At 50.1% G+C, this 57,671-nt stretch carries 47 protein-coding genes (2 of these 47 cut by a window edge); 15 read left to right on the plus strand and 32 right to left on the minus strand.

Going from position 1 to position 57,671, the window contains the following annotated elements; all coding sequences use genetic code 11:
• A protein-coding gene (gene malQ, locus IQ268_RS06630) for a 4-alpha-glucanotransferase (RefSeq protein WP_193876785.1) crosses the window boundary here: on the plus strand, positions 1–1,482 show its 3' portion. Its footprint begins 18 nt before the window's first position; only the last 1,482 of its 1,500 coding nucleotides appear in the window; the start codon falls outside the window, past its left edge; it ends in the stop codon at positions 1,480–1,482.
• A 137-nt stretch (positions 1,483–1,619) separates the two neighbouring features.
• Here malQ and IQ268_RS06635 read toward each other — a convergent pair whose 3' ends face one another.
• The 6 genes from IQ268_RS06635 to IQ268_RS06660 all read right to left on the minus strand — a co-directional run bounded on the left by IQ268_RS06635 (position 1,620) and on the right by IQ268_RS06660 (position 6,943).
• Positions 1,620–2,444 carry a RodZ domain-containing protein gene (locus IQ268_RS06635; protein WP_193876787.1) on the minus strand — a complete coding sequence of 275 codons (825 nt, stop codon included), beginning with the start codon at positions 2,442–2,444 and terminating at the stop codon, positions 1,620–1,622.
• 18 nt (positions 2,445–2,462) lie between these two features.
• Positions 2,463–3,233, minus strand: coding sequence for a pseudouridine synthase (locus tag IQ268_RS06640; protein WP_193876789.1), 771 nt, complete (start codon positions 3,231–3,233; stop codon positions 2,463–2,465).
• A gap of 138 nt (positions 3,234–3,371) precedes the next feature.
• Positions 3,372–4,781 (minus strand): ATP-binding protein, encoded by a 1,410-nt coding sequence (locus IQ268_RS06645; RefSeq protein WP_193876791.1) that lies wholly within the window; start codon positions 4,779–4,781, stop codon positions 3,372–3,374.
• A 146-nt stretch (positions 4,782–4,927) separates the two neighbouring features.
• Complete coding sequence (locus tag IQ268_RS06650) at positions 4,928–5,683, minus strand: winged helix-turn-helix domain-containing protein (RefSeq protein WP_193876793.1); 756 nt, start codon at positions 5,681–5,683, stop codon at positions 4,928–4,930.
• A gap of 283 nt (positions 5,684–5,966) precedes the next feature.
• Positions 5,967–6,296 carry a hypothetical protein gene (locus IQ268_RS06655; protein ID WP_193876795.1) on the minus strand — a complete coding sequence of 110 codons (330 nt, stop codon included), beginning with the start codon at positions 6,294–6,296 and terminating at the stop codon, positions 5,967–5,969.
• A gap of 167 nt (positions 6,297–6,463) precedes the next feature.
• Positions 6,464–6,943 (minus strand): hypothetical protein, encoded by a 480-nt coding sequence (locus IQ268_RS06660; RefSeq protein WP_193876796.1) that lies wholly within the window; start codon positions 6,941–6,943, stop codon positions 6,464–6,466.
• 307 nt (positions 6,944–7,250) lie between these two features.
• On the opposite strand from IQ268_RS06660, the gene purB reads away from it, so the two are divergent.
• Complete coding sequence (gene purB / locus IQ268_RS06665; RefSeq protein WP_193876798.1) at positions 7,251–8,546, plus strand: adenylosuccinate lyase; 1,296 nt, start codon at positions 7,251–7,253, stop codon at positions 8,544–8,546.
• Between the two features lie 133 nt (positions 8,547–8,679).
• Here the strand turns inward: purB and recA are convergent, their stop codons facing one another.
• Positions 8,680–9,756 carry a recombinase RecA gene (gene recA / locus IQ268_RS06670; RefSeq protein WP_193876800.1) on the minus strand — a complete coding sequence of 359 codons (1,077 nt, stop codon included), beginning with the start codon at positions 9,754–9,756 and terminating at the stop codon, positions 8,680–8,682.
• A gap of 352 nt (positions 9,757–10,108) precedes the next feature.
• On the opposite strand from recA, the gene xseA reads away from it, so the two are divergent.
• Positions 10,109–11,377: an exodeoxyribonuclease VII large subunit gene (gene xseA / locus IQ268_RS06675; protein ID WP_193876802.1), complete on the plus strand. Its 1,269-nt coding sequence runs from the start codon at positions 10,109–10,111 to the stop codon at positions 11,375–11,377.
• A complete protein-coding gene (xseB, locus tag IQ268_RS06680; RefSeq protein WP_193876804.1) occupies positions 11,374–11,670 on the plus strand; it encodes an exodeoxyribonuclease VII small subunit in 297 nt (98 codons plus the stop codon). The genes xseA and xseB overlap by 4 nt, the downstream gene beginning before the upstream one ends.
• Before the next feature lie 575 nt (positions 11,671–12,245).
• Here the strand turns inward: xseB and IQ268_RS06685 are convergent.
• The 5 genes from IQ268_RS06685 to IQ268_RS06700 all read right to left on the minus strand — a co-directional run bounded on the left by IQ268_RS06685 (position 12,246) and on the right by IQ268_RS06700 (position 17,929).
• The gene (locus IQ268_RS06685; RefSeq protein ID WP_193876806.1) at positions 12,246–13,196 is read right to left on the minus strand and encodes a glycosyltransferase family 2 protein; all 951 of its coding nucleotides are present in this window, start codon (positions 13,194–13,196) and stop codon (positions 12,246–12,248) included.
• Positions 13,186–13,317, minus strand: a complete 132-nt coding sequence (locus IQ268_RS32790) for a hypothetical protein (protein WP_255527152.1) — start codon at positions 13,315–13,317, stop codon at positions 13,186–13,188. Before IQ268_RS32790 ends, IQ268_RS06685 begins: the two co-directional genes overlap by 11 nt.
• A 219-nt stretch (positions 13,318–13,536) precedes the next feature.
• Entirely contained in the window at positions 13,537–13,959 is a 423-nt protein-coding gene (locus IQ268_RS06690; protein WP_193876808.1) for an FHA domain-containing protein, read from the minus strand.
• Between the two features lie 333 nt (positions 13,960–14,292).
• Positions 14,293–16,692 carry a cation-translocating P-type ATPase gene (locus IQ268_RS06695; protein WP_193876810.1) on the minus strand — a complete coding sequence of 800 codons (2,400 nt, stop codon included), beginning with the start codon at positions 16,690–16,692 and terminating at the stop codon, positions 14,293–14,295.
• Positions 16,693–16,999: 307 nt separating this feature from the next.
• On the minus strand, positions 17,000–17,929 hold the full coding sequence (locus IQ268_RS06700; RefSeq protein ID WP_193876812.1) for an isopenicillin N synthase family oxygenase: 930 nt from the start codon (positions 17,927–17,929) through the stop codon (positions 17,000–17,002).
• Positions 17,930–17,998: 69 nt separating this feature from the next.
• Here IQ268_RS06700 and hisA point away from each other — a divergent pair, with 69 nt between their 5' ends.
• Positions 17,999–18,772, plus strand: coding sequence for a 1-(5-phosphoribosyl)-5-[(5-phosphoribosylamino)methylideneamino]imidazole-4-carboxamide isomerase (gene hisA / locus IQ268_RS06705; protein WP_193876814.1), 774 nt, complete (start codon positions 17,999–18,001; stop codon positions 18,770–18,772).
• Positions 18,773–18,842: 70 nt separating this feature from the next.
• On the opposite strand, the gene IQ268_RS06710 is transcribed toward hisA, so the two are convergent.
• Positions 18,843–20,123 (minus strand): aminotransferase class I/II-fold pyridoxal phosphate-dependent enzyme, encoded by a 1,281-nt coding sequence (locus tag IQ268_RS06710; protein WP_193876816.1) that lies wholly within the window; start codon positions 20,121–20,123, stop codon positions 18,843–18,845.
• Between the two features lie 256 nt (positions 20,124–20,379).
• Positions 20,380–20,592 (minus strand): hypothetical protein, encoded by a 213-nt coding sequence (locus IQ268_RS06715; protein ID WP_193876818.1) that lies wholly within the window; start codon positions 20,590–20,592, stop codon positions 20,380–20,382.
• A 298-nt stretch (positions 20,593–20,890) separates the two neighbouring features.
• Between IQ268_RS06715 and IQ268_RS06720 the strand changes: the two genes are divergently transcribed.
• Positions 20,891–22,105, plus strand: a complete 1,215-nt coding sequence (locus IQ268_RS06720) for an MFS transporter (protein ID WP_193876820.1) — start codon at positions 20,891–20,893, stop codon at positions 22,103–22,105.
• Positions 22,106–22,185: 80 nt separating this feature from the next.
• On the opposite strand, the gene IQ268_RS06725 is transcribed toward IQ268_RS06720, so the two are convergent.
• Together IQ268_RS06725 and IQ268_RS06730 are read right to left on the minus strand one after the other, a co-directional pair.
• Complete coding sequence (locus IQ268_RS06725) at positions 22,186–22,899, minus strand: aspartyl/asparaginyl beta-hydroxylase domain-containing protein (RefSeq protein WP_193876822.1); 714 nt, start codon at positions 22,897–22,899, stop codon at positions 22,186–22,188.
• 97 nt (positions 22,900–22,996) lie between these two features.
• Positions 22,997–24,715 (minus strand): GH3 auxin-responsive promoter family protein, encoded by a 1,719-nt coding sequence (locus tag IQ268_RS06730; protein ID WP_193876823.1) that lies wholly within the window; start codon positions 24,713–24,715, stop codon positions 22,997–22,999.
• 666 nt (positions 24,716–25,381) lie between these two features.
• On the opposite strand from IQ268_RS06730, the gene IQ268_RS06735 reads away from it, so the two are divergent.
• Entirely contained in the window at positions 25,382–26,884 is a 1,503-nt protein-coding gene (locus tag IQ268_RS06735) for a sodium:glutamate symporter (protein ID WP_193876906.1), read from the plus strand.
• Between the two features lie 80 nt (positions 26,885–26,964).
• Here the strand turns inward: IQ268_RS06735 and IQ268_RS06740 are convergent, their stop codons facing one another.
• The 4 genes from IQ268_RS06740 to IQ268_RS06755 form a co-directional block, all read right to left on the minus strand.
• Entirely contained in the window at positions 26,965–27,867 is a 903-nt protein-coding gene (locus IQ268_RS06740) for an alpha/beta fold hydrolase (protein WP_193876825.1), read from the minus strand.
• Between the two features lie 81 nt (positions 27,868–27,948).
• Positions 27,949–28,593, minus strand: coding sequence for a hypothetical protein (locus IQ268_RS06745; RefSeq protein WP_193876827.1), 645 nt, complete (start codon positions 28,591–28,593; stop codon positions 27,949–27,951).
• Between the two features lie 53 nt (positions 28,594–28,646).
• Positions 28,647–29,429 carry a DUF3891 family protein gene (locus IQ268_RS06750; protein ID WP_193876907.1) on the minus strand — a complete coding sequence of 261 codons (783 nt, stop codon included), beginning with the start codon at positions 29,427–29,429 and terminating at the stop codon, positions 28,647–28,649.
• Positions 29,430–29,638: 209 nt separating this feature from the next.
• Positions 29,639–30,742, minus strand: coding sequence for an alkene reductase (locus tag IQ268_RS06755; RefSeq protein WP_193876828.1), 1,104 nt, complete (start codon positions 30,740–30,742; stop codon positions 29,639–29,641).
• A gap of 359 nt (positions 30,743–31,101) precedes the next feature.
• Here IQ268_RS06755 and IQ268_RS06760 point away from each other — a divergent pair, with 359 nt between their 5' ends.
• Entirely contained in the window at positions 31,102–31,440 is a 339-nt protein-coding gene (locus IQ268_RS06760; protein ID WP_228035145.1) for a helix-turn-helix transcriptional regulator, read from the plus strand.
• 3 nt (positions 31,441–31,443) lie between these two features.
• Here IQ268_RS06760 and IQ268_RS06765 read toward each other — a convergent pair whose 3' ends face one another.
• Positions 31,444–33,888 carry a glycosyltransferase gene (locus IQ268_RS06765; protein ID WP_193876830.1) on the minus strand — a complete coding sequence of 815 codons (2,445 nt, stop codon included), beginning with the start codon at positions 33,886–33,888 and terminating at the stop codon, positions 31,444–31,446.
• A gap of 84 nt (positions 33,889–33,972) precedes the next feature.
• Here IQ268_RS06765 and IQ268_RS06770 point away from each other — a divergent pair, with 84 nt between their 5' ends.
• Positions 33,973–34,341, plus strand: a complete 369-nt coding sequence (locus IQ268_RS06770) for an EamA family transporter (RefSeq protein ID WP_193876832.1) — start codon at positions 33,973–33,975, stop codon at positions 34,339–34,341.
• Between the two features lie 40 nt (positions 34,342–34,381).
• Here the strand turns inward: IQ268_RS06770 and IQ268_RS06775 are convergent, their stop codons facing one another.
• From IQ268_RS06775 to IQ268_RS06825, 11 genes are all read right to left on the minus strand, one after another.
• Complete coding sequence (locus tag IQ268_RS06775) at positions 34,382–36,280, minus strand: glycosyltransferase (RefSeq protein WP_193876834.1); 1,899 nt, start codon at positions 36,278–36,280, stop codon at positions 34,382–34,384.
• Between the two features lie 16 nt (positions 36,281–36,296).
• A complete protein-coding gene (locus IQ268_RS06780; protein ID WP_193876836.1) occupies positions 36,297–38,195 on the minus strand; it encodes a glycosyltransferase in 1,899 nt (632 codons plus the stop codon).
• A 56-nt stretch (positions 38,196–38,251) separates the two neighbouring features.
• Complete coding sequence (locus IQ268_RS06785) at positions 38,252–39,547, minus strand: glycosyltransferase (RefSeq protein ID WP_193876838.1); 1,296 nt, start codon at positions 39,545–39,547, stop codon at positions 38,252–38,254.
• 40 nt (positions 39,548–39,587) lie between these two features.
• Positions 39,588–43,022, minus strand: a complete 3,435-nt coding sequence (locus tag IQ268_RS06790; protein WP_193876840.1) for a glycosyltransferase — start codon at positions 43,020–43,022, stop codon at positions 39,588–39,590.
• 66 nt (positions 43,023–43,088) lie between these two features.
• Entirely contained in the window at positions 43,089–44,330 is a 1,242-nt protein-coding gene (locus IQ268_RS06795; RefSeq protein WP_228035146.1) for a bifunctional 2-polyprenyl-6-hydroxyphenol methylase/3-demethylubiquinol 3-O-methyltransferase UbiG, read from the minus strand.
• A gap of 58 nt (positions 44,331–44,388) precedes the next feature.
• Positions 44,389–46,062: a hypothetical protein gene (locus IQ268_RS06800; RefSeq protein WP_193876841.1), complete on the minus strand. Its 1,674-nt coding sequence runs from the start codon at positions 46,060–46,062 to the stop codon at positions 44,389–44,391.
• An 83-nt stretch (positions 46,063–46,145) separates the two neighbouring features.
• Positions 46,146–46,934: a class I SAM-dependent methyltransferase gene (locus IQ268_RS06805; RefSeq protein ID WP_193876843.1), complete on the minus strand. Its 789-nt coding sequence runs from the start codon at positions 46,932–46,934 to the stop codon at positions 46,146–46,148.
• A gap of 51 nt (positions 46,935–46,985) precedes the next feature.
• Positions 46,986–48,416: a glycosyltransferase gene (locus IQ268_RS06810; RefSeq protein ID WP_193876845.1), complete on the minus strand. Its 1,431-nt coding sequence runs from the start codon at positions 48,414–48,416 to the stop codon at positions 46,986–46,988.
• Positions 48,417–48,807: 391 nt separating this feature from the next.
• On the minus strand, positions 48,808–50,013 hold the full coding sequence (gene coaBC / locus IQ268_RS06815) for a bifunctional phosphopantothenoylcysteine decarboxylase/phosphopantothenate--cysteine ligase CoaBC (RefSeq protein WP_193876847.1): 1,206 nt from the start codon (positions 50,011–50,013) through the stop codon (positions 48,808–48,810).
• An 84-nt stretch (positions 50,014–50,097) separates the two neighbouring features.
• On the minus strand, positions 50,098–50,310 hold the full coding sequence (locus IQ268_RS06820; protein ID WP_193876849.1) for a DUF2555 domain-containing protein: 213 nt from the start codon (positions 50,308–50,310) through the stop codon (positions 50,098–50,100).
• A gap of 68 nt (positions 50,311–50,378) precedes the next feature.
• Entirely contained in the window at positions 50,379–51,044 is a 666-nt protein-coding gene (locus IQ268_RS06825; protein WP_193876910.1) for an alpha/beta hydrolase, read from the minus strand.
• A 303-nt stretch (positions 51,045–51,347) separates the two neighbouring features.
• Between IQ268_RS06825 and purH the strand changes: the two genes are divergently transcribed.
• The 6 genes from purH to IQ268_RS06855 all read left to right on the plus strand — a co-directional run.
• A complete protein-coding gene (gene purH, locus IQ268_RS06830) occupies positions 51,348–52,919 on the plus strand; it encodes a bifunctional phosphoribosylaminoimidazolecarboxamide formyltransferase/IMP cyclohydrolase (protein WP_193876851.1) in 1,572 nt (523 codons plus the stop codon).
• A 90-nt stretch (positions 52,920–53,009) separates the two neighbouring features.
• Positions 53,010–53,837 carry a 2OG-Fe(II) oxygenase gene (locus IQ268_RS33325; protein WP_370584651.1) on the plus strand — a complete coding sequence of 276 codons (828 nt, stop codon included), beginning with the start codon at positions 53,010–53,012 and terminating at the stop codon, positions 53,835–53,837.
• Positions 53,838–53,951: 114 nt separating this feature from the next.
• Entirely contained in the window at positions 53,952–54,428 is a 477-nt protein-coding gene (locus tag IQ268_RS06840) for a DUF4079 domain-containing protein (RefSeq protein WP_193876855.1), read from the plus strand.
• Between the two features lie 327 nt (positions 54,429–54,755).
• Positions 54,756–54,965 carry a hypothetical protein gene (locus tag IQ268_RS06845; RefSeq protein WP_193876857.1) on the plus strand — a complete coding sequence of 70 codons (210 nt, stop codon included), beginning with the start codon at positions 54,756–54,758 and terminating at the stop codon, positions 54,963–54,965.
• A gap of 375 nt (positions 54,966–55,340) precedes the next feature.
• Complete coding sequence (locus IQ268_RS06850; RefSeq protein WP_193876911.1) at positions 55,341–56,417, plus strand: amino acid ABC transporter substrate-binding protein; 1,077 nt, start codon at positions 55,341–55,343, stop codon at positions 56,415–56,417.
• 179 nt (positions 56,418–56,596) lie between these two features.
• Positions 56,597–57,671, plus strand: partial view of an amino acid ABC transporter permease gene (locus tag IQ268_RS06855; RefSeq protein ID WP_193876859.1) — the 5' portion only. 92 nt of this gene lie beyond the right edge of the window; only the first 1,075 of its 1,167 coding nucleotides appear in the window; the start codon lies at positions 56,597–56,599; its stop codon lies off the right edge, out of view.

Here is a 57,671-nt window from a genome sequence, read left to right on the forward strand (position 1 = left end):
AGTGGTCTTTTGCTGCACCCTACCTCCTTGCCCGGTCGATTCGGGGTTGGCGATTTAGGAACAGCGGCATACGAGTTTGTCAATTTTTTGGATGAAAGTAAGCAGCAAATTTGGCAAATTTTGCCATTAGGGCCAACAGGACATGGAAACTCTCCGTACATGTCTTATTCCTCTATGGCAGGAAACCCGTTGCTGATTAGTCTCGAACGCCTGCGAGATGATGGGTTTTTAGCCGAAGAAGATTTTGCCAACTTGCCAGAGTTTCCGGCTGAGCGAGTTGACTATGATCTGGTGGCTCAGGTAAAACTGCCCCTGTTGTGGAAGGCCGTTGATAACTTTAAGGCGAATGCGACACCAGAGCAGCGACAAGAATTTGAGTCATTTTGTACCAGCAAGGCGTTCTGGCTGGATGATTATGCTTTCTTTATGGCATTAAAGGATGCGAACAACGGAGCCAGTTGGCATCAGTGGGATGCCGCGATCGCTCGACGTGAACCAGAGGCGATGGAACACTGGCGATCGCAGCTAGCCGAGTCGATTTTTGGGCACAAGTTTTTACAGTTTGAATTTGTGCGGCAGTGGACTGCGGTTAAACAATATGCCAATGAGAAAGGCATTCGTATCCTGGGCGACATGCCGATCTATGTTGCTCACGATAGTGCAGACGTTTGGGCCTTTCCTCAGATCTTTCACCTCGACCCGGAAACGTTTGAGCCAGCCTTAATGGCGGGTGTTCCACCCGACTACTTCAGCGAAACCGGGCAACTCTGGGGCAACCCAATTTACAAATGGGACGAGATGGAACGCTGGGGGTTTAAGTGGTGGATTCAGCGGTTCCAGGCCATGTTAGATTTTGTCGATATGACTCGTGTTGACCATTTCCGTGGCTTCCGTGCCTACTGGGCTGTCCCCCAGGGCGAGACAACTGCCATTAATGGCGAATGGGTTCAAGCACCGGGTGAAGAGCTATTTGAGACCATTAAACAGGAACTGGGAACGCTGCCTGTGGTGGCGGAAGATCTGGGGCTGATCACCCCTGACGTGCTAGAACTGCGAGACAAATTCCAGTTCCCCGGCATGAAGGTGCTGCACTTTGCCTTTGGGTCTGGCTCGGATAACCCATATCTTCCCTTTCAATACGAGCATAACTGCCTGGTGTATACCGGCACCCATGATAACGACACGACTGTTGGCTGGTTTAACAACCTGCAAGATTGGGAGCGGGAGAACGTGGTGAGGTATTTGGGCTGTACCAGCCAGGATGGGATTCACTGGGATCTCATTCGGCTGGCACTGGGTACGGTCGCTGTGATGGCTGTTTTTCCACTGCAAGACATTTTAGGGCTGGGGTCTGAGGCACGGATGAATGCCCCCGGAAAAGCGACCGACAACTGGCAGTGGCGCTATCAGCCAGATATGCTGAAGCCAGAATGGAGCGATCGCCTGCGGTCATTAACGGAACTGTACGGTCGTGCCTCTTAGCTGCCGCAATTCCGTTGACCTGGGCTGGATTGCAGCTACGCCAATTTAACAATAGAAAGGGCGATGGTTATTTCTACCATCGCCCTTTTCAGATTGGTGTTTTGAATGGGGCGCTCCGTTGAAGGAGCGATCGCCATTCACTGAGGCAGTAGATCGGAGGGAGGATTGGGTAAGCTGGCTGCTCGTTGCGCCACAGAGAACGTTAACTCTTCAACGGCTCCAGGCTCGCCCATGAGTTCAGCCTGTCCGTCGTTGTGAGTTAGCATTACCCCACCCGCATTACCAGCCCGAACAATGAGTTGGCTACTAGCCGACCAGGTTCGCTGCGTTCCTTCCGGTAACACCCCTTCAAATTCTGTTTTGCCATCTGCTACGATTCTGAGCCACGATTGAGCCGTGAGGTTAATATCCACTCGTACTGGCTTGTTTGAGTCCGCCGCCGTTTCAGCCACCTCTGGCCTACTCGATGAAGCCACCTGGGGCGTAGCAGATGGGAGTGGCGCAGCGGGCGCAGCGGTTTGCTGTCCGGCGTTGATGCCGGGGCTAGACCACGGTGTCGATCGCCCGACGACATAGGACAACATGCTGACCGCAACAACAATCAAACAAACATAGGCTACATACAGATGCAACGGACGCAACTGAGCTTCAGGCGAATCTTTCCAGGACGGCTGAACAGTGCGGCTGTCTTGCTCGGTAGGAAAAGCATTGGCAACGCTGGGGCCATCTAATCCCAGCACATCGGCATAGCGTTTAATAAATCCTTGAATATAGACCGGTTCAGGCAACTGGTTGAGATGACCATGTTCGATCGCCTGCAAGAGGCGAACTGGAATCATCGTTTTTGCAGCAACCTGGTCCAGAGAAAACAAACTTTCCTCACGGACTTGGCGTAAATAATTCCCAATTTCTGTCAGTCTTTCTACTCGTTTCTGCTCTAGCGGAGGAATATCTTTACTCATAACTCGCAATCCTTGAGGTTACCGACTGATTGAAGTTGCCTCTGGGTAAGGGTTAAATTGCTTAACCTGTGCGTGTAAAAAATTAAGTTCAGCATCACTTAAAGCGCGATGCTTACCAACAGCTAATTGTCGCAGTTGAATCGGCCCGATCGCCACCCGATGCAGATGAACCACAGGATGCCCCAACTGGGATGCAACTCGCCGAATTTGTCGATTGCGACCTTCGCGCAGCTCGATTTCTAAGAGAGTTTGCTCATCGTTTTGCTCTAAAGGATTGACTGTAGCTGGCAATGTCAGTCTACCAGCCAACATGACACCGTTGCGCCACTGCGCCAACACCGACGCATCCGGATGACCTTGCACCCAGACTCGATAAGTTTTAGTAATTTGATGACGCGGATGAGTCAAGCAAAACGTAACAGCACCGTCATTGGTGAGGAGTAGAGCGCCAGTCGAAGCGGCATCTAACCGCCCCACTGGATGAATACCCGCCCGCTGCTGGAACTGATGAGGCAACAAGTCCAACACAGTCGTACGATTCCAGGAATCTTTGCAGGTAGAGACCACGCCAATGGGTTTGTGTAAGAGCAAGTACGTTAATTGAGGGCGATCGCTCGGTTGAACATGCCTGCCATCGACCTCAATTTGATCGACATCAGGCTCGGCCTTTTGCCCCAGTTGGGCAAGAGAACCATTGAGCCGCACCCGCCCCTGTAATATCAGTTGTTCGGCTTCACGACGCGAAGCAACGCCCCACTGTGAAAGTATCTTTTGTAGCCGTTCCGCCATTGGAATATATAGAACGAAAATAGAGGTGAACCTGGAGCGAGCGACTGCGGACAAACTCAGAAATACATATTTATGTACAAATATTACAGGAAGACGAGGGTTTGCAGAAGAGTCACCGCCGCTCAGTCGCCAGTATGCTCATTTGGGGCTATCTGGTTTGAGCCAGGGTAGACGGACTTGTAACCATGCCCCTCCCGTTTCCGGATGATTGCTGGCACTCACTGAACCGTGATGCGCTTCTACAATTTGACGGACAATGGCTAACCCCAAACCACTGCCTCCACTGCGATGCTTCAGATCGGGCAAGTCTGAACTGTTGGCGAATCGTGAGTCTGCACCTTCCGTTTTAATCAGAGATGGGGCATTGATCTGTTGCGGTTCTTCGAAGGCGAAGTTGCGCGCCCGCGACGGGTCAGCACGATAAAACCGCTCAAATACGTAGGGTAGAGAGCTTTCTGGGAATCCACCGCCTGCATCAATCACCTCCAGGCAAATCTGCTGAGTGGGCGAATTATGACCGGGCTGGTGTATATCCAGTCTATCGAGATTCTCGATGCTAAGCTGCACTCTGATCTGCTGACGGGGAGGGCTATATTTGATGCTATTGTCTAGCAGGTTCAGCAGCACCCGGTAAATGCGGGGTTCGTCGATTTCGATCAGCAGTTGTTCGGGACCGCAGTAATCGATTTGCAAATGTTTACTCCGAGCCAGCGGTTCCAGGTTTAACCATGCCGACTGAATGAGTTCTACCAAATCGGCAACTCGGAGCGGCAACCCATAGGGAAAACTGCGATCGAGCTGGCTCAATTCCAGCAAATCTTGCACTAAATTACTCAGGCGAATCGTTTCATTGACCAGCCGATCGATCCACCCCCGTAACGCGGGGTCTATCCGAGATTGCAGCGTTTCAGCGACCAGACGAATTGAGGTGAGGGGGGTCTTGAGTTCGTGTGCCACATCCGATGCCCAGCGATCGCGCTGTTGCCTCAGGTTTTCTGCCTCCTGGCAATTTTCCAGAAAGATACCAACCTGATGGTCTAGCAGCGGGAAACCGTGCCCGCGCAGGGCGCACCCTGCCTGCTGACAAAGATTAGAGGGATCATCATTGGCTGGTCGAAACGTCCATTCGCTTTGCTGTGGCTTTTGGGCATCGCGCGTTTGCTCGATTAACTCATCCAGTTCATAGGAGCGAACCAGTTCCAGCAGCAGTCGGGGTTTGAGAAAGGAACCCGGGTTGATTTCTAAAAGTTCGCGAGCTTTAGCGTTGCACCAGACCAGTCGATTTTCGTCGTCTACCCGCAGGTAACCCACCGGAGCCGCATATAAAACTTTTTGATAATCTTCAACCTGTAACTCCAAACGCTGGCAGATTTGTTGCTGATGCGCCATTGCCAGAGCCAACTGGGAGCTGTAGGAAAATGGCGTTGTGGCTGAATCAGCTTTAATGTCGTGCAATAACGAACGGAACCTTGCTTTTGAGCGTGTTTGCTGCCACACCAAAAGCGCCAGCCCTACTAGAAACCCCAGCAAAAAATAAAGAACATCCACAGCTAAATCCAATTGGTGTAGTAGATGTAAGCCAAAGAAATGCCTTGGCTCACGACTAGCCTACAGTAGTTTTTAGCGGAATGTCTTCTGCCATGCGAGTAGCGAGAAGCACTTAACTCACTTATTTTTTGGGTGGTCGAATGACTCTAGCCGAAGCGGTAGCCAAAACCGCGAACGGTCATCAAGTATTCTGGATGGCTCGGATCAAGCTCTAGCTTTTCCCGCAACCAACGAATGTGAACATCTACCGTTTTGCTGTCGCCCATAAAGTCGGGACCCCAAACTCGCTCGATTAGCTGTTCGCGCGACCATACACGACGAGGATTGCTGATGAACAACTCCAGGATGCGAAACTCTTTGGGCGAAAGGTTAATTTCTTCGCCGCGCACCAGCACACGGCACTCTTGAGAATAGAGCGCAATGTCTTGAAACCGTAACACCGACTCAGGCGATCGCGGCTGAGCATGACGATGCCGACGGAGTAACGCCCGACACCGGGCAACCAGTTCCCGCATGCCAAAGGGCTTGGTCAAATAATCGTCTGCGCCCACCTCTAAACCAACGACGCGATCGGTTTCGCTGCCCTTTGCACTCAACATCAAGATTGGAACGCTGTTTCCTTCGTGACGAATGAGACGACAAAGATCCAGTCCATTCACATATGGCAGCATCAAATCTAAAATAATCAGATCGAGAGACGCTATTTCAGGATACCCTTTCTCATCCGAGCGACAGGCCAACTCTAAAGCGGTTCGCCCATCTTCAGCCATGATGACGTCGTATCCTTCTTCCTCTAAGGCGATCGCAATCATGTCTCGAATCAGTTCTTCGTCTTCAACGACCAGGACTCGACCCAGTTTGACATCCTGTTGGGATTTCGTCGCTTCTAAAGTTGTGACCATGTCTGGGGTACCAGTGCTGTCAGTATGGGCTTTTAAGCTCATAGTATCAAACTGAGGCGCTTTAGCTCCTGCAAAGTTCAGACTAAAGATAAATATTATTTCTTTAGTCTGTATCCTGCGCTACCAAGACGGTTTGACCCTCCAGCGCCGCTTGTGCAGAAGTAGCGTTTTGTGCAGAAGTTACAGCAGTTCTCAATCGAGTCAGCTACCGTCTCGCCAGGATGGATGTGGAGTGTAGGGTTTGGTGTGTGGTGAATGCAAATGAATGGCTGTAAGTGGCTCGTTATTGTCCGCAGCAGCGATCGATACCCAGACTGTCTAGCAGCAGATCGCTGACTGCATTCGCTACAGCAAACTCGCTATAGAAGCTTTTGGAGAAATCAAACGCTTGCATCTCGGTCAAAATGGCAATCACCAGCGACCCAACATCATTCTCGCCTTCCATGCGCTGCCGCACATACACCTGAGATGCCCGGCGGGCAATTTGCTGGTTCACAGGTTCCGGCAAAAATTCTTGATCAAGCCAGTTTGATAATGCGGCTTCCAACCAGATGCCCTCTTGTTGAGCATCCCGGCTGGGAGGAAGAGTTACAGGCTGAATCGGCTCAGACATCAACGGTTACCCGACTGACACAACGATTAGGCTGGCACGTTACTACTATCGCTAACGTGTAGTTTAGCCAAGTGTAGGCGATGGCGAGTTATCCAGCATCGTTCGCAGGTGCAAATCTAGCCGCGTTGAGCGCGATCGCCATAGCCCACTCGCCAGATGTGGCGATACTACTGGGTACGATCCCCATTCCCCTCGTTCATTTCGTATTGCTGTAATGCAGGGTCTTCCAGGGGCAACAGAATGTCCTGGAGGCTAGAGTCGGCACGAATTTCTAGCAGAGAATCAGAAAAAGTGTACTGCTGTTCCACCAGGGTTTGAGTCTCCCGTTCAAACTGCACTCGACCCTCCGTAAAGAATCGTTCGGATGCTCTGGGTACATCTAAGCGAGGGGGCGTTGAACGAGCAACTTGATCTGGAACGATAGTCACCTGGGCAACGGCGGTGGAGATGACACCGATCGCCAGCGGTATGGAAAGTGCGATCGCCCTAATACCAAGCCTTTTCAAAGTCTGTCGTTTTCCCACGCCTCGCACAGTGGCACGCTGAAGGGGCGGCCAGGACGAGTTCTGGAGGACGGTGGTGGGGTTGACCCTGGCGCGATCGCCGCCCAATCTCGCCATTTTTAGGACAATACGGTTGTTCAGCATCGCCATTGCCTCGGTTCAGTTAGAGGATTGGAAACTGGCAGAACAGAAATGCTGCTTGCCAGACTCCAGATCGGCCTAATTTCATCCTAATGCCTTCTAAATGTCTTCAACTGACCCTGTATTTATCGTTCATCATCACTTCCCCTCAATCGTTAACAATTGTCAACTGTTGCCGTTTCTTTAGCCAAACCGTTCTGCCTCACGCATAACGGTTGTAGCCAGGTTTGTTGATTTTTCAACGCTGGTGCCAGGGGCGATCGCTCGATTGGGTTGTACAATATATCGGTTGTATTCTGCGACACGAGCCTTGATTGAACGCTATACCCTGTCCGAGATGGGCGATCTCTGGACAGAAACCTACAAATTTAAGACCTGGCTGCAAGTCGAAATTGCCGTCTGCGAAGCACAGGCCGAACTGGGTTATATTCCGGCTGACGCTGTTGAAGAAATCAAGGCAAAGGCAAATTTTGACCCCGAACGGATTTTGGCGATCGAGGCAGAAGTTCGCCATGATGTTATCGCCTTTTTGACCAACGTTAACGAATATGTGGGCGACGCGGGGCGCTACATTCATCTGGGTTTAACCAGTTCGGATGTGTTGGATACGGCTCTGGCGCTGCAACTGGTAGCGAGTCTAGATGTCATCGCAGAACAGCTAGAAGCGCTGATCCAGGCTATTCGCTATCAGGCGCAGCAGCACCGCAATACGGTGATGATTGGCCGATCGCACGGTATTCATGCAGAACCGATTACCTTTGGGTTTAAGCTAGCCGGGTGGCTGGCAGAAGTGCTGCGCCACCGCGATCGCCTCTGTCGCTTGCAAGACCAGATCTCGGTTGGCAAAATTTCTGGTGCGGTGGGCACCTACGCCAATATTGAGCCACAGGTAGAAGCACTGGCCTGTCAAAAGCTGGGCTTGAGTCCTGATGCAGCATCAACCCAGGTGATTTCGCGCGATCGCCACGCCGACTTTGTGCAAACCCTGGCGTTAGTAGCCGCTTCAATTGAACGGTTTGCCGTTGAGATTCGCAATTTGCAGCGAACCGATGTTTTAGAAGTTGAAGAATTTTTCTCGAAGGGGCAAAAAGGTTCATCAGCGATGCCCCACAAGCGCAACCCGATTCGCTCGGAACGGTTGACGGGGTTAGCTCGCATCATTCGTGGGCACGCTGTTGCCGCTCTGGAAAACGTGGCTCTGTGGCACGAACGCGATATTTCCCACAGTTCTGTAGAGCGGGTGATGCTACCCGATGCCTGTATTCTGACGCACTTCATGCTAGTAGAAATCACAGATTTGGTGAAACATCTGCTGGTCTATCCCGAAAATATGGAGCGCAACATGAATCGCTATGGGGGCGTTGTTTTCAGTCAGCGAGTGTTACTTGCTCTGGTTGAAAAGGGCATGAGCCGCGAGGAGGCTTACGCAACGGTTCAATCCTGTGCCCATGCGGCGTGGAACCAACCCGATGGCGATTTTCATGCTCTCATTGCTCAAAATGCTAAGGTGACAGACCATCTCTCTGCTGGCGAGATTGAAACCTGCTTTGACCCACAGCAACACTTGAAGCATCTAGATCAGGTCTACGAACGGCTGAATATTTGACGGTTGCTGTCTCGATCGCTCTTTGGGATAGGGCATGGATAGGGCACAAATGCAAAAAAGCGATCGCTTTTCGAGGCGATCGCTTTTTTGTTGTCAGAACAGCCAGAACAATAGATTCAGAAACCGACGCGGCTTAGTCCTCTTCCACGTAAGCCTCTTCCTCTTCTTCAACCTCCACTGGCGTCACTGAGTTAGCAGAAACAACAGCGCCCATCTCCAGCTTCTCGCGGACTTGTTGCTCTACTTGCTTGGCAACCTCCGGTCTTTCTTCTAGATACTTAACGGCATTGTCGCGCCCCTGGCTAATGTTTTCGCCGTTGTAGCTGTACCAGGCACCACGACGGGTAACAACTCCTGTTTCTTCGGCCAGATCCATCAAACAGCCGAGCGACGAAATACCGTGACCAAAGATGACATCAAATTCAGCAATGCGGAACGGTGGAGCAACTTTGTTTTTGGCAACTTTCACCTTGGCACGAATTCCGAATTCTTCTGTCCCTTTCTTCAAGGTTTGAATCCGGCGAATGTCCAGGCGAACAGACGCATAAAACTTCAGTGCGTTACCGCCAGTTGTGGTTTCGGGGTTGCCGTACGAGATGCCGATTTTTTGCCGGAGCTGGTTCAAGAAGATGACGCTACAGCCCGTTTTACCAATGTTTCCAGTGATTTTTCGCAGAGCCTGGCTCATCAAACGCGCCTGCAAGCCAACGTGAGCATCGCCCATTTCGCCTTCAATTTCGGCTCTGGGCACCAATGCCGCTACCGAGTCAACCACAACAAGGTCGATTGCAGTCGATCGCACCAGTTGATCGACAATCTCTAGCGCTGCTTCACCCGTATCAGGTTGGGAGATCAGCAGGTTGCCAATATCAACGCCCACTGCCGCCGCATACGTGGGATCAAGCGCGTGTTCTGCATCCACGAAGGCAGCAATGCCGCCAACTTTTTGCACTTCGGCGATCGCGTGCAGAGCCAAGGTCGTTTTACCAGAGCTTTCGGGGCCGTAAATTTCAACAACCCGACCTTTAGGTAAGCCGCCACCCAACGCCAGGTCTAACGTCAGCGCGCCGCTGGAAATGGTTTCAACTTTCATGCGGCTGGCATCACCCAGGCGCATAATGGTGCCTTTGCCAAACGTGCGGTCAATTTGGGTTAGCACCAAATTTAGAGCTTTTTCTTTTTCAGAAGTTTCATTACTGGTTTTAGCCATTCGCGCCTCAAATCAGGATTTACTGAAGAGTATCAAGATGAATGAAATAAGGTAGAGAAAGGCAGAGTTATCTGCGGGATCGTAACCTGGGATGGTTTACTGCCTTGAGGGTTGGCAGCGATCGGCATTTACGGGGTGATTGGGAGTTACTAAGAGAGCAGTTTGCATTTAAGCTTACTGACTGATGGAGACAAGTCTAGTTACTCTATAAACAGTTATCCCCGATCTATTGTAATTTTTTTACACCCGTATTGCATACAAATGTACTAATAATTTAAAGAACCTGCTTCTCGTCAGTCCACTTGATTAGTCTAACAACTGCTCCATTTGAACTTACGAGTATTTACAAGCGATGACTTACGATATTCCCAATCTGCTCTTGCCAGATACGGCACTATCAGTAGCGGGGTTAACGGCCTACATCCAAGCGCTGTTAGAGCAAGATGACCAACTGCGACAAGTATGGGTCACGGGTGAAGTGTCAAGCGCCAGTCGGTATCGCAGTGGGCTATTCTTTACCCTGCAAGATCCAGATGTTAAGGCTGCGATCAACTGTGTGGTTTGGAACAGCCAACTGACCAAACTGGCAACGATGCCAACCCAGGGAGAACAGCTCATTATTTTGGGTCGCATCCATGTTCATCCCCAGCGAGGAAGCTACCAGCTCATTGTGTGGCAGGCGCTTCCCGCTGGTGAAGGACTGCGAGCGCTGCGCTATCGCCAGTTACGCAAGCGTCTGGAAACGGAAGGGCTATTTGATGCAGAGCGGAAGCGATCGCTCCCTGCCCATCCTCAAACGATTGCTGTCGTTACCTCACCCCAAGCCGCCGCCTGGGGCGACATTAAGCGAACCTTAAAGCGGCGCTATCCGGGGTTGCACGTGTTATTTTCACCCGCGCTGGTTCAGGGCGACCAGGCACCGACCTCCATTGTTCGTGCCATCGAACGAGTCGAGCAAGATGGACGTGCCGAAGTGTTAATTCTGTCGCGGGGCGGTGGAGCAATCGAAGACATGGCATGTTTCAATGATGAACGGGTGGTTCGCGCGATCGCCGACTGCTCGATTCCGATCGTGGCAGGCATTGGGCATCAGCGAGACGAATCGCTGGCCGATTTGGTGGCCGATATCTGTGTCCATACGCCGACTGCTGCTGCCGAACAGGCGGTGCCCATGCTCGCCGACCTGTATTACGAGCATCGCGAGCGCATCACGGCTCTCAGGGATGCGGTTGGCAGCCGCTTAGAAACGGTGGATGATCGGCTTCAACGTATTCGGGGTCGGCTCCAGCGCTTGCATGTCGATCGCCAGATTCGGCAACAGGGGCAAGCGATCGCCTGGACAAAGCGACGGTTACTTCAAAGCACTGCACAACGGCTTCAGCAAGCAACGCAGCACTGTAATTTGTTGCGCCAAAAGCTGCAAACGCTTGATCCAGAAGCGGTGTTGCGCCGTGGCTATGCGGTAGTGCGGCAGGATAGTGGCATGATTGTGCGATCGATCGACGAGTTAAGCCCTGCTCAGCCCTTAACGATTCAGCTTGCCCACGGGCAGGTGAAGGTGCATATCTCTGAAATTTTGAATTCTCATGATGCGATTAATCCCGATCAAGACGTTGTATGAGCGATTTCCCTACTGGCTCCGAAGCCCTACACATTACATCCAGCACCCCGCTGGATGGCAACACCCCGTCTAGTTCTCCACAGTCATCTAAGTGGAGCTATGAGGCAACAGTCGCCGAGATTGAGTCCATCATCAATCGAATTGAGATGGGCGAGTTAGAGCTGGCAGAAGTATTTGACCAGTTTGCAACCGCGATCGAACGACTGCGGCAGTGTGAAACGTTTTTGAATCAGCAGCAGCAGCAGATGGATTTGATGATCGAAACGTTGCTGGACGAACCGGAAGCGTTTTGATCAGACGTAGATTGGCTGAGACAGGCAACCCAAATGCGGCTCAGTTACCTCTCTAGCATCTCTTCTCTCTTCATCTTGGACAGGGGCACGATGCCCGGTTTGCGGAAAGCGTGAACAGTATGATTCCAGAAAACGGCGTTGGAGTAATGGCTCGCGGCTTTGCCAGTTAAGAATTTCTCGACGAGTTGAGTGTGACTCGAACGCCGCTTGTGTGTGGTGCGAATCAAAAACAACATGAAAACAGAACCAGCTCCTGATCGGTATCGGGCGGTTTGATTTTGTGATTTAGAGAATGTTTTAAAGGTGATTGCCGCTCGATCCGACCCCTTTGCTGGCTTGCCGCAGGTGCTAAGCTCCCAATTCTGTGTCAGCAATGAGCCATCCATCTGACTCTATTTCCCGGGCTATCTACCGAATGCTGCGCCTTACGAAGACATTTAATCTGTTTCAAACCGCATCTTAGTGCCATCTACAGCCACTTTCATTTGCATTCACCACACCCTACACCCCTCTTAGCGAGACTGTAGCTGACTCGATTGAGAACGGCTGTAAATTACCACCCAACAGAAAGCTATTCAAAAATGGGGTTCGCTTAAAACAATTTTACGAATAAGGCTAACCGCTTCTGCTCTACGGCGCGATCGCACTGCCATCAACAAGAGCCGCCAAGCAGGTAACGAAAACAAAGCTGGCACTGCAATACGAATAGCGCTTACCAGCGATTTCTGTTTTAGCGCCACAATGCTCCAGTGCAGCCTGAGATAGTTTTTGATGTCGGGCAGCGGCGGAACAAGCAGACGGTAGCGATCGCTCACCAGTTTATAAATTTTTTCCTTAACCAATATGTTATTGGCCAGCCGCTGTTCCAGTGAAAACTGCCGATTCCGTGCCCCCAACCAGATGGTGCGATACGTCAAACTACGATTGATGAAAATAGCATCACCAAACTGAGCAATTTTAATCCAGGAATCGACATCATCAAAGTTAGTATCCAGCCGCGAATCCCACCCACCCGACTCTAAAAAAGCATCACGACGAAACGCCACCTGAATCGGCGTTCCAAACGGCACCTGCTCCAGCAACATACCGTAGTGAATATCTTCTTGCGGAATGTAGAACACATCGCTGGGGCCTGCTCGCCGCGTTCTGCTTAACTCATGCCCCCTTTCATCAACCTGGATCGCCTGACACGAACAAAGCACCGCCTGAGGACGAAGGGCGATCGCGTCTATCATCGCCTCAACACAGTCGGGAGCCAGGTAATCATCATCATCTACCAACTTAATCCAGTCGCCTGTGGCTACTTTAATTCCAGCGTTAATCGTGGCAGAATGCCCTAAATTTGCGGAATTGCGGTAATAAATTACCCGATCTCCCAGGCTACGAACATACGCCTCCGTATCATCTGAGGAGTAATCGTCTGCAACAATAACATCACAAGCCACCGTTTGTGCCAAGGCAGAACCGATCGCTCGCCTTAGCAAAGACAAGCGGTTATAGGTGGTAATTACAATGCTAAATCTCATCACCCAACGATGGCAGTCTGCCTAGCGTAAAGCCCTCAACGGCTACTGGACTCAATTCGCCATTTCCATAAACATCTTGCATAAAGGCTGGGTTTGGGTCTAGAAAGATAGGGTTCGACACAAAGACGACTATGCAAAAGTTTAAGGATTAACGGGTTAGCGAAAGAGGCAATGCCTGGCACAAAGTGAAGACGGCAATGGTTGCTGCACTCCTGTTCATTCAGCCATTACTCCATCAGCTAACCTGGATCATCAGCACTAACGCCGAATTCTATCGGAGTTCTACCAAAACTTGAAGAAGTGGCTCAGCCCTCATCCATGGTTTGAGAGGTTAAGCGCCTCAGTCTTCTGGTTCTCCTACCATGTTTGGACTGATGAGCGTAATATCAAACTCATCGGGGGGCACCGTAGAAATAGCATCTCGCTTCAACAAATAGTAAATAGCATAGACCTGAGGGCCAAACACAATTTTGTCCTCATCTTGAAGATCGTGAGCCTGTAGTTTCCGACCGTTGATTAACAGCCCGTTAGCACTGGGTTTCCCTTTGAGGTTGCCGTCAACGATGCGGTAATAGTAACTGCCATCTTCGTTGGGGAGCTGCACCAGGGTTGCGTGGCGACGAGAAACGAATTGGGAAACCAGACGAATGTCACATTTGGGATCTCTACCAATTGAATAGACAGGGCTATCTAGAATAAATTCCCGTCGCCCCTTGTTGTCTTCGATAATTAGCAGGTGGTTGTGATGGGGTTCTGAAGTCATTAACGAAGTGGGTAGGTGACTACTAGGAAAGGTAGTGAGCAAAGGAAACCGACGTTTCGAGGCTCTTGACTCTCTATGACTAAAGTTAAGCAGACAAGCCAAACGGCCACCCTTTAAATTTGGGTACTAATTTAGCGGTCAGCGCTGCTGATAGGGCGTGTTGAAACTTGACTAATTTCATCGTGAATGAACTTAATTCAAGGATCGGTTGCTCTAGTCTTTACTCCAGCCGAATCGATGATAGCTTCTAACCTTGCAACCAGACGGAACTTGTCTAGAACTGATATAAACCGGGCTGCTCTCCCCTGATGGTAACACTGAGCCAATCCGCTACTAAAACCCTGATGCTGGGTAGGTACGACGCAAAAACAAGGAACTTGTAACAACACTTACCGAGCTAAACGCCATCAGCGCTCCTGCGGTTGCCGGACTGAGAATAATTCCAAATAAAGGCAACAACGCTCCTGCCGCAACCGGAATGCCAACAACATTGTAAGCAAAAGCCCAAAACAAGTTTTGCCGAATCTTGTTGAACGTTGCAGAACTTAGTCGAATCGATTCTACGACATCCACTAGGCGATCGCGCATCAGAACAATCTCGGCGGTGTCGATGGCGACATCGGTTCCAGAGTGCATAGAAATACCGACATCCGCCTGAGCCAGGGCTGGCGCATCGTTAATGCCATCTCCCACCATTGCAACCCGCTGCCCTTGCTGCTGTAGCTGCCGAATAGCGGCTACTTTGCCATCAGGCTGAACGTTAGCCAGAATGTTCTCCTGGGACAATCCTAAAGGACGAGCGATCGCCTCAGCCACCGCAGCCTGATCTCCGGTCAACAGCATGACGCGCAGCCCCATCTGGTGCAGCCGTGCCACCGTTGTTTCGGCATCGGGACGCAGCGTATCCTGAAGCGCCAGCAACCCAATCACCACACCATTCTGAGCCACATACACCACCGTTTTGCCTGCCGCCGCCAGCTCTTGTGCTTGCGCTAGCGTCTCTGCGCTCAGATGCATTCCTTGCTGGTTTAACCAGGCTTCTGTGCCCAACACCACCAACTGACCCGACACACAAGCCGACACGCCAAATCCTGGCTCGGTATAAAAATCTTGCGCCTTGAGAACGGCAAGGTGTTGTTGCTGTGCCTGATGCTGAATCGCCAGCGCTAGAGGATGGCGCGTGCCGCTTTCCACCGTTGCCGCCAGTTGAAGCAGATCAGCAGCAGAAACAGACTCTAGCAATGGGACACAATCAGTAACAACAGGGTGCCCGGTGGTGAGTGTCCCAGTTTTGTCAAAGATGACGGTATGCAGATTATGCACCTTCTCCAGCACATCGCCCCCGCGAATCAACAACCCGCGCTCGGCACCAATGCCTGACCCAACCAGAATCGCCGTAGGAGTGGCTAAACCAAGGGCACAGGGGCAGGCGATGACCAGCACTGCGATCGCCAACTTCAGGCTCAACAGCAACGGTGTGGGATGCATCGCTACCATTGCAGGGTTGTGCATCATCCCGTCGTGCCCACTGCTGATTGCCCAATCGCTGCCCCAGAGAGGAATGCCGACAAAATACCAGAAAAGAAAGGTGAAGAGGGCGATCGCCATTACACCGTAGGTAAAATATCCGGCCACCACATCGGCAATGCGTTGAATGGGAGCCTTACGAGCCTGCGCGTCTTCAACCAGCTTGATTATTTTTGCCAGGGTCGTATTCTTGCCCGTCCGAGTCGCTTTTAGGGCGATCGCTCCCGACTGATTCAAACTGCCAGCGGCAACCAGATCTCCGGGTTGTTTCAGCACTGGCATCGATTCTCCGGTCAGCATCGATTCGTTCACCGTGGTTTGACCGGCGACCACCTCGCCATCGACCGGAACCTTTTCGCCAGGAAGCACTTGCAGCCATTGCCCAACGGTGACCTGTTCTGCCGGAATTTCGGTAGGGCGCGATGGAGCGATCGCCGGGTCGTTAGAATCGGAAGCGATCAGCCGGGCAAGCGTGGGTTTCAGGGCAACTAGAGAAGTTAGGGCTGATGTAGCGCGGCTTCTAGCGTGTTGTTCTAACGTTCGTCCCAGCAGGATGAAGCCAAGCAGCATTACAGGTTCGTCGAAAAAGCACTCCCACCCCAACGTGGGAAACAGTAATGCCACCACACTGGCAAGGTACGCCGTTAATGTTCCCAGGCCAATCAGGGTGTTCATGTTTGGCACATTGCGCCGTAGCCCTCGCCAGCCGTCCACAATCACCGGGCGACCAGGGCCGATTAGCGTTAGCGTTGCTAATCCGCCATGAAACCAGATGTTGCTAAGAACAGGAACGGTGAACCAGCCAAAGTGCTTCAGGTGCCCGGTTACCGATAACACCAGTAATGTTGCTGCGATCGCCACCTGGCGCAACAGTTGATGAGTGTGTCGCCGCTGCTGTTCAGCCGGATCAACCGGAGCGACCTCTCCCAAACTGGCGACAGCCTGAGAGTGAATGCGAGGTTCCGTTGGAAAGCCTGCCTGGGTTAGCGTGTTGGCTAGCGTCGTCGGGTCGATTCTTGTTTCACACTCGACGGTTGCCACTTCCGTCACCAGGTTCACGGTCGCCGAAATAACGCCGGGGTGTTGAGTGAGCTGATTTTCCACGGCCTTAACACAACCGGCACACTTCATGCCCTTAACGTCCAACGTTAACGTCTCATGGGTAAGGCCAGAAGGAGCGATCGTGTCTTTGGAAGTAAGTTGCATACACTTAAAGCACAGACAACCAAACGGCTGTCAGATTACACCTCTTCTTTGAGGTTAGGCGAAGTGCAGCACTATTGCCAGATGATGTAGATTCTTTTAAGTTCAACCCAGTTCAACCGTTGATTACTGCATTAAAGTTCGGCCTTTTGGCAGATTCTACTGCGATCGCCATTGCCCCATCAAAGCGCCTGATGACCGAGATTGCCCTATCCGGTTCAACCAACGCCAACGTAGCTCTGTCTAAGACCAGAGCGTGACCGTTCGACACTTACAAATTCCACACTTCCCAATTCACAGCCAAACGCGCCTAATACGTGGCTTGAAGCCGACTCAGCAGGTAATCCTTTGCCAAAATCGGTGGATATAGCGGCGGATGGGATGAACTTTGGCAAGGCTCTAAACAGGCCACCTCGACCTCATCATCCGGGTGACAGAAGAAGGCGATCGAATAACGAGACCGGGCAGCGTTGGCTGGAATAACCACTCGGTGCTGAGTAGAACGGAAAGTATGGTTTGTCCATCGTTCCATCAGGTCACCCAGGTTAATTAAAACGGTGTCTGCAAGAGGAGGGGCGATCGTCCATTCTCCGCTAGCCGTTTGCACTTCTAGACCACCGATCGCATCCTGAAACAACAGCGTAATACTGCCATAGTCTGAATGGGCACCCGCTCGCAGTTGTCCGGGGTCAGGCGGGTTAACCAGAGGGGGGTAGTGCAGCAATCGCAGGGTGTGCTGTTGCTGGCAGTGACGGCTGACCCAAAAATCGCTCGGAAGCCGAAGCGATAGAGCCATCGCCTGCAATATCTCAGCCACTAAAGCGGTACAAGCCTCGTAGAACGCTAACGCCGTTTCTCGGAAGTAGGGCAACGCTGACGGCCACACATTAGTCAGAGTCGGATCGTTCGCTTCGCGTGGACGCTCCCGACCCATGTTGAACGCTTCCTTTAAATCACCCGGTTGAGCCGGATTTAGCCGTTCACGGGCGATCGCAACATAGCCTCGATTGCAAATCGCCGTTGACCAGGCCAGCGACTGTTTTACGGCCAGCGGTTGTTGAAAAAATTGCTGACTTTGAGCAAACATCTGTTCTAATAACCCTGGAGGCATCCCCACCGATTTGAGATATAAAAATCCAACCTGATGAAATGCCTGATACATCTGAGCCACAACACACTGGCGCTCGGCAAAGCTACCGCAACGAAAAGCATGGAAATCAACAACGGGAATAGCAGCCATAAATGATGTCAAAATACCTGATTGAATGGAAACAGGTTGTAATACGTTAGACCAGAGGCAGTAGCAGTAATGGAAGTCATCCCAGCAATTGATCTGCTCGAAGGGCGCTGTGTGCGGCTCTATCAGGGAGATTATGAGCAATCGCAGGTTTTTGATGAAAATCCGGTAGCGGTAGCACGACAGTGGGAAGAACAGGGCGCAACCCGGCTGCATTTGGTTGACCTGGATGGCGCGAAGGTGGGTCATCCGGTGAATTGGGAGGCGATCGAGGCGATCGTGCAGTCTGTAAACATTCCGGTACAGGTGGGCGGCGGTTTGCGCGATCGGCAGAGCGTCGCTGACCTGCTGGCAAAGGGCGTGCAGCGAGTCATTTTGGGCACTGTCGCAGTAGAGCAACCCGACCTGGTTCAGACGTTGTGTCAGGCATTTCCCAGCCAGATTGTGGTTGGAATTGATGCTCGAAACGGCAAGGTAGCAACTCGGGGCTGGCTAGAAACGTCAGAAGTGGACGCCACCCAACTGGCCAGCCAAATGGCCGAGTCAGGAGCCGCCGCCATCATTTACACCGACATTCACCGCGACGGCACCCTAAAAGGGCCGAATCGTGATGCACTGCGAGAACTAGCTCAAACCGTTTCTGTACCTGTGATTGCTTCAGGAGGGGTCAGTTCCCTGACCGATGTTTTGGGGCTGCTGTCGCTGGAACCGCTTGGAGTCACAGGGGTGATCGTGGGTCGTGCCCTTTACACGGGAGAGCTATCCCTACAGGAAGCCGTCAGAGCAGTGGGTTCAGGTCGATGGCAGGACATTCCGCCCGACTTGGGTTCCTCTGCGTTCGCCTAAAGCAGTGCGAAGGGTTAGAACACAAAAGGGTGGGCATTGCCCACCCTAACCAGTCCATTTGCAATAGCGGTTAAGCGCTAATGGTCGATTTGTAGATTAAGCTGCGTGCGGCAACCATCCCAGCAATCAGTCGATCGATTTCTTCACGGGTATGGGTAGCATTGGCCGTTAGCCGCAGACGCGGCTTGGCGATAAACCAGATGGGCGAAACCCACAACCCATGCTCATGCATCAAAATTCGGGCAAAGTGCTTTGGATTGATTTCGGGAGGCAGCATCACGGGAATTACATTGGTTTCTCCGATTGGCGTGAAATCGTTTTCGATTAAGCACGATCGCAGATAGTCTGTATTTTCGTGAAGCCGCTGCACCAGAGCCGGATGCTGACGCACCTGCCGGATGCTTTCTAGCGCCGCTGCCGTGGTGGGAGGGGGTAGTGAAATGGTGCCAATTGAGGTGGGCGAACAGTTAAGCAACGGCTTCAGTTCTGCCACATGCGTACTGATGGCGGCACCGGCTGAAGCAGCAAACTTGGAAAAGGTCGTCATAATCAGCGGTACAACGCCCCGTTCGATCGCTTGCTGGGGCAGCATACCAAAGTGTTCGTAGATGCCACGACCCGTTGCACCTAACGCGCCACTGGCGTGGGCTTCATCCATAACCAGGACGCTGCCTTCATAGTTTTGCAAAACATTCAGCATTTCAGGCAGTGGTGCAATGTCACCGTCCATCGAAAACACCGCATCCGAAACCACCAAAATCCGATCGTCTGGTCGCGCGTAGCGTTGCAGCTTGCGGGCAAGGTCTTCCATATCGCAATGGCGGTAGGCTCGCACCCGTACCCTGGGACTGTGGCCAAACAGCTTACCCGATCGCGTCCCGGCGTTGGCGATCGCCGAAACAATACAGCCATGATTGAGTACATCGGTCATGATCAGCGTTTCACGCGTGTGCTGAAACCCTGGTACCGGAATAGCCAGATGGCAAAACGCATCCATCAAGGCTTGCATCGCCATCCATGCGTTCAAGAAAAGCTGCGTATGGGGCAGATGCTTGAAGGCAGAAATTTCGTTTTCCAACTGACGGTGCAAATCGATGCGACCGCTCAAGACCGAGCAAGAACTGTTGGACGTGCCATATTGCAGAATGGCATCGATCGACGCTTGCCGCACCGCCGGATTTTGAACTAATCCCAAAACATCATTGGTACAAAAGGTCAGCACCGTGCGCCGCACCCCGGTATCGGCCTCTTCAATATCCACCAAGTTGCCCTGTCTGCCGTGGCAGATAAACTCGTCTGGATCAAGCCCGCTCTCGTACCACCGCTGAACGTATTCCTTAATAACTTGCACAGTAAACTCCCCTCACCTTTCGATTAAGTCGCTTAATTGCCTCTCGGTTCACAGTTGGTTTATGCCAAAGGGTACTACCCAAATCGAATCCAACGCTGCGGTAAAGAGGCGCTCACAACTGTGATTGTGACATTGAACTCACTTCTTAGCGACTTCTGGTATCGGCAGAAGCGCTGAGTTCGTTGCAAACAGTAAACCAACCCAGCGGAAAGCAGTTGTGTGGTTGACGTTGTCGCTTTTACCTTCATCCGATTGATCATTCTTGAGTTAGCTCAACCTGGTCAGCAACCTTGGCTCTCGGCAGGGCAACCGATGTTTGGGAGTTCCCACTGTGGCTTTTAGTTGATTGACTCGATTGTTGCATAAATTGTTCATACTGCTTAACGATTAACCGCTGGAGAGCGATAATTGTTGGATTATTTTTTATACAACAGCCGTTGGCATCATCAAGCTGTTGATCGGCAATCATTGTCCACGCTTGCCAGAAACCGCCAGTGATGAATTTTGTTGCCTGCTTTGTGTGTTCGATTACGGACAAGCTGACGGCTGGACGATCGCGTCAGTTTTAGTGTCCGCCTTTTGCCTCTCATCCTTTGTAACGATCGTTTAAACGGGACAATCTGTAGCTTTTGTGCCACTTACTAGTCAATCATGGCCGGCTGCAAAAATACGTGTTTCCTTAGACACTCTCTGCAACCGTCACATTCTAGGCAGATAAAGCAGGCACTGACGTGCTACACCGAACAGTGGGTTTCCTTTTTTTTTCTATGACATCTGGCGAAAAAGCCCTGTTGAACCAATCTTCTCGGTATCTTTCCCCTCAGAAAAACTCGAAATTACCAACGTTACTGGTTCTTCTGGTGGCTGGGTGCTTAACCACCATGACCGGGGGGGTTGTCTCACCTGTGTTGCCTGAAATCGTGCTGCAACTTCAGCTCGATCCGCGTTGGGCAGGCACATTGGTGAGTATGCATGCGTTGATGATCGCTGTTTTTACGCCTCTGTTGGGCATTTTGGCCGATCGAGTCGGCAAACTGCGTGTGCTGCTGCCCGCTCTGCTGCTGTATGCGGTTTGTGGGGTGGCCGGAGGGTTTATGAATAGCTTGGTGCCGCTACTGGCATCACGGGCGTTGCTAGGAGTAGCGAGTGGTGGCATTGCCGCCGCCAGTATTGGCCTTCTAGGAAATCTCTACAGCGGTGAGGCGCGATCGCGCGTGTTGGGCTATGCCACTAGCGCCATGACGACCGCTAGCATCTTGATTCCGCTATTGGGCGGTTGGGTTGGCTCGTTTGGCTGGCGCTATGCCTTTTACCTTTACGGATTAAGTTTACCAACCGCACTGTTTGCCGCCCTGATCTTGCAAGATAACCGCTCCAAGTCATCTGTAGGCATTACAGCCGACGAGGGAGCCAAGCTCACGCAGGTATTACGCAAACCCCAGGCCATTCGGCTGTATTTAACCCTGCTGCTGGCAGCGGCGATCGTGTACTCTGTGGTGATTTATACGCCGCTTTATCTCAAAGAGGTAATTGGAGCAGGCCCCGCATTAAACGGCTGCGTGCTGGCGGTGAGAGCCATCGGTGCGGCTATTGTTTCTGCGGTATTAGCAACCCGTCTGGCAAAGCGGTTAGGGACGGAAGAGGCGATCGCACTTGGTTTTTGTGTCATGGCAGTGACGTTAGCCACCATTCCCTTTTTGCATCACCTGCACTGGATTTTGCCAACCGCTGTGCTGTTTGGCATGGGGTTTGGCGTTGTGGTGCCAAACGTGTACGACAGTCTGGCTAGCCTCGCCCCTTCAGAATTACGGGCTAGCGTCTTGGCGATTGGCACTGGCTTAAACTCAATGGGGCAGTTTCTCTCTCCGCTCTTTCTGGGGCCAGTGTGGAAGTATTCTGGGTTAACCACCGTGTTCTATGTGGCGGCTGGCGTTGCAGTGGCGAGCGCATTGCTGAGTTGGTTTCCGGCTCAAAAGCGCTGAGGGGAGAGCGATCGCAGTCCTTCTTTTAACCAGGCAAACCAGCAGGGAACCGATTGCCCTCTGCTGGTTTAGCATCAACCCTATTTCACCAGCGTCTCAAACTGTTTTTCCCAGTTTTCGTGGTTGAGTCTGGCTCCTTGCACCACAGGGGACAGTGCCAGGATCTGGCACACCAACCAGTTCACCAACGACATGGGAAACCGCATCGGGCGAATAATATCCAGGAAGAGAACCACCCGGTGCCCATCCGTTTCGTTCCAGACTTCGTGGTAGAAGGTGTCATCAAAAATTAAACTTTTGCCTTCTTCCCAGTGGGCGATTTGATCGGCTACTCGAATGCGGCAGGCCGTTTTTGGCTCTGGCACCACCAGCCCCAGGTGATAGCGCAAGATGCCTTTGTGCTTGCCGCGATGCTCGGGAATGTGCTTTCCGGGTGCCAGGATGGAGAAAAACGCCACCTTAAGACCGGGAACACGCTGAAGCAGCTTCCAGGTTTCGGGACAGCGATCGCAATTCTTTTTCGCTGTAAAGCCAAACGCACAGAAGAAGTAGGTCTTCCAGAGATTGTCTCCGGCAATGCGTTGCTGTCGAGGCGAGATATCGTGGAAGTTGGGCAACGCCTCTGTGTGCTGAAGCACCTGATCTAGCTCTTGCCGAATCACCTTCCAGTTGGCTTCTAGCTCATCCACCCAGGGAAACTGCTCCTTGGTGAAAAAAACGGAATCTCCCACCAGAGAATACTCCGGCACTAAACTTTCTAATTTTTTGACGATGTTGCTCAGTAAGCCTTTCATTCACGTCCTCTAAATAGAACCACACGTTAGATCATCAGTTTCAGATCATCATTGACTGATGATCTGAAATTTGATTTCGATTGACGTTGATCGATCGCTATTGCTCCAGCGCCCTAATGGGCTTTGCATACCCATTATCCTCAGGCGATCGCACTTCACGCTCGACCGTTAACCCGGACAGAAAATGGCGATCTTCATTGATATGCGGAAATTTGAGCTGAGATTCATGGGTGCCCCGCTGCAACAGACGTTGACGCAGAATGGCATAGCTGCCAGAGGCTAAAATCCGTAACCGGGGCGGCGGTATTTGACGATCGATCCGCTTGTTGGCGTACGACACATGAATTTCTTGCAGGTGGCGATCGAACTGTTCAATAAACGCTGCCCAATCCACCGGATGCTGGTCGGGCACCCGCTCAATATTGACCAGGTAATGAGGTGGCACGTTTTGCTCCGAGAGCGTGACACAAAAGTTTTCTAGCGCTACGCCAAACTCGTGCTGCAACCGCTGCATAACCTGCACCACGTGAAACTCTGTAGTTTTCTCGGTGGTAGACGACAGCAACCCGCCTAAACGGTGACGAAACGTAATCAATGGAGCGCGCTCATAAAACCCAACCACCTCAACCACATCCCCAATGTCGTAGCGGTAAAAGCCGCTGTAATTGGTCACTAGAATGCGGTACAGTTCGCCTACCTTAACCTCTTCGGCCAGCACTGTTTTGGGCTGCGTCAGGTGCCATTGATCCTCTGGGACAAATTCAAAGAAGGCGCTTTCGATTGAGAGAACCGTGCCATCGGTGTTGAAGTCGTTGTACAAGCCAAAGGTGGCTTCAGAGGAAGAATAAATGCCGCCAAAAATGGGAGTGTTGCCAAAGTAATCTGGAAACCGCTGGAAGTAAAAATCAGACGAGCCGCCTCTGGCTGTTGTGAGAAAGGAAAGATTAGGCCATGCCAGTTGAGGAGTCAGCCGTCCTGCGGTTTTCAACGTATGGCGCAGTTGAGCTGCACGCTTGGGAGCAGGAGATAATTGCCGTTCTAAGGTCGTTCGTAGCTCTGGTTCAAGGTTGAGCCAGGGGGCGATCGTTCCTGTTGCCAAATCTTGAACCAGGTCTTCGGCATACGTCTCCAGATAGTCGCACAGCCGCAGTGCCAGGACAGGAAAATTAGCCCCAATCACCGCCAGCGACGGATCGCGCAGAGCAAACAGCAAACAAACGTAATGACGGGCTAACGTGTCTGCGGGTTTTAGCGCTTCAAACGGGTGCGCAAAGATCTGCTGATAAAACGAACCCAGCAGCCGCAAGTTGCCAGCGCTGACTGGCCCATAGGGAATGCCGCCCGCCGTATGGCCTAGCAGTTGCACGGAACTGGTGAGCAGCATCTTACCAATGCGCCGACCGTGGCGATGAGCCGCCTGAATTGCGAACCCCATGCTGACCTGATTAGCTCGATCCAAAATCCGGCGCGAGCGATCGGTCACTGGCACCAATTTTTGCTTTCCGGTTGTGCCACTGGTTAGGTTGAGATAAACCACCGGATCTGGATTGAGTACGTTCGCCTCGCCATTGGCAATGCGCTCGATGTAGGGTTCGTAGCAGCTATACGGCAATACGGGAATGCGTTCCCGAAACTGATCCACTGTTTTGATGTCGGCCAGTCCATAATCTTGCCCAAAGGCCGTTCCTTGATGGTGCCGGAGCAGCGTTTGCAAAAACGTCTCTTGAACCGAAGCGACGTGACGAATTTTCTGTTTAAAGCGCAATCTTGCCTGCCAAGCCGCGACAGACAAGAGAGACAGTAATAAGTTTGCCATTCAGCGTCTTGTGCCAATTCCCACCCGATACTGGCTTCAGATTAAGGCTGAACTAGCCCGAAGTTCAATCAATTTGTTCCTGTCTATGAAGTGTCCTACCGTTACCCGGGCGGCTCAGGCAAGAACGATAACTCCATAGACAACGGCATAGAAACGACCGAAAACCAGTTTTAATCAATAAGATATGTAACCCAAAAATTAACAACAAAACAGTTTTGTTTTAGTGTCAAGTTATGCCTATTGGACGGCAAGAAATACATCTTTGGGATGAATTACCATCAAACTAAAACCGATGGTAAACCTAGCTACGGCATTATCCTTTGATTGAAAGTTACAACCTTACTACCACTTCTAAAAGTCGTTTGTTTTGCTCGAATCGTCTTCAGTTTCTCTAATTTAGCAACTAGCTAATCTTGACTCTCTGAAGCATTACGGCTCTTTTCGGTTGCGTTGAAATTCACCAATTTAGTGACCGTTGAAATTAGTAGAAACGGTCTAAATAATGCCATGACTAACGTCTACCTTTTTCTTCTACTCTTTGCCTTAATTGCAATCATTGGGGAGGTTAAGCAGCTGATTAAACAGCGCTGGATGGGACGGCGATCGCTGTTTTTTCTAATCTCAATTGCGGCAACCCTTTTTCTACTCTTAGGGCCAGGTGCATTAATGGCATTAGCCCAAGAAGCTCAAGCACCCGTTACTTACAATTTCAGAGATGTCTTCTTTGCCTTTGTGGTTTTAGGGCTGTTGGTTTTAGTTGGCAGGTTTGTACGGCAGCGGATTGGTTTTTTACAATCGCTGTTCATTCCCAGTTCCATTGTGGCTGGACTGATTGCTCTGCTGTTAGGGCCAGATGCGCTGGGTGCCGTTGCCCGATCGATCGCTGGCGAGAACACACTGCTGGCAAACGGCTTGTTTCCAGCCACAATGCAAGAAGTTTGGTCAGCCTCACCCAGTTTATTCATCAACATCGTATTTGCCGCTCTGTTTCTGGGGCAGCCTATTCCCAGCCCGCGCAGTATTTGGCGGCAGGCTGCGCCGCAGGTGGTCTTTGGGCAAACGCTGGCCTGGGGGCAGTATGTGATCGGGATTTTGCTGGCTTTGCTGATCCTGGTTCCCTTCTTCAACATGAGTCCAATTTCTGGGGCGTTGATTGAAATGGCGTTTGAAGGAGGGCACGGAACGGCGGCTGGAATGGCCGAAACCCTCACTGCTCTGGACTTTCCGGAAGGCGGCGACATGGCGTTAGGGCTGGCAACGGTTGGCATTGTCACGGCGATTATTGCCGGAACAGCGCTGGCAGATTGGGGACGCAGAAATGGGCATATTCAAACCCAGGTGGATGAAGTGCCGCCAGGGCAAACGGTTCCTGATCCACACACGCCTGAAGGGGTTCATCTAGAAGCGGGGCAAATTTCTACCGCAGATGAGCAGTATCGTCCAGATGGCAGCCGACGCGATTTGTTGATCGACCCGCTAACGCTCCACTTTGGCTATGTGGGGTTGGCGATCGCCATTGGTTGGTTGCTTTTGCAAGCGCTAGTGTGGATTGAATCCGTCACCTGGAATGTGGGTGGAGAAGGGATTGAAATTCTGGGTAATATTCCCCTCTTCCCGCTCGCGCTGATTGGCGGCATCATTGTCCAAATTGCTTTGGAAAAGCTGGGTCGAGGCTATCTGGTTAGCCCTCGCATGATGAGCCGCATTGCAGGAGTAGCGCTGGATGTTACCGTCATTACGGCTTTGGCATCCATTTCGCTGACGGTACTGGGAGCAAACCTAATTCCGTTCCTGATTCTGTCGGTGGCGGGTGTTGCCTGGAATGTGCTGATGTTCCTCTTCCTGGCACCGCGCCTTTTTCCAACCTACTGGTTTGAACGGGGCATAGCCGATTTGGGGCAGTCGATGGGCGTTACGGCAACAGGCTTAGTGCTGCTGCAAATGGTAGATAAGGACAACCGCTCTGGCGCGTATGAAAGTTTTGGTTATAAGCAGTTGTTCTTTGAGCCAATTGTGGGCGGTGGTTTATTTACAGGAGCCGCGCCAACGCTGATTAATCAATTTGGCATGGTGCCCGTTTTGCTGTTCACCGCGGCGATTCTGGCAGGTTGGCTAATTTTTGGGTATCTGGCCTTCTGGCGTAAGATCGGTAATCGCTCGGTCGCCTGAGTTCGATCGCATCCGTTTAAAACTGCTTAAAACTGCAACCTCTCTATCGGGGCGACTCACAAAGTTGCCCCAAGCCGCGATCAAGCTAACAGAAAAGGCCGAATCGCTCCGGCTACTTCAACCGCGTATTCTTCGTGAATGCCAAGCGAGCCGGGAAGCCGTTTGGATGCCACATCCGCTAACTGAGCGATCGCCTCCATTTCTGCTTTTGAGCGGGGTGGCGCTTGCTCGCCAATGACCACCAGTTTGGGGGCAGCAATCGATCGCATCATTGCCAAAAAGTCAGTCTGATTATCAACTGGATCTAAGCCTCCGGTGACAAATGCAGCAGGTGCAAAGCGTGCGCCGGGTTGTTGGGTGCTATCGTACTTTTGCTCAATAAATTCTGGGGTCAGCCGTTCAGCGTCTACATAAACGTGACGACGGTACATCAGCTTTAGAAACGAGGGCGCAGTGTTGAGCTTGTAGAGAGTTTGCCCAACCAGGGGCGATCGCACCGTTTGCCGCACTGCCGTTCTCACAGATTCCGGTAATCCCATGACCGCTAACGGGCCACGCCAGGTAGGAGCCACCAGTACCAGCTTAGAGCAGCGATCGGGCTGAGTGGCTGCCCACCGCACCGCGTAGCCTGCCGCATGGCCTGCGGCCACCACCACCATAGGCTGATTAAACACAGCCTGAATAAAATCGTGCAGCAGTTGGTGATAAAGAGCGGGTTGATACTCTAGTTTTTGGCGGTCGGACTCACCAAAACCAGGCCAATCTAAAGCAACGGTCTGAAACTGAGGCTGCAACTCGTTTGCCAATCCCCCTACTTCTGCTCGCGTAGAAACGGTGCTGAAGGCTGGCAACAGCAGAACAGGCGTTCCACTACCCAACACCTCATAAACAACGGTCAACGGCTGGCCTTGCCAGTTCCACTGAAACGAGTGAACCGTGCCGCCCATTTTGGCGCTTGCTGAAGGGGTCAGGGTCGATGTCATTTGAGGTTTGTTCAAATTAGGGATCAACTTGAATATTAGCTAAGATGGGCGCTGCTGTTGAGAACTCATTCAGGTCGATTTTCAGGTCGATTCCGACTCGGGAATGGACGGACGCGTACAGAGGTACACCAGGGGGCCAAACAGAGGAACCAGCGCCACTGCCCAAAACAGGCGATCGCTCTCTAGGCCACGGCGCGCCATATCGTCTCGCAACACGGTGGGAAACAGCAGACAAAACACACACAAAGCCAGACTCATGACATGAACAAAACGGCTCGTGTGCCACAGGCAGGCAAAGCCTTGCCAATCTCCAGCCGCCAGCCCGTAACCGATAAAAAACAGGGTGCTGATGCTGATTAACCACCCGGTGCGGTTAGAGTCAAAAAACCGCAGCCACGCATCTTTTGATCCAGAAAAGGTCGAATTCGACTGGCGCAGAGCCAGGTATGGAATTAGCCCAATTACACCAGTACCCAGGGAAGCTGTAATAAACGGCCAGACGGGAATAGATTGCATCTTGCCATCTGCAAATAGAACACAGCTATCGATCAAAATCCACATCCCGATCAGGCTAAAGATAGCAACCACCACCGGATTGGGGAACGTCCAGTTTCCGGCCAGCCACAGCCTTAACCGCATGATATCTGCTTGAATCGGAGGAGCCAAAAACAGGCTATAGACAATAAATCCGATCCACAGTAACCAAAGTCCAACTCGTCTAACCATGATGCATCGTAAAGGTTCAGTATTCGATCGCTATTTCTCGTACCGCCTTCGCCCTAACCAGCCAACAGAGTGGTGGTCAGCGTCACCCAGGGAGCGTTAGCGAGAGCATGTCGCATGGCTGTTTCGTCAGTGAACGATCGCTCCAGCACTTTGGCTTCAAACACCAGCGCAACAGACTCTGCCTGGAAACACCACGGAGACAGTTTAATCTGGGTTGAGTCATGCGCCAGCGGAGCCAGGGTGATGGTGGTATCGCCGTTGGCAGTGGGCACCTGTTCAATTTGGCGATCGCTTGTGATACCGCTACACAAAAGAATCGAAAGCCAATCCCAAATGGCAACCAGACGACGATTACGGGCGATCGCTTCATCGGATGTATCAGCCTGATAGTGAGGATCGCGCCTTAAGGTTGCAATAAGCTGTTGTTGGAATGTTGCTTCCCGCTCCAAAAAATGCTCAACGAGCGATTTGTGTTCCGATTTTTGCCACCCCGTAAAGCGCTCATATAACCCGGTGCCATGCAAAGAAACGAGCAGAGCCGCATACCGTCCCATCGGCAGGGTTAAAGCTTTTGCCCCCGTCCAAAGGTCAATATGGGTCGCCGTTGGCAATTCTGTAAAGTGGTGTGGATGTCCGGTTTCAGCATTCAGCGTGGGTGCGCCCTCCCATACTGACCAGCCAATATCGTGCTGCTCGGCACCCAAACACACTTCGCGCCAGGGTGAAAAGGAGCCAAAGTCGTCATTGCCCCATGCCTGCGCCAATTGTCCCGAAACCCAGGCGTGGGTAGGTTGAGTAATGCAGAGATATCCTTCAGGGGCAGCACGCACTAGCATAGACAGCTTAGATGATTCTAGACCTGTTGCTAAATTAGCGGATGACGGGCAGCATTGCCGTCCTGCCTCGGATTGATACTGCGGCATTGGAGGCATTGGAAGAGTACAACCCACCTGCCAGCAAACAAAAAGCCCCACTTTGATGCAAGTGGAGCCATGAGCATCGGTACATAAACCGATAGTTTAGAGAACCTCGACCGGAAGCAGGGTTAAGCCGTTTGCAGTTCCAACGAGGGATAGTCGGTATAGCCGTGTTCGCTGCCACCGTAAAAAGTGGAGCGATCGTATAGATTGAGTTCGGCGTTGGCAGCAAACCGCTTGGGTAGGTCAGGATTGGAGATAAACAATCGACCGTAGGCAACCAGGTCAGCATAGCCTTTTGCTAAGACCTCATCACCGCTTTGGCGATCGTGCCCTCCCGCAGAGATGATCGTGTTTTTGAAGATTGAACGAAAATACTGGCTACCCAAATCGCGGGAACCGTTCATGTTGCCGCTGCCGTCCCAGCGTGGCTCAATCAGGTGAAGATAAACCAGATTAAAGCGGTTCAACTCGTTGATGACGTAGGTAAACAGCGCTTCAGGATTAGAATCGCTCATGTCGTTGAAAACGCCATTAGGAGAAAGACGAATGCCAACGCGATCGCCTCCCCACACGCCAACCACCGCTTCAGTGACCTCTAGCAAGAAACGGGCGCGGTTTTCGATAGAGCCACCGTAGCGATCGGTACGCTGATTGGTGCTGTCTTGCAAAAACTGGTCGAGCAGGTAGCCATTTGCGCTGTGAATTTCAACCCCATCAAACCCAGCCGCCAGCGCATTTTCAGCCGCACGACGATAATCTTCAACAATGCCAGGGATCTCTTCAGTCTCCAGGGCGCGAGGCGTGACAAATGGCTTTTCGCCTTCATAGGTGCTGGCATTTCCGGCAGGGGCGATCGCGCTAGGTGCCACAGGCAACTCACCGTTGGGTTGTAGCGACGGGTGAGAAATGCGGCCTACATGCCAGAGCTGCAAAAAGATTCGACCGCCGCGATCGTGAACGGCACGAGTCACCAACTTCCACCCTTCAACTTGCTCAGGCGAGTGAATCCCCGGTGTGCTGGGATAGCCCATTCCCTGCGGCGAAACCTGGGTTGCCTCTGAAATAATTAAGCCTGCCGAAGCACGCTGTTCGTAATAAGTTGCATTGAGGGCACCCGGAACATTGCCTTCTCCAGCTCGGTTGCGAGTTAAAGGAGCCATAATCAGCCGATTTGGCAGGTCATACGATCCCAGTTTGTAAGGCGAAAGAAGATTGATTTCGCTGCTCATACGTTGAACGTCCTTAAAAATACAGCACTAAAGATGAAGAGAATTTGGGCTTCGATCGGTTGAATCAGCCTCTACACTGGAAATAAGGGCATGGCTGCCGCCAACAGGCGCGTTTGCGTTGAGGTAGCTCAAGTAATTAAACAACCTTTTAACTAAGATAGTAAGAGGTTGAACTCTTTTAGTCAAGTAGTTGTTTAACCATTTCAGTAGAACCGTATCAGCGTAAGATGGTAGGAGAGGGATACGATCGCGTATCTTCCCCTACATACTGCGCTGAGGGTGTCCAATTAGCACCTCTGCACTCACAGTCCAAATCCAGACCTTGACCATCAGTCAGTTCTAATTGCTATAGCAAAACCATGATGTCTGATAAGCCCGATCGCGCTGCTCCTAATCCATTCGTCGTCGCCGACAAAGCCGATACCGAGCAACGTGCCAAAATTTTTGCGGCACTGGCTGACCCCACTCGGTTACGCATTGTTGAAATGCTGGCGGCCAATGGAGAACTTAGCGGTTCAGAAATTGCCAACCACACTGGAATTAGTCTGGCTCTATTTTGCCATCACTCCAAAATTTTGGCAGAAGCCGGATTAATTCAAGTGCGGCGAGACGGGCAAACCAAATACAATTCGTTGAACCAATCGCTGCTCGCCAATTGCTTTATCAGCCTTGGCGTGTTGCCCCATTCCGTTCATTAAGGCTCAACCCAGCGCTTTGGTATAGGCTCCGTGCAGTCGCTTCAGGTAGTTGTCCATGCTGAAGTAGTCCACTACTTCTGTTCCGGCATTTGAGAGTTGATCGCGCAAAGACGGACTGTTGAGCAAATCAGTCATCTTTTGTTTGATGTCATCAACGCTGTAAGGATCGACGTACAAAGCGGCCTTGCCACACACCTCTGGCAAACAAGAGGTTAGCGAGGTGATAACCGGGCAGCCAAACGTCAACGCTTCCAGGGGTGGCAAGCCAAACCCTTCGTAGAGGGAAGGGAATACAAAGCAGTAGGCACCGTGGTACAGGTGCTTTAGGCTCTCGGTTGAAACATACTCTAAGAGCTTCACCTTACCCTGAGAGTCTTTATCAAACAGGTATTGCAAGCGACTAATTTCATTTTCCCAGGACCAGGCTTTTTTGCCGACAATCACCAGCGGCATGTCGGTATCTAACGTGGCATAGGCATCTAGTAAGCGACCAATATTCTTTTTAGGTTCGATCGCCCCCACAAAGAGAATATAGTTCCTAAAATTCAGGTTGAATCGCTTCAAAAACTCAGGCGTTTTTTCTTGTTCGATCGCTGTAAATGGCTCAAGGGCGATCGGCTGATACGTCACCACAATTTGATCAGGGTCAGCATCAAAATAGCTGAGAATATCGCGTTTGGAGTTTTCTGATACCGTCACCACAACGGTTGAATCGTCCAGCGCATTGCGGACTTTGTTAAAGAAATGTTCCTTATCATCCAGCGTCGTGTAGGGTAGCCGTAACGGAATCAGATCGTGAACCGTAGTGATTTTTTTGGCTCCTTTGATCCGCACTGGAATGGGATAAGTGGCGTGCCAGATATCGACTTTTTCGGGCAGGTACACATCCGACACTTTGTTGAAATACTTGTACAAACTTTCGGCAATTTTGTAGCACTGAGGCAAGTTAAACGACTCAGCATATTTAAGAAAGTCTTCGCTAAACCGACCTTGTTTGATCACAAACTCGCCCACGGCTTGCCGTCGTCTGGCGCGATACAACGGCCCACTAGAGGCGCGGAGCATCCCCTTGGTTAAGCCCAACAGCTCCAAAATTCTGCTCTTGCCCTGGGTCTGGTCATCAAAAAACAGCACCTCATCCAAAATCTTGTTTTTCTCGTTGCTGTTTCGGCTCAACAGCACATCAACATGACCGCCCATGTGCTTCAAGGCTTTGATCAGGCTGGTGCCGTAGGTTTTAATGCCCGTGCCGCTGGTCATCTCCAGGTTGTAACCGTCAACCAAGATTCTGAGTCCCGCCAGGCTGAGCGCTGCATCAGGCTTAGAGGACGGCTGAGGTGGAGCCGCGGTGGGTGCCGGGGGCGCGATCGCCCCAGTTTCCTCTACCACGGGCAAAACGCTAACGTTGCCCCACGTCGATTCGTCGGCATTGGGGTTGAACGTACTGACCAGACCGGGCACACAAACCACATATCCACCCCGCTTCACAATGGAGTGCGGCGACCAGGCGGTGATCCACCAATCTTCATCGGCTCCTTGCCCCGGTTTGCCTTTGTCTGGTTTGGGCGCACCCAGATAGGGGGTGGGAATGGGCAGCACTGCACTCCAATAGTCCCGGTGAGCATGGAGGTGTTGACCGGGCATCGATCGCTTTAGCAACACAGGATGTCCTGCAATGTCGGCAACGCCAAAGTTCTGATGTTCTGTGGCATCTTTCCCCGTCAACAATGGACGCTCTGTTGGGTCTTGAACCTGAGCCAGAACGTCTAACGTATCGGGGCGAACGTCCACATCGTCTTGAAAGTACGAAATCCAGTCAATGGTTGGATCGGCCAGCCAGTAATCAATCCCGACATTAATGGCATTTGGCAAGCCGCGATTGTCGGGAATGTAGATCAGGGGAACCTGGTGCCGATCGGCAATCGCCTGATTCTCCAAACGATGCTCGGCGGCGGAGGCATCATCCACAATGACGACCGGGGCACCCAATGCCAAAATTTGGGGTAGCGATCGCTGCAAACTCTGTGAGCGATTGTGGGTGGTAATGGTGATGGCGTAGCGCTGTCTGGCTGTACTGCGTTGCCGTAGTGCCTGCGCCGACAACCGCTGTAAGAGAGGTTCTAAATGGTCATCGACTAAAGGGGGAAACTCGGGAAGCGATCGATCAGGGTTGGCATAAATGACAAACACCGCATTGGCAAACACCGGACGAAACCGATCCAAAACGCCTCGGGCAAAAGGTGGCTCAATTTCTTCCACCATTGCCTTGTGAAACAGCACGAAATCGAAATGCTCAGGCGGCAAAACGTACGTCACGTTGTAGTGGTAATTGCCCGGAAATAGCTCCATAAATTCATTAGGAGCCAGGATAGGAGCCAGTGGTTCAGCATACTGCTCTAAGAAAGATTTTGTTTCTGTCCAGAACAAATCATGGTGGGGAAAAGGCATTGAAGCGATCAACTCCTATCAAACGGCAGTTACTTCGGAACTAGTTGTAAACTGATGAACTAATGGTTCAGTGAGGGTGGTTTTGTGAGTCCACAGGAATTTAGTTTTTTGCTGCTGGCGATTATGGCGAGCGTCTCCGGGCAGTTTTTTCTCAAATCGGGCGCATTAAAACTGGGAAAAGTAAATCCAGAGAACGCCATCAGCCATATCCTCAGCATTGCGACCACACCCGAACTCATCGGCGGACTGTTCATCTACGGTTTAGGGGCAGTCTTATACATTTTGTTACTCACTCGCGTTAACCTCAGCGTGCTTGGCCCTGCCGTAGCCTCAAGCTACATCTTTACGGTGCTAATTGGGCATTTTGCCTTTCGAGAGTCGATTCCTCTCATGCGGGTTGTGGGGTTGGGGTTCATTGTTGCGGGTGTTCTGTTAGTCGTTTGGCGAAAATGAGATGGGATAGCACCAGGTCAAATACCACCCATGCATACTATTAGCCGTTGACAGGCAACTTCAACATTCGCTTCACTTTAAACCACCCCTTTCTTAACCTCCAAAATTTACTGGTTTCCATCGCCTCGATCGTGGTTTCAGCCGCCTGAAGCTGAGCCTGTAATTCCTTCACCTTTGCGCGTAACCGTGGATATTCTATTTCAATTTGCTGCACAGTTTGAATACTTTTACCGGGGGCAAACTCTTGCCGCCAAAAGATAAATTTTAGCCGCGACATTTCATGAGACCAGAGCGGTTTACCCGAAAAGGTAGAGTTATCTTGCTCGTTAGTTCTCCAGTAAAATTCTGCGGTCGCTTCATAGCTAAACAGGAAGCGAGTTCGTTTACAAAGATGCAGCAGCAAACAAACATCTTCAAATACCTTTAGTTCAGGATCGCGCTTCAAAACCGGATCGAGCAAGGCGCTCCGAGCGACATAACTGTTAGACGGAATAAAGTTGCGAAACTTCAACAGTTCGTCCAGGTTAAACGGCGAAAAGTAAGCGAGTTCAACGGTGGAGGGCGAGGGTGCAGTTGCGGTTGTATTTGGCTCTAAATTGGGTTCTAAAACCCACAACGCACCCGAGTAAGCTACCCCCGCATCGGGATGGTGCTGAAGTAATGAAACCAGGGTGTGAATGTGGTTTGGATGAATCACATCATCGTCGTCTAAAATTGCAAAGTACTCTGAATCAACCGCGTTCAACCCTGCCCAAAGCTGCGTGCTTCTAAATCCGGTGGGTGGGCTTTGAATTAGTTTAATCGGCATTCGAGCCGTGTACTGATTGAGCAATTGCTCCAGCCCTACAACATCTTGATATTGCACCACAATCACCGCTACATTTTGATAGGTTTGGTGGGCAATGCTATCTAATGCTCGTCGAATGGTTGCCACATCTCGGCCTCCAACCCGCATCATTAATTGGACTTGCGGTTGCAGGGACGGACGATCGCCGGACGCAACAAAGCCTTTTTTGCTAATCAGATCGTGATGATAGGGAACTAAATCAAGCAGCAGTTTTTCGAGTGAATACTGTTCGCTAAAAAGTTGGTGCGCTGTCGCAGACATCTCTAGAGCTTGAGCCGGATTCTGTTGAATCCATGCCATGTGTTGCGAGATTTGCTTGACCTGTTCTTGCTCGTTTGGGGTGGGATCGATATATAAAACGGAATCGCCAAACGCTTGACGAATAAACGGATGCTCGCCACAGATGGCGATCGCCCCAGAGGCCACAATTTCAAAAATTCGCATGGATGGAGCTTCAGCCTGACAATGCTCTTCTCGATGCAAGCAAAGCCCCACACCTGCTCGGTTCAATGTTTCGAGGACGCTAATTCCATCGTAAGGTAAAGAGCCTTTATAGGCGTGCTGAAGATGCGTCCAGCCGTTGGGATTACCATAAACGTCCATATAAGGCTGGTGATCCAACGCTTCAAATAATGATTGAAAGCGCAAACCGTCCCAGTTAGAACCAATGTACATGAGGCGAGGATTTTCTAAGTGGGGCGGTTGATACTGAGTTTGAGGGCAACTTGTATAAAACGGTGCCGTGAAATACGGCTTATTGGTGTTGTATAAAAGGTGAAATAGCCAGCGATCGATCGGTTTAGACGAAACTAAATAGCCGTCGTAGCTGAAGACATGCTTCACAAACTTTTCCGTTCCTTCAAAGAAGGATGGTGGATTCCACATACACCCATAGGTGGGATAGCCCGCTAACTTGGGACTGTTGTTGTGTAGCGCAATCACAAAGTCAGGATTAGCAAGTCGAATTTGCTCGGAGGTGTGAACTTCGATCGCCTCCCAACCTAAAGTTTTAGCCGCTAAATAAATCCGCCGAGAAAGCTCAGCTTCAGCCACAAATGGGTCTACAAACGGATTTTGAATGGCGATCCTCATAGCTCAAACAATAACTTTAACTGTCTTGATTGATGCCCATTTTTTGCTTGAGCTTAAACCACTGTGTTCTTAATTGCCAAAACTTACTGCTTTCCATGGCGGCGATCGCCTCCTGAGCGGCTTGAAGTTGAAGCTGCGATCGCTTCATTTCGACCCGTAATCGTTTGACGTCAGTCTGCAAGTCTAAATAATCAACTTGGGCGTGATACGCCAGTTGAGTTTGCTTTCCTGGTGCAATGTCTTGCCGTTTCAACATTGTTTTGAGATCAGAGATTTCATTCTCCCAAATGTGTTTTTGAGCTTCATTCTGGTAAGGTTTGTGCTGGCATTCGCAGGTTACTTCATAACTAAAAACAAACTTGGCGATCGCAGCAAAGTATAGCAATAAATAGAGTTCATCCGTGAGCGCCAGTTGCGGATCGTGGGGATTGAGTTGTTGGATCAGGGCACTTCGTGCCACAAAGCTATTTGAAGCAATCAATGAATTTAGCGATAGCAGGTCGCTCCATTCAAAACACTGAAACTGGTTCAGTCGCACGGGTTCCCTGATGGATTTAGCCTTGGATTCGTCTACCATGACTCGATGAATGGCTCCAGAGTAGGCCACTCCGGCATCGGGGAATTGATGCAAAAGCTGGCTCAACCAATGCAGGTGATTGGGGAAGAGTACCTCGCCGCTGTGCAGAATCGAAAAATAGTCGGACTGGACGGCCTTAAGCGCCTGCCAAAGTTCACGGCTGCGGTAGCCAGACGGCTCACTCTCTAGTACGTCTATCGCAAGGGTGCGGTCATAGGGCTTGAGTTGAGCCACCAGCGACGAATCGACTCTAGCACCGCTGATCATTACAGAAACGGGCGAATGGGTTTGGGCAACAATGCTGTCTAACGTGCGCTGCAACGCCTGTTCGTTGTCATTGGCTCTAACGATGATTTGCACATCGGCATGGTGCGGCTCCTTAGCCCCAGCCGCCACCGGGTAAAACCCTTTTTCGCGAACCAGAGCCTCATGCTGAGCCGCAATGCCTTGCAGCAGTTGCTCCAGGCTGTAATTTTGCCAATAGATAGCGTGCGCTGTTTGAGACAGGGCTAAGGCCGCCTGAGGATGATGGCGTACCCACTCGACCCGTTGTGAAATCTGCTGAACCAGTTCAGCCACACTCAGATCAGCGTCAATATATAACACCGAGTCGCCAAAGGTTTCCTTAATAAAGGAATGCTCGCTGCAAATGGCGATCGCCCCAGAAGCCACAATTTCAAAAATCCGCATGGAGGGAATGCCCGTCTGGCGGTGCTGCTCCTTATGCAAACACAGCCCAATTCCGGCTCGGTTCAGCGTCTCCAGTACGCTCACCCCATCACAGGGCAACGTTCCCCGATAGGACTGCTGGAGGTATTGCCAACCGCTCGGTTCGCCATAAATTTCCATGTAGTCCTGAGCATCTAACCCGGCAAATAGCTGTTGAAACCGAGAGCCGTCCCAGTTAACCCCGAAATAAACCAGACGCGGATCATCCAGTAGCGGCGCATGATAGGGAACCCGATGGCAACTGGTATAAAACGGAGCCATCAAATAGCGCTTAGGGGTGGTATACAACAAATGGTGAAGCCAGCGGTGAATGGTGCCAGAGGACACTAAATAGCCGTCATAGCTCAAGATGTTTTTGACGTATTTTTCTTCTTTTTCGAAGAATTCGGGCGGGTTCCACATGCAGCCATAGGTAGGATAGGCCGTGAGTTTGGCTGCCTGATGGTGCAGCGAAATCACAAAATCGGGCGCAAATGGCTTAATCTCATCGGCGCAGCCAACTTCAGCCGCATCCCAACCAATAGCGTTAGCTGCCAAATAAATTCTGCGAGAAAGCTCTGTTTCGGCAACACACTTTCTCTTAAACGGATTGTGGATCGCAACTCTCATGAGTGGTCAATGTATCATGTTTGGGCGATCGAATCGTTCTTCGAGTCCAGGCGATCTCAGCGGTAAGGGTCTAATGCCGTTAGATGAGTCAGGTAATTCATCCAGCGATCGCCCTGGGCTTTGAACGTAAACTCCGCTTCCACCATCGCTCTACCCGCCGCTCCAAAGGCTTGGCGCTTGGCCGGATTTTGTCTAAAAAATTCAATCTCTTGCAGCAGAGCCTCCGCCGTAGTTTGGTTGGCAAGGCGAGCATTGAGGTTATGTCGCGCCACTTCGGGAATGCCGTCCAAATTGAATGCAACAACGGGCAAGGCGCAGGCTGCCGCTTCGCAAAAGGTTTGTCCAAACGCCTCCTCCAAGGAGGTGCCCACAAAAATATCTGCCGCGCTGTACACCAGCGGCATCTTGCGATAGTCTCGCAGCAATCCGGTGCCGCGAATGCCAGTTTGCGCTTGTGAGGTGGCTCCAAAGGCCAGAAAATACACCTCATCTTTCAACGTTTGAACCACTTGATTGAACAGATGGCCACCCTTGCGATAATCGCTGACGTTAACGGCTCCACCTAAAATCACAAAGCTGTCTTGAGGAATGCCTAACAGACGACGCGCCAGGGATTTGTCTATGGGTTTAAATAGCTGCTCGTCCAGGCCGTAATAGACACAGTCCGCATGGGTTAGCCCTCGCAGCGATCGCCGAGCCATCTCCAGAGTCCATTGGCTATTTGCGGCGATCGGTATCCCCGCCTGACCGCAGAAAATTTGCCGACGCAGCACCCATTCATCAAAAATTTTGTCGGGTTCTAACTTAGGATACTGGTTCCAGGTGGGGCAGGTGTCGTTACACCCCATCTCGTACAAATTGCAGCCTCCCGTATAGGCACAGCGTCCGGTGACGAGGTAGCAATCGTGCATAAAGGCAACGACAGCACAGCCCAACGCTTGCAGGGCAGGCAGCAGGCGCAGCGACCAATGAGCCGCATGCAGGTTGCCAAGGATGATTACATCTGGATTCCTCAGCCTGGCTTCCAGGGCGATCGTTCCAATGATGCACTCCTGGCTAATACCCTGGTCGGAATGCAGATAGGGCAGGCTGGTCATGCCTAACCACGTGCCAGATGCCCCAGCAGGGGTAGGGTCAATGGCTCCTTCTGTATCCCCTTGTACCCAGCTCAGGGCGCAGACTTCGTGCCCCATCACCAGGAAGGATTGCACCTGCCGCAGAAGCGCAATTCCCGCACCATACTGAAAGCCCAAATCGTTGATGAAGAGAACTCGCAGCGTTTCGTGATGCTGGAGTTTAGTCTTGATGGTTTGATAGCTAGACGGTTGAGCGGTGAGAGGTGCAAGTTGCATGGGGCATTGTGCTAGAAATCTGCTTGTTCAATAGCAATGTCTACGATTTTAGTTGTAAGACCTGATTTTGAAACTGATCTCGAACTTGCTTCAGTTCTGGTAAGTAGGGAATGTCGTTCCCGTACGTCTTTTGCTGTGGATGCACACGGTAAAGGGCTAATGGATCTGGAATATGAGCGATCGTCGCTTCCTGATACGCCATTCGCAACCAGAGTTCGTAATCCATGCTGTAGAAGAGTTCTTCATTCAAACCAGCACCAGACCGTTCCCAGAGATCTCTTGTCCAGAAAACTTCGGGTTGATAGAAAAATTCGCCTTTTTGCCAGCAGTCATCCAAATTGAGCAGCCGATCGAGCGGTAAGGGCACAACGTTTCCAATCGGCATGGCGCTGTGATGGGTCTTGAAGGGTGCAAGTTTATGGTCTTCAATCAGTTGGCAACCGCCAGACACCATATCTGCCCCGTAGGTATCAAAGGCGATCGCCACTCGAAATAGGGTATCTGGCAAGTAGCGATCGTCACTGTTGAGCCATGCCAAAATATCGCCTGTGGCTAGCTTGAAACCTTTATTTAAGGCGTTAGACTGCCCCTCATCCGGCTCACTGATGCAGTACGTTAATTCGTGGCGATATCGGTCTAAGATAGCTGATGTTTGATCGGTGGAACCGCCATCCAGAACGATATATTCCAGGTTGGGATATCCTTGCAGCAACACCGAGCGGATTGTTTCTTCAATGTAATGACCTTGATTGAGAGAAACCGTCACCACCGAGATTTTAGGCCAGGGCTTGCCGGAAGGTAAGGTAGCCGGAACCGTTGGAGCTGGATAGTTCCACGGCCAGCGATGATGGTTTTCTGCGAGTGGAACTTGCCAAAATGGATCGATCCAATCCTTCGGTGGAGATTGATAAAGACGGAATCCTTCAATGCTGCTATCGGTGGTTCCCCACTCGCTGAGGAACTCGCTGGAGTTGGGTGCTGCCGCTTCATTGTTGCTCACCAGCAGCTTAGTTTCTGCCGACAATCGCCCCTTCAATAAAATTAGAGTTTCTGCTGGGATATCCTGATTGAGGTAAAGGGTATCAAATTCCCTGAGGCTGCTTCTGTTTGTGGCTATCATCCATTGGGGCAATTCTGTTGCGATCGCTTCAAACCCTTTACCTTTAAGCCATTGGCTCGTCTTGCATTCCACACATATGATGTGCCGTTCCTGTTGCGCCAAAGACTGCAACAACGGCAGCAGGGATGGTGGAGGATTAATGCAAAGGATGCGATGAGTATCAACCGTGAGGTTAGAGAAAAAATCTAAATGTGTAGAAGCATTGCTCGAGTTCACTTCAATCCCCACGCCTCGCGCGACCACCAGCGCTTCAATCTCAGGCGACTCCATATCAATGGCTGAGGGTTCTTTAGTCTCTACCGTTTGAGGTGCGGCTGTCTGAGTTGGGCGAGTGTGCTGGGGATTTTGCTGTTTAGCTGGAGTAACAACCTGAGTAGCCTTAGCTTGTGAAATGGTTGCAGGTGTCCAGCGATCGCGAAACAACAGGTTATAAACCGGAACGAAGCGATCGTGGCGTTGATAGACAAAATCGTACAACTTCAGCTTCCGCAGGCTGGTTTTGAACAGTTGCCGGAGTGCCGCTTTGCCCGTTGATAAGTTAGCAACCTCTTGTTCTAGCTGATGAACAGAGCGAGAAATCTGCTTGTTTTGTCGAGTCAGTTTTCGATTGGCCTGGTTGAGCTGCTTAATCTGATGTCTCAGGTATTGGTTAACTTGATACATCTCGTTATTTAGCCGCGATCGTACTACTTCTACCGACTGAAGCTGCTCTTTAAGCCGATGAACAAGGTGCTGTTCTCTGACTAGATCTGCTTCTAATGTGGTAGAAGATTGCTGCGCCTGCTGTAGCTGTTCCCCCAATTTGGCTTGAGCATATTGAGAATCAGCCTGGGTTTGCTCAAGTTGCGCTTGGGTTTGCTCAAGTTGCGCTTGGGTTCGCTCAAGTTGCGCTTGGGTTTGCTGTAATTCAATCACAACTGATTTAACGGCAACGCGATCGAACACGCGATCGAACCCTGTACCCAATGACATCTCGATGGAAGCAGGTAGTACATCAGGCTTTATGTCTGACATAGACGAGTCTCCGTGATTAACTTCGTTAGCCGACGGTTTAGCGGTTGCCGCTATCCTGACAAACTGTTGTCTTTTATCATGTAACTCCCGATACAGTGCCAAATATCGCTCAGCTTGAATGGACATCGTATATCCTGCCTCAATCACGCTGCGGCAGGCTTGCCCCATCTGTTCACGGCGATCGGCCTGGAAGATAGTGTCTAAGATCGCCTTCGCCAATTGATGAGTGTCGCCCAAGGGCACTAACCGACCTGTTACGCCATCTTTAATGAGATCGGGTATTCCTCCAGTATCAAAACCAATAACAGGTGTGCCGCAACTCATAGCTTCTAGCATAGTATTGGGCAGATTATCTTCCAGTGAAGGCAAGATAAACACATCCGCCGCAGAATAAACCTCGCTCAGTTGTTGATCCGATTCGATGTTGCCGAGCGATCGCACCGGAACAGCTAGCGCTTTCAATAGACTGCTAGGATATCCAAAACATAGAAGTTCTAGCTTGGTACCTGAGATAAGTTGACGGAACTCAGAGTGATTTAAGCAATACTGAATTGCTTGAATTAATTCCACAAATCCTTTTCTTGCTTCATCACCATTTCCAGCTCCAAATAGAAGAGTAATTGTATCTGGATGAATGCCAATTGCCTGCTTAGCTTGCTGCTTTGGCGACGGCACAAAAACATCAGCTTCTAGCCCATAAGGAATGACATCAACTCGCTTATCTTTGAAGAGTTGGCTACTTTTAGCACAATGAGCTAGCCACTGACTGGGTGTAACAATTGTCAAATTAGCCTCAGCCAGACATTTTAGTTTATCTTCTAAAATGGCGGCTGCCAAATTGCATGGATCATGAGCAAGTTGTGGACAATTGGAGCAGTCCTTTGTGTATTTATAGCAACCTGCAGAGTAATGGCAACCTCCGGTAAATGCCCACATATCATGGAGCGTCCAAACAATTGGTTTACCCAGCGCAAAAAGCTTTTGCAAAGTAATGGGAGATTGAGATAAAGCAACCCAATGCAGATTAATTACATCCGCATCAGCGATTTCAGAACGCTGACTTAAATCATATCCTGGATAAGGCAGCGAAAATAAAGTATTAGAAAGATAGGTTCTATTAGCATTAATATAGTGCGCCTGAATTGCAACTAAACTAGTTTCTCTGTAATCGCTTTGCGAAGATCGAATATAAACCTGTTTAACAGTTTCATCTGATGAAACTTTATATCGAGAGAGCATTGTAGACTCTTGCCCAACTTGAATCAACCCTTGATGCAAGCGGTAAGCTGCTCTTGCTGCTCCTCCTTGAATATCGTAAGTATTAATTTGAACAATTTTCATTTAACCAAATACAATAAAGTTGAGAAGCTTTTTGAGGCTAAAAACTTTTGAATAAGCAATATAATTCTATTCAAGCTTAAGAAACACCACATATAAAGTGTGCCCGGTAATCAAAGATCTTACAAATGCCGATCGATGCAAAATAGGTTTCACAACACGATGAAGCATTCTAGACATTAAGGTTTGCAAAGGATGATGTTCTGACAATCTTGATTCCTGGATTTCGATGTACCAGTCTACGTGATAACTGGCCAAAGGCTCAACGCGAAAGCGTTCAATCTTTAAAGGAAACAGTGAGGGCAAACTCTTGAAGGTTCTATGGCACCACTGGGTAATGTGATGAGGAGGTTGATCAAGTAAATTTTTTTGATAGTGTTTTGGAAACGATTCAAAGTTGGGAACCGCAAGAATTAGCTTTCCTCCTGGTTTTAAGAGCTGAATAGATGCTTCTAAAAAACCTTTGGGGTCAGAAACATGCTCTAAAACCTGAAAACTGCATACAGCATCAAAATGACCCGCTTGCTGCTGTGCAAAGTCATATAGATCAAACTGCTCCACTGGAATGTTTCGCTCATGGGCATACTGTAAGGCACTTTGATTCAGTTCTATACCTTGAGCATCTATTCCCATGTCTCCACGAAGTCGTTCAATAAAGGTGCCTCGCCCTGCACCAATTTCTAAAATATATTGACAACCCTGCAAATCCTGAATTGCTACATCATGCTCCCATTTATGAGGCATGTAATACCAATCGAATTTCTCAAGTTGTTCATAGAGTTGACTAGAACCAGCAACATCTAAGGGTAAGAAAAATCTCAGCTTGGTTTGATTACATTGGTAAAGGTAGACCACTTTATGGCCTTTCAGTTCATCAGTGATATCAATCCGAAGATTCGTGTTCCAATCATCAATGAGTTTAGTTGTTTCGATTTTTTTGAGAAGAGTAATGTCACGCGTGTTTGTAAGAAGACTAATCGCCTCAGGCTTGGATTGTAATTCAGCCATACTTCTCTCTCTATGAGAGCTTTCAGATGGCACAGTCATTGAGATAAAGAACTTAAGTGACTTTTTGAATTGCAGCCATCTTTGCCGTATTTTCCAAAACTTACTAGATTGAATAGCAACAACTTTTGCTCTAGCTTGTTTAAGCTTAATGTGAAATTCCCTGCACTGAGTACGCGCTTGTTTCAGTTCTTGCTGAGTATGTTGAAGTTGAGACTGAAGTTGCTGCACTTGTAATTCACAGTGCTGAAGCTGAGTGCGTAATTGACGCACCTCAGCTTGTAACTCGGAGATAATTTCACTCATTTCAGCGCAAGCTCATTGTACTGACCTCACATTTGCTCATCCTACTACCTAAGTAACACTATAGATTTTGACGTAAAGTTCTTCTTCGACACTCATAAGTATATTCATCAACTGTTTGGCTACCGCGAAAAGCTGCTACCTGTTCACACTCAAACGATCGTTCAGAAAGAAACTTTCCTACAGATTGACCAAAAAACTTTTGAGCTACGGCATCTTCGAAACTATCATTTGCAGAATTCAGTAAACTAATATTTCCTTCTTTAGGAAACCCTTGAAGAGGTACGGCCCAAGTCGTCACTATAATTCTGCGAGGGCATTTCGCTGAACCTGAAACAGCGCTATCATTTGTGGGGTTTTCCGAATTATTAGCATCTACCTCGCAATTCTTGTCAGCTAAACTCCAAATTGGAACGAATTTATAACTCCAATCAGATAGGGTAGCGATCGCTAAGGAAGAACCACCAGGATAGTCATACACGGTGGGTTTCTTTAACTTTGAATCCTTATGTAATTGTTGAATAACTTCAAGCTGTGCCATTGGAAAGGAGAATACACCTGTTATATCTTTATAAACTGCTGATAAACCAAAGAACGAGTGAGTTGCTAAGATTGCAATACTAGCAAGAGTGAATATGGGTTGCAAGCCTCTATTAAGTCTATATTGTCTTTGTTCGCTCTCTAAATTTTGAGACTTTGTTTCCTGATTATCTGTGTGACAAGAAAGAACTAAAGCCAAAAGACAAATAAATGGCCAAACTACATATCCAGTATGTCTGAAGTTTCCCAAAGGATATTTAATAGTTAATACAGCAACACCTAACAGACCACCAAATCCACAGGCAACTGTCAGAAGAGAATCAAACTTGTACAACCTTATAATTGCCATCGCAATTAAAGCCAATAATAGTATGGTAAATATCAAATTGATGGCAGTAAAATGAATAGCAAAGGATTGATTCCACCAAGTTTGATTAGTAGTAAAAGGTAGCCAGGCAGACACAATGGATTTCAGAAAAGTACTGGAATACTCACTAATTGAGAGTCTTTCTTGAAATTCATATCCCTTAGAAGCTTCAGAGCGAAAATGATAGTAGTAAAATGCGATTGGATAGCTTGCCGTAATCGCACCAAGCCTCATCCAGTAGCGTTTGACAAGGCAGTAAATTAGTAGAGGAACAGAAAATATCAGACTGAGCAAATGCGTTAAAGGAAACAGAAAGCAAGCCAATGCACCCCATATACTAACTTCTTTTCTAGAAGTTAATCCCTTGAAAATTGTAAGGAGCAAAATTAGTGCAAGAAGATAACAGCGTGATATTGTTCCATACTCAAACACACAATAGTAAGAGAGTAAGAACAAAGCGCTGAATGGAAATCTAATCCACTTTATTGTCAAATAAGCCAAAAACGCATACTGTAAAAAAGTTAGAAACTTGACTGTGTAGGCAATGTCAAATCCCAATACTCTATGTCCAATATTAAACATAGGGTATAAAAGAACATAATATGGGGGTAAGTGTAAGTCCCCTCTAAAAGACTCCATCAAAGCCCAAAGATTCCATCCATAAAGATAGACTCTAAATATAGGCTCGGCTTCATCTTGCCATATTTCATGAGTTATTAAACTAATAGCAACAAATAAAATAGCAAAAAGAAAGGTTAGTAGTTGTAGGTTTTTAGCACCCGTTAAAAACCTATTTTCTTTAGATTTATGGAGTTCACCTTTAATCATTGCCTGAAGCTCTTAAGGGAAGTTTAATGCTTTAAAGTGTAAACAGTCTCTTGCTTGATTAATTCTGCATGTTCGTTAGCATTCTATTTTAGATTTTCTAATTCAATAGTCATAAACATTCCTAGATACGAGTTAAACGGAGATAATAGTTTTTCGACAACTTGCACTAGCGGATACATCCAAGAGGGCAGTAATTGTCTGATGGATAAACCGCCACTGCATAGATATCTGAATGGAGTATGTAAACGAACAGAGCACAGTCTTAAGTTCGGAAACTCGCTGAAGAAGATTTGGCGATCGCGACAAAATACAATCCAAGGTATCGCCATATTTGCACCCGAAAGCGGCCCCCCTTCCTCAAATCCCCAGCCTGCTCTCGTTTCAAACGGTTCGTGATGAAAGTGAGTGTAGATAAACTTCGAGAAGATCGTATTCGCTGGTTCTATCATCACAATCTTTCCGCCTACCTTAAGACAGCGCTGCATCTCATTCAGAAACTGTCTTGAATCCTTCACATGGTGCATTACATCAATCATCATGAATGCACTCACGCTATCATCTTCAAACGGAATATCTAGAGCAGAAAATACCTTATCCACTCCTTCATAGGGCAATATATCGGAAGTGGTAATCCGTGGAGCTAACGTTTTCAAAAACCCCGCGCCGCTGCCCAATTCTATAAACTCTCCATCAGTAGGTGTCGTTCTAGCTTTACTCAACAGTTCTTTGTAGAAACTCCTGTAAGTTTTGTGCAAAAATGGCTTTCGCTGGATAATCTTGCGAATGATATATACATTATTTGGATCATCCAAATCTTGAACTCGAGAGGCTTCTGGAAGCTTTAGCCAGGTTAATACGCTCGCTATAAACATAATTCAGTCGCTTTAAGTTACTAAATTGTGCTGCTCAGAAAAAACAATCGATTAAATAAACTTGATTTTTTTAGCCGCATACAGGCACATTTTAAGCAAAACTAAACCTTCCTTGAAATGGCTAATATTAGATCGTCCATAGGTTCTAGGAACATATCTCACCGGGATATCTTTAATCTTCAATCCCAGTTTTGCTGCACCAAACAACAAATCAAAATCGCCAAACGGATCAAATTCGCCAAAATAAGAGCGATTAGCTTCTATCTTCAAATAATTCTCTCTAGAGATGACTTTTGTACCGCAAAGAGAGTCTTTGATCTTCGTGTTCAACAAATACGACAAAAGCCATGCAAAAAACCGATTAGCCGTACGATTGAGCCAGGGCATTGCTTCAGAACTAACCGGATAAACCAGACGACAACCATTTGCCATTTCACATCGTCCTGATGCCACCGCTTCAAAAAAGTACGTTAAATCCTCTGGTCTAACAGTCAAGTCAGAATCCAGAATGATTAATACGTCGCCCGTTGCACTGCTAAACCCCTGACGAACCGCATCTCCTTTGCCTTTACCCGTTTGCTGATAAGCCTTGATGTCATACTGATGACCGTACTTAGCCTTAACCCGCCGAATTTCGTCCCAGGTATTATCAGACGAGTGACCTTCAACAAAAATAATTTCGGTATGCTTGCCTAACTTTGGCATTCGGGTAATACAACTCTCAATGTTGCCCGCTTCATTCCGAGCCGGAACGATGACCGAGCAGGTCATGTTGCGAACGTTAGATTGGGCTTCAGTGACGCTAAGCCGAGGCCGCGCCACAACATACTCTGTTAAACAAAAGTGATTTATCAGCGGCAAAGGAGCCAAAATAGAATTGAAAAACCAGGAGATGAGAGGAATTCGCTTGGGAAACAGCAGACGTTTTCCGTGCAAAACAATTTCAAATCCTGACAAGTCAAGCAAGTTTTCGATATCTTCCAGGTTGAGCCAGTTCAGTGGCGGCAACGGCATTCGTTGACCAATCAGCGTAGCAAAACTAAGAACAGGTTCCCAGAGCGGATTATGGAACGTCAAAATTAGCCGAGTTGAAGGATGACAAGCTTTTTGAATGTTCTGTAGAGCCTGCTGAATGTTCTGAATGTAACTAATGGTGTTAGCGAGCAGGATATAGTTGTACAGAGTCTTGGGCTGGAATTCTTCTGCATCTTCCACCCGAAAATTCAAAGCTGGGAAGCGCTCTAGCGCACTTTCAACGGCGATAGGGCTGAGGTCGATTCCTACTCCATACTCTGGCTTTACAGACTCCAATAAATAACCTAAACCTGAACCAATTTCCAAAACGCTTGAATCGGGTTGAACAAAAAAATTATAGAATTCTTGTAAATCTTGATAGTAATAGAGATTTCGGTTTCTCCACTTTTCTAAAACGCTTCTGTACTTAACATTTGCTAAAGAGTAGTAAACTTGCGACGATTCCATTTGATTCTCACCCACACTCACTTCTGGAAACAAAACGTCTTGTACAGATAATTATTGCTGGCGAAACTTAGGCATCCGTTTAGTCAACTGCGGTTTAAGCAGTAAGCTTACTGGCCTTTAGGTTGTCTAGTTTTGTTGGAAACCATAAAATTCATTAGCGGAAGACGTAATCGAATAGAAAATTTTGGAAAAAAAGTAGTTTTCTTCTAGTCTCCGAACTTAACTAAGCAAACCAAGTTCCTCTACATTCTGAGACTTGTACTATTCAAATAATTTCTACGCCGAGCCACGTTAAATTCAGATGAAACTTTACCATGCGGTCGGCTAGAACACAATAAAATCTCCGCTTTATCTATCGCCTGCGGCTCACAGTAATCTTTTATACATTGCCCTAAAGGAGTAGGGTCAGGACTCGATGCGCCATCTCCAATTTGCTGCATGGCCCGATCGCCGCTTGCCGTCCCTGAGCATCTAAAAAAATTGCTTGATTTCGATCGCCACCAAACCCGCTATCGGGCTGATCCACCGGATTTGCCACGATCGCATCCAGCTTTTTCCGCTTCAGCTTCTCCAGAGCAGGAGCCAGAATATCCCCCGTTTGAGCCGCAAACCCAACCAGACGTTGATGGGGTTGCTTCAGACCACCCAATTCAGCAACAATATCCGGCACAGCCGCCAGCGGCAGCACTTCAGGCAGCGATCGCTTCGGCAACTTCTGCGAACTATAGTCAGCCGGTTTTACATCCGCCACCGCCGCCGCCATAATCGTCCAATCGGCTTCAGGAAAATAGTTCAACATCGATTGCCGCATCTGGTCTGCACTCACCACCGGAATCAAACGAACACCCTGAAGCGAAGCCAGCAGACCAGCCTCCATAGGGGCGTGTACCAGCGTCACCGTTGCCCCACGGTGGGCAGCAGCCTGCGCTAAAGCAAGCCCCATTTTTCCGGTTGAAGGATTGCCAATAAAGCGCACCGGGTCAAGGTATTCGCGCGTACCCCCAGTGCTGATCAAAATCTGCCGACCCGCCAGATCCCGATGCCCCCCGGTATACAGCAACGATTGCAGATGAGCCAAAATTTGAGGGGGTTCTGCCATTCGTCCCATGCCGACGCGATCGCACGCCAAAATACCCGCACCGGGGCCAACCGCATGATAACGAGCATCCTGCTGCACCAATTGCCAATTGCGCTGCACAGACTGCTGCTGCCACATATCCGTATTCATCGCCGGAGCCAGCAGCACCGGGCAGGTAGAAGCCAGCACCGTATTGGTTAAAAGGTTATCGGCCAAGCCATAAGCTAACTTAGCCAATGTGTTGGCGGTGAGGGGAGCGATCGCCATCACATCAGCCCATTCGCCCAGCTCAATGTGCAGCGGTCGAGAATGGGTAGGCTGCCAAAAATCGCGATCGGTATAGGCAGGGTGGCGGCAAAGCGTTGCAAACGTTAGCGGTGTGACAAACTGCTGTGCGCCATCGGTGAGAACCGCTTGCACAGCAGCACCAGCCTTGGCTAAGGTTGAAACAAGATCACACACCTTGTAGGCAGCGATGCCGCCCCCAACCCCAATCAGAACCCGTTTTCCCTCAAGCATGACGTTGAGTCAGTTCAAGCAAGCAACTGTACGGCAGCCTTTCTGGTGTTGCATTCGATGCCTGAGTTCAATACCCAGGCTGCTTCAGGCTTCATCATAGGCTTCCAGGTCGAGCAGGTAAAGATAGGGTTCCACCAGCTCTGGACGTTGGAAAGCGATCGCCCGCAACAAATGCCAGTCGTTTAAGCCATCAAAGACATTGCCGTAGTCGTCCTGGTCGAGCCGCTGCGCCAATTCAGCCACGTCTCGTTCAGTAAATCCGGCAACGGTTTGCCCAGTTAAATCCTGCGTTTTCATACCCAATTCCCCCCTCAAGAGCATCCGTACTTGGTCGGAACTTTGCAGACGCCACTTACACCATTATCCTAGGCCGTTTTCGGATTTTGGTCAGGAGGAACTACTGTTTCTTCTATAAAACTTTGCATGATCTGAACAACGGCTGGACGAATCTCATGCGCCATATCAAACTCGTGATATTGCACCGAGGCTCCCCGGCTCAGCAGGCCGTCTCGCGCCTGACGCGCCGCCGCCACCGGAACCACCTGGTCGTAACGACCGTGAACGATCAGCACGGGGGGAATTGACCCGTCGGTTGGTAACGGAGCGTGTAAATAACCACTCAGTACAATCAAACCAGCTAACGGCAGCTCCAGCCCTACATCTAGCGTCATGGCTCCACCTTGCGAAAATCCGGCCAGAACAGTGCGCGATAGCGGTATGCCTGTGCTGTGTTCTAGCGATCGCAGCCAATCGACCAGGCGTTGACGGCTTTCGATTAAATCGGGCAAGTGGCGAAAATTGTAACTGGTCTGAAAACTGGGGCTATTTGGAAAGCCGTACCACATCTTGCCCTGCGGCGCGTGCGGATGCTGGAAGGGCGCATCTGGAAACAGCAACTCATAGTTAGAAACGTTTAAGAATTGACCCAGCGAGGCTAAATCCTGAGCATTGGCTCCCCAACCGTGTAACCCCACCAGTAAACCCTGAGGCGGGTTCGTTTGTGCGGGAATGCGAATAGCTTGTAGAGACAGAACGGTTCTCCTTCAACACTCGATACTTCATCGATCATACGCAGGAGACATGCCGTTGAACGAGAGTCAACTCATGAGTGGCGCAGTGGCGCGAAGTTGCTAAAGGTCGTTTCTTCTCGCAAACCCATTTGACTGCATCCCTGCTAATCCGGGTGAAAGCCAGCACAATTCTATTATTCTGGGATAGGCAACGATTCAATCGTTGTGGGCGACAGCCTGCGGCTGCGTCCTGTTTGCCATAGGTCTTATTTGCCATAGGTCTTATTTGCCATAGTTACTTCGGCCATCAAGGGTTTTGTCATCATGAAACGTCTAGCACTGTTAAGCACCTCTGATAAAACGGGACTGATTGATCTGGCACGGAGTTTAGTAGACGAGTTTGGGTTTGAGCTAATTAGCAGTGGCGGCACAGCACAAGCCCTGAAAGATGCTGGCATTCCGGTGGTTAAAGTAGCCGACTACACTGGCTCTCCCGAAATTTTGGGCGGACGGGTGAAAACGCTTCATCCCAAGATTCATGGCGGCATTTTGGCGCGGCAAGATTTGCCACAGGATCAGGCTGATTTAGAAGCCAATGGCATTCGCCCCTTTGCTCTGGTAGTGGTTAACCTGTACCCGTTTGAACAAACCATTGCCCAACCTGAAGTGTCGTTATCCGAGGCGATCGAACAAATTGATATTGGTGGCCCGGCCATGCTGCGAGCTGCCGCCAAAAACTTTAGCCATCTCACCGTGCTCTGTAACCCAGCACAATATTCAGACTATTTGCAAGAGCTGCGCCAGTTCAATGGCAAGGCATCGTTCGCCTTTCGCCAGGGCTGCGCCCAGCAAGCCTTCTGGCATACCGCCACCTACGACCAGGCGATCGCCACCTATCTCAGCCAGCAAAACTCAGAAGAAATTCCCCAACCGATTGATCCGCATCTCAGCTTGCCGCCGCGATTTACCGTCATTGGGCAGCAGCCCCAGGTGTTGCGCTATGGCGAAAACCCGCATCAACCCGCCGCCTGGTATCAAACTGGAACCGTTCCCTCTGGCTGGACGGCAGCAACGAAGCTTCAGGGCAAAGAACTGAGCTACAACAACCTGGTTGATTTAGAAGCGGCTCGCCGTCTGATCGCCGAGTTTTTAGACACCAAAGCCACGGTGGCTATCTTGAAGCACACCAACCCTTGCGGTGTGGCAATGGGGACAACGCTGGCAGAAGCCTACGAGAAAGCGTTTAATGCCGATTCGGTGTCTGCCTTTGGCGGCATTGTGGCGCTCAACCAGCCGCTTGATGCCGCAACTGCAACCGCACTGACGCAAACCTTTCTGGAGTGTGTAGTCGCACCGGGTTGTGAACCAGAAGCCGCAGAAATCCTGCAAGCCAAATCGAAGGTGCGGGTGCTGATCTTGCCCGATCTGGCTGGCGGCCCCACTCAACTGGTTAAGCCGATCGCGGGCGGTTTGCTGGTGCAGGCTGCCGATGACCACCTCACCAATCCAACCGAATGGCAGGTCGTGACCGAGCGCAAACCCACCACCGCGCAAATTGAGGAATTAATGTTTGCCTGGAAGGTGGCGAAACATGTGAAATCAAATGCGATCGTTGTGACGAGCGATCGCACCACCGTGGGTATTGGGGCAGGGCAGATGAACCGAGTTGGCTCCGTCAAAATTGCCCTGGAACAGGCTGGCGACAAAACCACCGGAGCAAACCTGGCCAGCGATGGCTTTTTTCCGTTTGATGATTCAGTTCGAACGGCAGCAGCAGCCGGGATCGAGGCCATCATTCAACCGGGAGGCAGCCTGCGCGATCAAGAGTCGATCGCCGCTGCGAATGAGTTAGGGTTGATTATGATTTGCACGGGATACCGTCACTTCCTCCATTAATTCAGATTAATTCAGAGAATCAGAACTCGCTCCACAATGTACGCCAATCCACAGCAACCGATAACCCAGTCGCTTCCTCAAGAGGTTGAAGTGACCTTACTTCTTTCGGGTGGGCATGAGTATACGTTGCCCATCCAAACGGACGCACCGCTGTTGCAACAGCTATTTGAGGTCATCATGGAGCCAGAAATTCACGCCACGCGCCTGTTCCAGGTTCCCATTCGCAAAGGCAGGGGAGTGGTTTGTTTTCGGGGCGATCGCCTCGTTGGGTTAGTCACAGAACCGCCGCTGGTGATTCAACAACAGCCACCTAACGCCAGTGAAGCTGTTTTGTCGTCTACCTTTGTCCAGTTAGACAATTTCTTGACGGCGGAGCAGCAAAAGCAACTGATCCACTACACCTTGCAGCAAGAAGGCAATTTCGTTGCCACCAACACCTCCACAGGCGAGCGAGAGTACCGCAAATCAGTCGTTTTACATACCTTTCCAGAGTACTCAGAGCTAATCAGCCAGAGAATCAAAGAGGTATTGCCCTATGTGCTCACTCGGCTGAGTATGCCCACCTTCTCGATCGCGCAAATTGAAGCCCAGCTTACCGGACACAACGACGGGCAGTATTATCGGGTTCACAACGACAACGGCAGCCCTGAAACCGCAACGCGAGAACTCACCTACGTTTATTACTTCCACCGCGAACCCAAATCCTTTTCGGGCGGAGAGCTGATCATCTACGACAGCAAAATCGAGAATAACTACTACGTTCAGGCAGACTCGTTTAAAACGATCGAACCTCGCAACAACAGCATCGTCTTTTTTCCCAGCTATTACATGCACGAGGTATTGCCGATTCAGTGCCCCTCCCGCACCTTCGCAGACAGTCGCTTCACCATCAACGGCTGGATTCGCCGTCCGGGGTAGCACCACCCCAGGTAAACACCCTGACCGTGACAGGAGAGCCAACCGAGAACGGATGAGAAACTTAACTCATTGTGCTAACTTTTATTAAGATCCCCCGTTAACGGCTGAAGCACTATGAGCGTTGAAATCCCAGAATCAATCAAGGTTTGGAGTCAGTTTGGTCATCCGCTGATTATGTGGGTGCTGCTAGGGCTTACGGTGTATGCCCTGTATCTGGGTATTCAGATTCGTCGGACTCGGGCAGCGGAAGGAGACACCAAAAAAGCGTTAATCAAAGGCAAGTTCAATGTTAAACACCATCAAATTGGTGCCGTTTTGCTGGCGCTGATGGTGTTGGGTACCCTGGGCGGCATGGCCGTTACGTATGTCAACAACGGCAAGCTTTTCTTTGGCTCTCACTTGCTGGTGGGGCTGGGCATGACTGGGTTAATTGCCACATCGGCCTCCCTTTCTCCCTTTATGCAGAAAGGAAACGACTGGGCACGCTACACTCATATTCTGTTGAACGTAGCTCTGCTGGGTTTATTTGGCTGGCAAGCGGTGACCGGAATGCAGATTGTGCAGCGCATTGTAGAGAAAATTGTTGGATAGAGCATCAAAGCGATCGCTAATTCTCTGCGCCACAGCAGCGCCACAGCATTAATATTCAAAATCAAAAGATGAAGGATTGGGGCACAAAGACTGTGCCCTTTTGCTGTTTCAAGGCTGGCTGCAGCAGCAAGTTTTCCGATCTTCAGCGTTGAACGGGTGCTGATTCTGGGACTGCTTCAGGAGGGGTAAACCTGATCATTAATCAAGTTATGGATCGTTTGTTTATCGTTTTGTAACTCTTGTGTCAACTTGTGTGATTCGCGATCGGGTATCTAAAAACTGGGGGTATCGTATGAAAATGAAGAAAATATTAAGGAGGAGATCGTTATGACTCCCTTAATGATGCGCCAGCTTTGGTCTCTAGTCGAAACCACTCAAACCAACGTTTTACTGTCTCTAGATGACAGCAGCTTAGTTCAGTGGCTGCTGCGGCAACTGCCCACCGAGCGATCGCTCGATACCCATGAAGCAGATGTCGTCAGCACCTACATTCACTCCAGGCTGTCTCTCATCCGCGATTTAGCTCAAGCCCGTTAAGCATTGTTACCGTTCCGTTCAATCCTCAGCTTGCAGTCACCCTGTCCTCAAACATTACGCCCGTGGTTGGATTCGGTCTGTAGATTCCATTTCAGCCCAATCTAAAAAATGTGAATTTAGATACAAACAGAAATTGCAAAGCAGTAGAGTGTTAAGAATGTCCGAGCAGTTCGCTAAGCAGGTTGCATTCCGGTTTAAATATGAATCTGCTTGCAACCTGGGCATATGTTCGACGATAAGCAGTAATGGATCGGTTTTTGCTTTGTCGAACTAGCACTACCTCAATTCTTGGGATGCTCTGCGACAGAGCGGTTGCCGATCGTTCAGTTAACAATCTTTGCAAGTTCTGTTTGTTGAGAAATGAGTGAGATGACTATGCGTAAATGGGCTTCCCTGCTGCTGGCGGCCTCACTTTCAGTAGCAACGTTGGCGGCTTGTTCAGATGCCAACAACACTGCTGAAGGAGAGGGAGGCCAAACGGCTGCTTCTTCTGGCGGTAGTCGTTTAGATACAGTTAAGTCTCGTGGTCAATTAATCTGCGGTGTCGATGGCGGCATTCCTGGCTTTAGCTTCGTTGATTCCAACGGTGCTTACTCCGGTTTAGATGTAGACATTTGTAAAGCGGTCGCGGCAGCTCTATTTGGCGACCCCGATGCAGTAGAGTATCGCCAGCTCGACTCGACAGAGCGATTCACTGCTCTTGCCGGCGGGGAGGTGGATATGCTCTCCCGTAACACAACCTGGACGTTAAGCCGGGATGCGGCAGGCGGTAACGGTTTAGAATTTGCTCCCCCTACGTTTTACGATGGCCAGGGCATGATGGTTCGCACCGATAGCGGCATCACCACGCTTGAAGATATGGCCGGGCAGTCCATCTGTGTTGAAACAGGAACCACAACCGAGCTAAACCTGACCGACCGGATGCGCGAAATTGGCGTTCAGTTTACGCCGGTGGTGTTTCAAGATGCAGATGCGGCATACGCCTCGTTTGCCGAGGGTCGTTGCCAGGGCATGACCTCCGATAAATCTCAGTTAGCGGCTCGTCGCACCACACTACCCAACCCGGATCAGTACGAGTTGCTGGATGTGACCATGTCGAAAGAGCCATTGGGGCCAGTGACTATCAACAACGATTCTCGCTGGTTTGATACCGTGAAGTGGGTCACCTATGGCTTGATGCAGGCCGAAGAATTTGAGATTACTCAGGCCAATGTTGGCGAGATGGCGAACAGCGAAAATCCTGACATTCGTCGTTTCCTGGGCGTTGAGGGTGATTTAGGTCAGCAGTTGGGGTTGCCTAACGACTTCATGGTGCAGGTGATTACAGCGGTCGGCAACTACGGTGAGATCTACGATCGCAACGTGGGCGAAGGGGCTGAACTGCAAATTCCACGCGGGTTAAACTCGCTCTACACCGATGGCGGCTTGATGTACTCGCCTCCGTTCCGTTAATGGATTGTTGTGGCTAGCAGCTTTTGTTGGATCAAAGGCTGCTAGCCTTTAGCGTTCCGTTCACCGTATTCACATAGTGCGGCTATATAGTGCGGCTATCGGTTCATAGCTCATCCGTACGTCAAGCCCTACCCATCAGCGTGTGGGGGTTGACGATCCTTCCTAATTAGCGATTTCCCATGACCAGTCCTAGTGACCAGAAGATTCCCCTCTGGCGAGACGAACGATTCTGGCGAATCCTGCTTCAAGCGTTAGCGGTGGTTGGCGTTATCATCGCCATACTCATTTTCGCGGGTAACCTCAGCCGCAACATGCAGCAACGGGGCATCCAGTTTGGGTTTGCTTTCCTACGGAACCCGGCAGGCTTCAGTATTGGAGAAACGTTGTTTCCGTTTCTGCCCAACGAACCGTATTTCAAAGCGCTGCTGGCCGGTATTCTCAATACGATTCGGGTGCTGTTGGTGGGGATTGTTTTAACGACGATTCTGGGATCTGCCGCCGGAATTGCCAGCTTCTCAGAAAATTGGCTGCTGCGTCAGATTAGCCGGGTGTACGTTGAGATCGTTCGCAACACGCCGTTATTGTTGCAGCTCTTTTTCTGGTATTTTGCCGTTTTCTTTGGGTTGCCCGCACCCCAAAACCAGCTTGAGTGGTTTGGCTCGATGTATTTGAGCAAGGCGGGGGTTTCCATTCCCTGGCCGCAAAATACGCCCTATCTCTGGATGTGGCTGGCGGTGCTGCTGGTTGGGGCGATCGCCGCTTTGTTTGTTTGGCGGCAGCGTGTCAAACTCATGGTCGAGCAGGGCGCGTCTGGCCGATCGCAGCTCACCACGCTGATTGCAATGGGCGTTATTGCCCTTCTCATTGTTCTGTTTGGGTTGGGCTGGCAAATCCCGGAATCAACGGCTCCCGGCCTGGTTCAGGGTGGCTTACGCTTAACGCTGGAATTCTCGGCACTGCTGGCTGGTCTGGTTTTTTACACAGGCGGTTTTATTGCAGAAATCGTGCGGGCTGGCATTCAGTCGGTTTCCAAGGGACAGTGGGAAGCCGCGCGATCGCTTGGGCTTCAGTCGGGTCTGGTGATGCGGCTGGTGGTGTTTCCGCAAGCGCTGCGAGTGATTTTGCCCGCGCTCAACAGCCAATATCAAAACTTAGCCAAGAACTCTAGTTTGGGGTTTGCGATCGCTTACCCGGAGGTCTATTCCGTTGCTAACACCACCTACAACCAGACTGGCCGACCCGTGGAAGTATTTC

The sequence above is a fragment of the Oculatella sp. LEGE 06141 genome, from assembly GCF_015207605.1.
Lineage (GTDB): Bacteria > Cyanobacteriota > Cyanobacteriia > Elainellales > Elainellaceae > Oculatella.

Bases quoted from the DNA above. Each gene is read 5' to 3' on its own strand.
- IQ268_RS06730 (WP_193876823.1), bottom strand. From the start codon at position 24,715: ATGGCAAACTTATTACTGTCTCTCTTGTCTGTCGCGGCTTGGCAGGCA.
- IQ268_RS06820 (WP_193876849.1), bottom strand. From the start codon at position 50,310: ATGAAAACGCAGGATTTAACTGGGCAAACCGTTGCCGGATTTACTGAA.
- IQ268_RS06690 (WP_193876808.1), bottom strand. From the start codon at position 13,959: ATGACTTCAGAACCCCATCACAACCACCTGCTAATTATCGAAGACAAC.
- IQ268_RS06715 (WP_193876818.1), bottom strand. From the start codon at position 20,592: ATGATTGCCGATCAACAGCTTGATGATGCCAACGGCTGTTGTATAAAA.
- coaBC (WP_193876847.1), bottom strand. From the start codon at position 50,013: ATGCTTGAGGGAAAACGGGTTCTGATTGGGGTTGGGGGCGGCATCGCT.
- IQ268_RS06640 (WP_193876789.1), bottom strand. From the start codon at position 3,233: ATGGCGGAACGGCTACAAAAGATACTTTCACAGTGGGGCGTTGCTTCG.
- IQ268_RS06805 (WP_193876843.1), bottom strand. From the start codon at position 46,934: ATGTTTATAGCGAGCGTATTAACCTGGCTAAAGCTTCCAGAAGCCTCT.
- recA (WP_193876800.1), bottom strand. From the start codon at position 9,756: ATGGCTAAAACCAGTAATGAAACTTCTGAAAAAGAAAAAGCTCTAAAT.
- IQ268_RS06765 (WP_193876830.1), bottom strand. From the start codon at position 33,888: ATGCCTTTTCCCCACCATGATTTGTTCTGGACAGAAACAAAATCTTTC.
- IQ268_RS06740 (WP_193876825.1), bottom strand. From the start codon at position 27,867: ATGACATCGACCCTGACCCCTTCAGCAAGCGCCAAAATGGGCGGCACG.
- IQ268_RS06685 (WP_193876806.1), bottom strand. From the start codon at position 13,196: ATGAGATTTAGCATTGTAATTACCACCTATAACCGCTTGTCTTTGCTA.
- IQ268_RS06840 (WP_193876855.1), top strand. From the start codon at position 53,952: ATGAGCGTTGAAATCCCAGAATCAATCAAGGTTTGGAGTCAGTTTGGT.
- IQ268_RS06695 (WP_193876810.1), bottom strand. From the start codon at position 16,692: ATGCAACTTACTTCCAAAGACACGATCGCTCCTTCTGGCCTTACCCAT.
- IQ268_RS06790 (WP_193876840.1), bottom strand. From the start codon at position 43,022: ATGAAAATTGTTCAAATTAATACTTACGATATTCAAGGAGGAGCAGCA.
- IQ268_RS06760 (WP_228035145.1), top strand. From the start codon at position 31,102: ATGATGTCTGATAAGCCCGATCGCGCTGCTCCTAATCCATTCGTCGTC.
- IQ268_RS06745 (WP_193876827.1), bottom strand. From the start codon at position 28,593: ATGGTTAGACGAGTTGGACTTTGGTTACTGTGGATCGGATTTATTGTC.
- IQ268_RS06750 (WP_193876907.1), bottom strand. From the start codon at position 29,429: ATGCTAGTGCGTGCTGCCCCTGAAGGATATCTCTGCATTACTCAACCT.
- hisA (WP_193876814.1), top strand. From the start codon at position 17,999: ATGGAAGTCATCCCAGCAATTGATCTGCTCGAAGGGCGCTGTGTGCGG.
- IQ268_RS06700 (WP_193876812.1), bottom strand. From the start codon at position 17,929: ATGGCTGCTATTCCCGTTGTTGATTTCCATGCTTTTCGTTGCGGTAGC.
- IQ268_RS06755 (WP_193876828.1), bottom strand. From the start codon at position 30,742: ATGAGCAGCGAAATCAATCTTCTTTCGCCTTACAAACTGGGATCGTAT.
- IQ268_RS06660 (WP_193876796.1), bottom strand. From the start codon at position 6,943: ATGCTGAACAACCGTATTGTCCTAAAAATGGCGAGATTGGGCGGCGAT.
- purH (WP_193876851.1), top strand. From the start codon at position 51,348: ATGAAACGTCTAGCACTGTTAAGCACCTCTGATAAAACGGGACTGATT.
- IQ268_RS06795 (WP_228035146.1), bottom strand. From the start codon at position 44,330: ATGAGTGAAATTATCTCCGAGTTACAAGCTGAGGTGCGTCAATTACGC.
- xseB (WP_193876804.1), top strand. From the start codon at position 11,374: ATGAGCGATTTCCCTACTGGCTCCGAAGCCCTACACATTACATCCAGC.
- IQ268_RS06780 (WP_193876836.1), bottom strand. From the start codon at position 38,195: ATGAGAGTTGCGATCCACAATCCGTTTAAGAGAAAGTGTGTTGCCGAA.
- IQ268_RS06785 (WP_193876838.1), bottom strand. From the start codon at position 39,547: ATGCAACTTGCACCTCTCACCGCTCAACCGTCTAGCTATCAAACCATC.
- IQ268_RS06655 (WP_193876795.1), bottom strand. From the start codon at position 6,296: ATGTCTGAGCCGATTCAGCCTGTAACTCTTCCTCCCAGCCGGGATGCT.
- IQ268_RS06635 (WP_193876787.1), bottom strand. From the start codon at position 2,444: ATGAGTAAAGATATTCCTCCGCTAGAGCAGAAACGAGTAGAAAGACTG.
- IQ268_RS06800 (WP_193876841.1), bottom strand. From the start codon at position 46,062: ATGATTAAAGGTGAACTCCATAAATCTAAAGAAAATAGGTTTTTAACG.
- IQ268_RS06650 (WP_193876793.1), bottom strand. From the start codon at position 5,683: ATGGTCACAACTTTAGAAGCGACGAAATCCCAACAGGATGTCAAACTG.
- IQ268_RS06735 (WP_193876906.1), top strand. From the start codon at position 25,382: ATGGCATTAGCCCAAGAAGCTCAAGCACCCGTTACTTACAATTTCAGA.
- IQ268_RS06850 (WP_193876911.1), top strand. From the start codon at position 55,341: ATGCGTAAATGGGCTTCCCTGCTGCTGGCGGCCTCACTTTCAGTAGCA.
- IQ268_RS06720 (WP_193876820.1), top strand. From the start codon at position 20,891: ATGACATCTGGCGAAAAAGCCCTGTTGAACCAATCTTCTCGGTATCTT.
- IQ268_RS06845 (WP_193876857.1), top strand. From the start codon at position 54,756: ATGACTCCCTTAATGATGCGCCAGCTTTGGTCTCTAGTCGAAACCACT.
- IQ268_RS06810 (WP_193876845.1), bottom strand. From the start codon at position 48,416: ATGGAATCGTCGCAAGTTTACTACTCTTTAGCAAATGTTAAGTACAGA.
- IQ268_RS06725 (WP_193876822.1), bottom strand. From the start codon at position 22,899: ATGAAAGGCTTACTGAGCAACATCGTCAAAAAATTAGAAAGTTTAGTG.
- IQ268_RS06775 (WP_193876834.1), bottom strand. From the start codon at position 36,280: ATGAGGATCGCCATTCAAAATCCGTTTGTAGACCCATTTGTGGCTGAA.
- xseA (WP_193876802.1), top strand. From the start codon at position 10,109: ATGACTTACGATATTCCCAATCTGCTCTTGCCAGATACGGCACTATCA.